Genomic DNA, 57,461 nt, shown 5'->3' on the forward strand with positions numbered 1-57,461 from the left:
CGGCCATCGCGTTTCCTTTCCTTCGAGATCTTGGTCGATTCGAAGGATCACGCGGTGGCCGTCCTACTTCACGACGCCACGCCCTCTGGCCTGGTCAAACTCGTACACCATCTCCGTGGACGCAACCCGTCAACGTCCTGATGAACCCCTTCCGCCGCGTCGCTCTCCAACCACCGCCGGGTCTCGCCTCCCCTAGTCAAACCCGCGCCTCGCAGCTTGAGTTTCGGTTGTTGCGGGTTGGGCTTTCTTGTCAGCGAGGAAGTGCGGAGGCCAGGGGTGGGCGCCGAGCGTTCTGGTGGTTTGTGTGCTGGGCTCGGGGGTTGGGGTGGTCTCAAAGGGTGAGGGCTTACGAGCCGGTTGCGCTTACCGAGAGCCGCAAAGCGGGGGTGCGCGCACGCTCGCGTCGCTCTCCAAAGGGCCGATTGATTTGGTAGCCCAGGTAGTCATCGCACTTCAACGGCAAAGCGCCGGGGTCTCGCCTCCCCTAGTCAAACCCGTGCCTCGCAGCTTGGGTTTCGGTTGTTGCGGGTTGGGCTTTCTTGTCAGCGAGGAAGAGTGGAGGTCAGGGGTGGGCGCCGAGCGTTCTGGTGGTTTGTGTGCTGGGCTTGGGGGTTGGGGTGGTCTCAAAGGGTGACGGCTTACGAGCCGGTTGCGCTTACCGAGAGCCGCAAAGCGGGGGCAAGCGCACGCTCGCGTCGTTGTTACTGGTTCCGGCGGCCCCAATGCAGCTTCTGAAGGCGCCGCGCGTGCCCCTCATGCGATGCCGGCCTCGCGCTGCGCCGACCTCGCGGTGCGCAGCACGGACGTTGAGTGGGGCGGGAGTGTCGGTGGCGGCTGAATACTGACCCCCAGCGGGCGCCAGAATCCACCCGACCTCAGGGGGTCAGGATTGGTCCGTTGACAGGGAGCTGTGCTGGCCTCGTGTTGCGCGAAGCGGACGCTGCGCTAACGCCGCGCTGATCTCGTGTTGCGCCGGTCTTGCGGCGCACCCGCACGCGCCGATCTCGCGCTGCGCCGATCTTGCTTTGTCTTGGGCGGACGTTGCGCTGGTCGAATGTCGTGCTGATTGGACGAAGCGGTGACTCAGTCCTGCGCTGCACTTGTGGTGCTGCTCCGACCTGGCGCGCTGACACCACTGCGAGCTGGCTGGGATGAGGTGCTGCCTTGCCTGGCGTCGGCCTCAAGGTCGCGCTGGCCGAATGTTGTACTGGTTGGACGTGGTGCGCTGACACCATGGGAGCTGGCCGGACGAGACGCTGGCTGGGATGAGGCGCTGCATTTACTCACGTCGGCCGCAACGCCGCGTTGACCTCAACGTGGTGCTGGACTCAACGTCGGGCTGGGCTTAACGTCGCGCTGGCTCAATCTCGGCCGGGCTCAGCGCCGGGCTGGGCTCGACGTGGGGCTGGTCTCAGCGCTGACAGCGGCCTCAGATTGCTCACGTGCGGCCAGTGACGGTGTCACGCGCCGTAACGCGCGATGTGGCTTCGCGTCTTCACACACGGTCAGTCGCCAGGCACTGACCGAAACATCCAGACGAATTTTCGGCCTTGATGTCGAAGACGGCGGCGGTGCTCCGACCACACCGTGACAGCGCCCCACCGGGGGCCCGACCACAGGAGCACGATCATGCGGAAGATCATTCACTCGGTGCACGCGTCGCTGGACGGCTACATCGAGGGCCCGAACGGTGAGTTCGATTGGCCGGCCATGGGACCGGAGCTGTCGGCCCACTTCTTCAGCCAGATGGAACGCGTCGACACCTTCCTGTACGGCCGGCCGGTGTGGGAGATGATGGCCGGCTACTGGCCCAACGTGGAGTCCATCTCCGACCACCCCCACGACCTGAAGTTCGCGCCCCTGTGGCGCCGTACTGCCAAGGTGGTGTTCTCCCGCACGCTGCGCGAGCCGGGCCACGGTGCGCGGGTGATCGGCGGCGCGGACCTGGCCGAGCAGGTCACCGCACTCAAGTCCGAGCCGGGCAAGGACCTGCTGTTGATGGGTGGCGCGTCTTTGGCCGCCGAGCTCACCGCGCACGGCCTGATCGACGAATACCAGGTCGTTGTGCACCCGGTCGTCCTCGGCGGCGGCAAGGCCCTGTTCCCCGACTCCAAGCGCCTCGACTTGGAGCTTGTCGATACGCAGACCTTCGACACCCGGGCCGTACTGCTGCACCACCGACCCGCCGCCCGCTAACAGCCCAACACCCCACAGCGTGACACCGGCGGCCAGATAGCTCCCGCTAACTGGCCGCCAGTGCGGAATCCCTGGCCGCTGACACAGCGCCGGGCTGGTGCTGGCCTCGACGTGGCGCTGTTAGCACCCTGCGCTGGTCTCGGCGGGGCTGGTCTTGCACGGTCTTGTTTGGTGCGGTGCGCGCCCCGCGGTGGCCTTTACCATTTTCAGCTTTCCTGGGGCGGCGGCCGCAACCAACGTGACAGCAATGCGCGAACTGCCGCATGGGAGCGCAGTGGGTCATTTCGGCACCGCTCAGCTGTCCACTTGGTTCAGCCACCTTGTTCGTGAACGCGCCTACCTTAGCTTGTGCTTACAGGAGGATGGGTGGCGGCCTTATCCATCGTTGCGGGGAGGGGACGTACTTCGATCAGTAAGGAAATCGTGGCCTTATTTGTTTGCGGGGTCGTCCATTGTGTCTTAATTGTCGAAGAGGTTGTCGATATAATGGGTTCATGCTTTCGAGCTCGCGCGACTTTGCTGGCTCTTCCACTGCTGAGTTGGTGGGAGAGCTAGCTGAGATTGCCGCTGAGCTCGCTACTCGGGAAGTGGACGAGTCGGGGGCTTTGTGTAAAGAGCTTGCCGAGGGCTTGGCGGGCGCGGTCGATCAGAGCGAGCGGGCTCTTGCGGGTCTGATCGCCCGGGTCGACACCAGTGGAGTGGTCAAGGAATGGGGATTCGCTTCCACCAAGGCCTGGTTGCGTACCACTTTGGGAATGCGTGACGGCCGCGCCCAGGAACGGCTGACGCTGGCCCGGCAACTGCCTCGGCTTGGACTGGTCGACGAGCGTTGGGCGGCAGGTGAGTTGTCGTTCGGATACGCGGCCACGATCGCTGATGCCGTTCACCGCTTGTCCGACGAAGACTGCGCCAAGGCGGAAGACATCATGCTTGGCTTGGCCGACGAGGGTGTTTCGCCGGGCAAGGTTGCGCGGGTCGGCAATCGCATCCGCGACGTGATTGCCGAACGTGATGGCGTCGACCGTCCGGAGGAGACCAAGCGGGGGTACGAACGGTCGTGGATGGTGGCTACTCGTTCATTGGACGGTGGCAGCTACGTGAAGGGATGGCTGAACCCGGAAGACTCAGCCATCTGGCACGGCACTCTTGACCACTTGGCCAAGCCCGCCGGGCCGGACGACCTGCGCGACACCGCTGAACGCACCGCTGCTGCCTTGTCCAGTGTGTTGTCAGGTGGCCACAAAGCCACCAAGGTCACGGTGATCGTGGATCTGGAGAGGCTCACTGGGGCTTCCGGTTGTGGCGATGCCTCGGCGCGGCTGTCGGACGGCACGCCCCTTCCTGCCGAACAGGCCCGCCGCATCGCGCTGAGCGCCGGTGTCTCCCCGCTGATCCTGGGAGCGGGGAACGTTCCGCTCTACCTCGGTCACACCACGCGGTTCGCCAGCCCGGGGCAGCGGCGGGTGCTTGAGACCCTCTATTCGACCTGCGCAGTGGAGCACTGCCCCATCCCCGGCACGCTCTGCGAAGTCGATCACGTCGATGGATGGGCGCTCGGTCACTCGCCCACCGACATCGACAAGCTCGCTCTCTGTTGCGGTTGGCACAACCGGTGGAAGCACACCCATCCCAACCAAATAGAGATCACTCGCAGTGACGAGGGCCAGTACGTTTACCGGACACTTCCACCACCGTTGCAGTGGAAGACGGGGAAACAGCGTCGCATCCAAGCTGCCAATCGCCGGGAGTGGGACAGCACCGAACGGGCCGCCTAGGCGCTTGTTGATACCTGAGGATTTCTGCTGGACGGCGTATGCCTCCGGTGTGGTGACCGGAGGACCTCATGAGCCTTGGCAGGTTGCCTTTGCCGCTCGTTCTGAGCATGCGCTTGTCTCGTGCACCTATTACTCGCGTCCACAACACCTACATCGTTGATGGCGTTGCTCCTTTTGCTGGCGCGTCCGATTACTGAACCGGCTGGCTTGGTGTTCGTCGGGCCGCCGTGCAGTGAGTTGTCGGACAGTGCTCGGCATGGTTGGCCGGTTTCGACTCCGGCGCCGTGGAGGGGAAGCGGGGATCGCAGTGGCGCTGTGGCGAGCGCGGAGAGGGAGGGCGCACGTATTTGAGCGTGAATGGGAATGGGCTGGCCGGGGGCCACGGCTGTTCCGAGGTCGGTTAGGTGAGAGCCGAGGATTTCGGCGTCCATGAGTGTGCCGTCGTTCTGGGAGAGGAAACAGGAGCGAGGTGATCCCGGCGGCGCCGATGGCGTTGGCGACGGCGAAGTGGCCGGGGCGCCGGACGTCGGGGAAGCCGGGCAGCCCGTCGCCGACTGAAGGGCCCTGTCACGTTGCGGCAGGCCCAGCGGGTGGTCTCGGTGCGTTCGGCGAGGAGTCGGGCGCCGATGGCCAGATTTCGGAGCGAGGCCATGATGCGCGGGTGCGGACGGTGGAGTTGTCTTCGCACCAGGTGGTGTCGCGGAGCCAGTGCGGCACTTCGATGGTCCATTGGCCCGGACTGCGGTTGCCTGTCGGCGGTTTGGCCACGCCGAGTTGGGCGATGGACGAGATCGGCTTTCCGTCCAGGCCCGTTCGATGCGGAACACTGGTTGAGGTGCGGGAACGGCAGATTCGGCGGGGAGGCAGGACCTGGATGGTGCGGTTGGGTCGGCGTGGGCGACAGGAGTGGCACGCCAGGGCAGGGCGTCGAATAGGGCCTGGCGGTTATCGTTGGCCGGGAACACAACGTGGCCGCTGCGGGCGTGGATGTAGGTGGCGGCACCGTGTGCAGAGCATCGGCGTTCACGACCTTGTGTTCGGGTCGCTCTGGGCCAGCAGAGGCAACTGACTCCTATCGGCGCTCTTGGTGCCGCGGATGGTTTTCCGTCCAGACGTACGGCTCCGTCCTCGGCGCAGGGGCGGAGTAGCCGGGGCTTCTTGACATGCCTGGCCGATGCGCCATTAGTGATCAGATCGCGACCGCGCGGTGTTCGACGAGAAGGACGTCAGGATCTCGTCGAGCAGCGGGCCTGGACGTACTGGTTGGCGACGTTCGCGGCGAGTGGGAAAGCCTGCGGCCCGTCCAAGCTCAGCGGACCGGCTGCCGCCTTCGCTGCGCTACCACTTATGATTGCGCGATGTCGCTGACGCGCTGGACTCGGCTGCTGATGGTGGTATCGGCGGTTGGCTTTGCGGGGGCGGCCTACGCAATCCGCGCCATGATGGACGGGCCTATCGAACAGTACTCAGGCGCCGCCTTGTCTGCGGCTATCGTCTACACGCTAGTGGTCTTCATATGGCCGCTGATCTCCTCACTGCTCGCTGGCACTGCCGCGATCGCATACTGCTGGTTCATCGAGTTCGCACAGCTCACCCCCATACCTGGGGCGATCTCCCAACGCAGCTGGTTCGCGCGCCAACTGCTAGGTGCCCAGTTCGACCTCATTGACGTTGCCTGGTACCCCGTCGGCGTCATCCCCTTGGTCGCCGCGCATTGGTTCCTCCGGGCCCGCACACGTTCCGACTCGGCACCCGCTCTCACATCATGACCTTGGGGCGTTCTTCGGGTGGTGCGGAACGTCCTGGTCGCCTACGTGGACGGTTGAGGACGATCGTCTGTGTGTGTCGGTCGTCAGCATTCGGGCCGGGGCGTGTCACGACATTGAGATGAGCTCATGACGCCGTCAAGACAGTCGTGGAATTGGCTTGTGGCACCTGGCCCACGGGGGCCATGGAGAAAGAGGTGTCATGAAGAAGCTGCTCATCGCGGCGGTGGCCTCGGTCGCGTTCGCGCCGGTGCTCAGCGCGTCGGCTCAGGCGACCACCGCGCCCGCCGCTGCTCCGGTAGTCCAAGCACCGCACGCAAGTGTGGAAACCGACACGGCGAAGGCCGCCCACACGAAAGTCATTTTCATCCGCCGCAGCGGCTGCACTTGGATCGCCAAGAGCAGCCACAATGGCGCCCATACCCGCAAGATCCAGGGATCGTGTGAGGGTCATTCATGGATCTATGTGCAAACCACCACCGGATGGAAGAGCGGTTGGAGGCACGGTCGCTTTTCGGCTGGAGTCAGCATGTACGAGCGCAAGGGCATGGGCAAAGTCAAGTACAGCTGGCACAAGACCCGGCGTAACGAGACCGCTCGGCTCATCAGGCACTAGGGCGGGCTTGCCGAGCGATGACGACGTCACATGGTGATCGCCGGCCATCGGGCTGGTCGGCTGCGGCGACGAACGCGCGCAGCCGGACCAGCCCTCCTGATCTCTTCGGTGCGGCTGCAGGGCAGTTGGCGCCGCTACGGTGATTGGGGCCGCGCCGACTGCCAGCGGGTGGCGAACGTGGCGGTCAGTGAGCTGGTCCTAATAGGCGCGACAAGTTGGCGTTGCGGGGATCACGCTGATGCGATGACGACCCCGGTCCTTGGCAGTGCCGCGGTTTATGGGAGGTTTGTGGTCCAGCCTTGTTTTACTGAGCGGCGGCATTGGGTGGGGGTGTCGCCTGCGCTGGTGAAGAGGGCTGTTAGCAGCGGGATTCCGTGGGCTAGGGCTTCGTGGGGTAGGGGGCCTGTGACCACTAGGGAGGCCAGGCCGTGGCCGATGGTCCAGCTTTGGATGGCTAGTTCTAGGGCGTTGGTGCCTGGGTGGAAGCGACCGGACTTCTTGGCTCGGTCGATCGTGCGGACTAGGTGGTGCAGTGTTTCGTCGGCGGCTTCGGCGTCCTCTAGTTCGAAGCCCGCGTCGAACATGATGCGGTAGAGGTCGGGGTTGGCGAGGGCGTTGGAGACGTAGGCGGCGCCCAGGGCGGCCAAGTCTCGGACGGGGTCCTTGGAGTGGGAGACCGCGTCTAGTTTTGCGGCCAGGCGGGTGAATCCCTCCTGGCGCATCGCCTTCCAGAGGCCGTCCATGCCCCCGAAGTAGGTGTAGACGGCCATGGTGGAGACGCCCGTTCCGGCGACCAGGGAGCGCAGGGTGATGGGGTCGCGGGTGCTCAGCATGTGTGCGGCGCGGTCGATGAGGAGGGAACGGACCGCGGGATCTTTCGTCCTCACCATGGCGTCACAATACATAGCGTTGCTATGTTTTGAGGCATGGTCGTAGAGCTGATCAATCCGGACGGGCTGCCCAAGCCCGATGTCTACCGACAGATGGCTGTTGCCAGTGGGACGAAGCTGGTGTTCCTCGCGGGGCAGGTGGCCCGTGACGCCGAGGGGCGAAAGGTGGGCGAGGGCGATCTCGCCGCCCAGGTCGAGCAGGCCTACCTCAACGTCGCGACGGCGTTGGAGGGGGTCGGCGGGTCGTTCGATGACGTGGCGAAGCTGACGGTCTACGTCGTGGACTGGACGCCCGAGAAGATGCCTCTGCTGGGGGAGGGCGTCGCGCGGGCTGCGGCGAGGCTGGGCGTCGATCCGGTCAAGCCGATCACCTTGCTCGGGGTCGCGGCCCTGGGTGAGCCTGATCTGCTGGTCGAGGTCGAGGCGACCGCTGTGCTGGATTGAGCAGGGCTGAGAATGCAGGTGGCGGCGAAGGCCGGCTTGGTGTTGATGTCGTCGAGCCGATCACGTTGGTCGAGGACGACCGGGCGGGTGCTGCCGGCTGGCTAGGGCGATGAGGGCGGAGGCTCCGGCGGCTGTGCAGGCGGCGGCGAACGCGGCGGTGTGCCCGGAGGTCTCGGCCAGCCAGCCGGACAGCATGGCGCCGGTGGAGGTGCCGAGGATGATGCCGCTGCCGAGCATGGCCATCGCCTCGCCCATGCGGTCGGGCGGGGCGGCTCGTTCGGTCAGGGCGAACGTGGTGATGATGTTGGGCGCGAACGTCAGGCCCAGCACGGTCACGGCGACGGTGAGGCTTGCCAGGCCGTTCGCCGTGAGGAGTCCCAGCGAGATGGCGAACTGGGCCGTCGTGGCCAGGCGGAGGCGGGTGCGCAGGCCGGGGCGCGGCGGGAGGACGACCATCGCCAGGCCGGTCAGGGCGCTGGGCAACCCCATCAGGCCGTAGATCAGTCCGGCGGCGCCGGCGTGGCCGAGATCCTCGGTGAGGTCGGTGACGCCGGTCTGGATCGAGCCGAAGACGGCTCCCTGGAGGAACATCCCCAGGCAGAGCAGGATCAGTGGGATCGTGAGCAACGGGGCGGTCCCGCCTTTGGGGGACGGGGCGCGTTCGGCGGACGACGGGTGCAGGGCGAAGATCAGGCCGAAGCAGGCGACCAGGGCGGCGGCCACGAGGAGACCGGCGGCCGGATCCCAGGTGGCGAGCAGTCCGACCAGGGCCGGGCCCGTGACGAAGCTCGTCTCGTCGATGGCGCCGTCCAGCGACATCGCCGGGGACGTGAGGGTGGGTCTCTGCGCGGTGAGGGCGATCAGGCGGCTCCGGGCGAGCGGGCCGATCTGCGGCACCGACAGGCCGGTGAGGAGGGCGAGCGCGGCCTGGACCGGGATCGGGAACGCCAGAACCGAGGCGATCACGAGTGCCGCGATCGCGGTGGCGTTGAGCAGGGAGGCGGTGATGACCACCCGGCGCTGGCCGTGGCGGTCGGCGCGGCGGCCGACCAGCGGGCCTCCGGCGGCCTGGCCGAGGGCGAGGGCCCCGGCGACAAGGCCGGCGGCCGAGATGCTGCCGCTGTGCTCGTTCACCAGGAGCAGCGAGCCGATCGGGCACATGGCGGCGGGCAGCCGGGCCGGGAGCGAGATCGCGGGGAGGGCGTAGCCGGTCAGGGAGATGACCGCGCGGGCCGACATGAGGTGTGCCTTTCGACAAGCCGTGACCGGCCTCACCGGGCGGTGAGGCCGGTCGGCGGGCGGCCGGAGGAGTGGCCGCCCGGCCACCGCCGCGGTCGATCCGGCGCGGCGGTGGCAGGTCCGTCAGCGGTGCTCTTTGACGGCTGTTTCCACGGCGTGGCCGTACGCGGGGTCGGCGGCGGAGAAGTAGCCGATCATGCGCTGGACGATCGCGTCGTCGGAGACCTTGGAGAGGCCGCCGGCGATGTTGGCGACGAGGCGGGCCTGGGCGGCGGCGTCCATCAGGCGGTAGAGCGCGCCGGCCTGGACGAAGTCGTTGTCGTCGCGGTGGGCGACCGGGGCGTGCGCGCCGGCTTGGCCGGTGACGTCGATGCCCTGGGCGAGCGGGCGGTTCGTCTGGACGGGGCCGCCGAAGCTGTCGGGCTCGTAGTTCTTGGCCCGGCCGCCGTTGCCGTCGAAGCGCATGGCGCCGTCTCGGCCGTTGTTGGTGGCCTTCGCGTGGGGCGCGTTGACCGGCAGCTGGGTGTGGTTGACGCCCAGGCGGTAGCGGTGCGCGTCGCCGTACGCGAAGAGGCGGCCCTGGAGCATCTTGTCCGGGGACGGCCCGATGCCGGGGACGAAGTTGTTCGGGGAGAACGCCGCCTGTTCGACCTCGCCGAAGATGTTCTCCGGGTTGCGGTCCAGGACCAGCTTGCCGACCTTGATCCGGGGATAGTCGGCGTGCGGCCACACCTTGGTCAGGTCGAACGGGTTGAACCGGTAGCTCGCGGCTTCCTCGACCGGCATCAGCTGGACGTAGAGGGTCCACGAGGGGAAGAGGCCGCGTTCGATGGCGCGGTGCAGATCCTGCTGGTGCGAGTTGGCGTCCTTGCCGGCGAGTTCGGCGGCTTCGGACGAGGTCAGGCAGCGGATGCCCTGGTCGGTCTTGAAGTGGTACTTCACCCAGTACGCCTGGCCTTCAGCGTTCACCCACTGGTAGGTGTGCGAGCCGAAGCCGTCCATGTGCCGGTACGAGGCGGGGATGCCGCGGTCGCCCATCAGCCAGGTGACCTGGTGCAGCGCCTCGGGGGAGTGGCTCCAGAAGTCCCAGACGTTGTCGGGCTCCTGGACGCCGGTGAACGGGTCGCGCTTCTGCGAGTGGATGAAGTCGGGGAACTTCAGCGGGTCCTTGATGAAGAAGACCGGGGTGTTGTTGCCGACGAGGTCGTAGTTGCCCTCCTCGGTGTAGAACTTCACCGCGAAGCCGCGCGGGTCGCGGACGGCGTCGGCGCCGCCGAGGCTGTCGGCCACGGTGGAGAAGCGCAGGAAGACCTCCGTGCGCTTGCCGATCTCGTTGAGGAACGCGGCGTGGGTGTAGGAGGTGACGTCGTCGGTCACCTCAAGGTAGCCGTAGGCGCCGGCGCCGCGGGCGTGCACGACGCGTTCCGGGATGCGCTCGCGGTTGAACCGGGCGAGCTTCTCGATCAGCTGCTGGTCCTGGATGAGGAGCGGGCCGCCGGGCCCGGCGGACGCGCTGTTCTGGTTGTCGGCGACCGGAGCACCGGACTCGGTCGTCAGCGTAGGTCGCTCAATGGGTCGGCTGGTCAAGAGTCACCTCCAAGGTGAGCCCGACCGTACGGGCCGCCGCCCGGGGGTGGTCAAGATCACTGCGGCAACTCTGGAGGATGCTCCCTAGCCGAGGCGGAGGGCGAGGAAGAAGTCCACGCGATCCTCCAAACGCGACAGGTTGCGGCCGGTCAGCTCCTCGATGCGCTGGATGCGGTAGCGCACGGAGTTGACGTGGAGGTGGAGCTGCTCGGCACATCGCGTCCATGATCCGGAGTTTTGGAGGAACGTCTCCAGCGTGCGGATCAGGTCGGCCTTGTGCACCTCGTCGTACGTGCGGAGGGGATCGAGGAGGCGGACCTTGAACATGTGCCGTACGTCGTCGGGCACTGAGGCGAGCAGCAGGACGTGGGTCGCCAGTTCGTCGTGGCCGACGACGCAGACCGGATCGGCGCGCCCGGCGGCGAGGCGGCGGGCGTAGCGGGCCTCTTCGACGGCGCCGCGGAGCCCTCCGGCGGCGACGACGTCGCTCACTCCGACGGCCAGTCCGCTGTCGGCGAGGCCGGGGGCGAGGGTCTGGAGGACGCGGTGGATGTCGCCCGCCACGTCGTGGTCGGGGGCGGGAACGGGCAGGAGCGCGATCACTTCCTCGTCCAGGAGGCCGACCACCGGCCGGGACAGGATCTCGCCGAGCATCGTGCGGAGCTCGCCGGGGCGCAGGCCGGTGCCCCGGGCGGTGGCGGCGACGGCCACGAAGGACGACAGGACGTCCAGGCCGCTGAGCTCCAGCCTGGGCAGGATCTCGTCGGTCCCCGCCCCGGTGACGATCAGGCGGACGAGCTCCTGCGCCAGCCGTCCCTCGACGCTCAGGCGATCGTCCGAACGGACCCGTTCGAGCGCCACGATCGCGGCGAGCTCGCCGGTCAGGGCGCGGCGTTCGGCGGGCCATTCCTCCCAGTCGCCCTCGCACACGATGAACCAGTCGGCCACGCGGGAGGTGGTGTCGGCGGCCACCGGGAAGATCGACAGATCGGGTGAGCTGAGCCGGTGCGGCAGCCGGGGCGCGGTCAGGAAGACGCGCGCCACCCCGGCCGAGTCGATCTCGTCCGGCAGGGGGTGCGATCCCGCGACGACGCGGCCGGTGGGCGTGAGGACCCAGCAGCGCATGCCGAGGTCGCGGCCCACGAGTTCGAGGACGGAGCCGAGCCCGGCGCCCTCGGTGGCGCCCGCGACCAGGCGCCGGTGCCGGTCGAGGACGGCGGTCAGGTCGGCGGCGCGGGCGGTGGACAGGTGCCGGACGACCTCCTCGGTGACCGTCGCGAACGCCACGTCCTCGGGGACGCGGAACAGCGGCAGCCGGTGCCGACGGCAGGCCTCGACCAGGTCGTCGGGGATCGTGCCCGCGTCGGCGTCCCAGGCGGCCAGCGCGGAGACCCCCGCCTTGGCCAGGCCCTGGACGAAGATCTCGGAGTCCTCGGGGCCGGAGCGCCAGACGAGCCCGCTGAGCACGAGTTCGCGCCCGCTGAGGTAGCGGCTCGGATCGAGCATGTCGGTGGTGACCACCCACCGGATCACCCGGTCGAGCTGGTCCTCACCCGTGACGACCGCCAGCCGCAGGTCCGGCATGTCGAGCAGGCTCCGCAGCCTCATGATCGTCCCCCCTTTCGCTCGGGCGATTATCGCGCCCCGTCCCGCCCGCCCCCGCCAGATAACCGGCCCAGATCCCCACAAGGGCGTACCCAGTTGGAGCAATGCACGAAAAGTACCCGGTGAGCGGGGTCACACTTCGGACTTCCTGTCTCTTCACGTCCCCCGGGTCGAATGTGTGTACTTCAGGACAACCCACCGACAAGGAGGCGGAAAGTGCCGGTGACGACAGATCCCACCTCGGCGCGCCCGAACCTGGAACGGTTCAACGCGCTGCCGGTGGCCGACGCCGAGTCGGAGCTGCTCACCTGCTGTGCCTCCCGGCGCTGGGCGGCCGCGGTCGCCGGCGGGCGGCCCTACGACGACCCGGCCGCGCTGCTGGCGGCCTCGGCCACGGAACTGGCCGGGCTGGACTGGCCGGACGTGCTGGAGGCGCTGGACGCCCACCCGCGGATCGGCGACCGCGTGGGCGGGCAGGACCGCGAGTCGGCCTGGTCGCGCGGCGAGCAGTCGGGCATGGACGCCGCGGCGGTCGAGCTGCGGGCCGCGATGGTCGAGGGCAACCGGGCGTACGAGGCCCGCTTCGACCACGTCTTCCTGATCTGCGCGACCGGCCGCAGCGCCGCCGAGATGCTCGACCGGCTCCAGGCCCGCCTGGGCAACGACGCCGACACCGAGCGGGCCGTGGTGCGCGACGAGCTGGCCAAGATCGTCGAGCTGCGGCTCACCAAGCTCCTGAACGAGACCAAGGATGTCCCATGACGCTCTCGACCCACGTGCTCGACGCGGCGCGGGGCAGGCCCGCCGGCGGGCTGGCCGTACGGCTGGAGGAGCGCGACGCGGCCGGTGCCTGGACGCCCGTCGCGCAGCGCCGCACCGACCCCGACGGGCGGATCAAGGACTGGGGGCGGGCGCCGGGCGCCGGGACCTACCGGCTGACGTTCGACACCGCCGGGCTCTCCGACTTCTACCCCGAGGTCACGGTGGCCTTCACGATCACCGACCCGGACCAGCACTACCACGTGCCGCTGCTGCTCAGCCCGTTCGCCTACTCGACCTACCGAGGGAGCTAGACCCGATGGCCATCGTTCTGGGGCCCAACCGCTACGGCAAGGCGGAGACCCGTGTCGTACGCGTCGTCCGCGACGGCGGGACGCACCACCTCAAGGACATCAACGTCAGCTCCGCCCTGTCCGGCGACATGGAAGCGGTCCATCTGACCGGTGACAACGGCAACGTGCTGCCGACCGACACCCAGAAGAACACCGCCTACGCCTTCGCCAAGAAGTACGGCGTCGACCAGATCGAGGACTTCGCGCTCCTCCTCGCCCGCCACTACGTGGACTCCCAGCCCGCGATCCACCACGCCCGCGTGGAGATCGAGGAGTACTTCTGGGACCGCATCCCGGTGGAGGAGGGGCCGCACCTCGGCCTGCGCGACAAGCAGTACTCGTTCGTCCGCAGCGGCCGTGAGGTGCGCACCTGCGTGGTGCACTACGACCAGGACGCGGGCGCGACGGTCGTCTCCGGCCTGAAGGACCTGGTCGTCCTCAATTCAACGGCCAGTGAGTTCCACGGCTACGTGAAGGACGAGTACACGACGCTCAAGCCGACCAACGACCGCATCCTGGCCACCGAGGTCACCGCCCAGTGGCGGCATCGCGGCGCCGACTCCTCCTTTGGCCGTTCCTACACCGAGTCTCGCCAGGCGCTGCTCGACGCGTTCGCCGAGACCCACAGCCTCTCGCTGCAGCAGACGCTCTACCAGATGGGCCGCCGGGTACTGAACACCCGCAAGGAGGTGTGCGAGGTGCGCATGGCAATGCCGAACAAGCACCACTTCCTCGTCGACCTGGAGCCCTTCGGTATGGACAACGACAACGAGGTCTTCTTCGCCGCCGACCGCCCCTACGGCCTGATCGAGGGCTCCGTACTCACCGACGATGCGCCCGACGCCGGGTTCGCCTGGAACTGAGGGATTCTAGAGACATGGACTTTCTGCGCCCCGCGACCTGGGCGGACGCCCTGGCCGCCAAGGCCGAGCACCCGGACGCGCTGCCCATCCAGGGCGGCACGGACGTCATGGTGGAGCTCAACTTCGACGTCCACCGCCCCCCGGCGCTGCTCGACCTCAACCCGGTCAAGGAGCTCGCCACCTACGACACCGCCGACGATGGGCGCCTCCGCATCGGCGCGGCCGTCCCGTACGTCCGGCTGATCGACGAGCTGGGCGACCGGCTGCCGGGCCTGGCCCAGGCGTCGCGCACGGTCGGCTCGCCGCAGATCCGCAACCGCGGCTCGGTCGGCGGCAACCTCGGCGCGGCCTCGCCCGCCGGGGACAGCCACCCGCCGCTGCTGGCGGGCGACGCGGTGATCGAGGTCGAGTCCGCCGCGCGCGGTGCCCGGATGATCCCGGCGACCGAGTTCTACCTCGGCGTCAAGCACAACGCCCTGCAGCCGGACGAGCTGATCCGCGCGTTCTGGATCGCGCCGGCGACCGGTGCCCAGTACTTCTCCAAGATCGGCACCCGGAACGCGATGGTCATCGCCGTCTGCTCGTTCGCGATCGCCCTGCACCCGGAGGAACGCCGCGTCGGCACCGGGGTGGGCTCGGCCGCGCCGACGCCGCGCCGCGCCACCGCCGCCGAGGAGTTCCTGGCGAACGAGCTGGACTGGGACGGCCGCACGCCGTTCAGCGTCTCGGCCGCGCAGCGCTTCGGCGAGCTGGTCAAGGAGGCCGCGTCGCCGATCGACGACGTGCGCGGCACCGCCGACTACCGCAAGCACGCCCTGTCGGTCATGGCCCGGCGCACCCTGACCTGGGCCTGGAACGACTACCGCGCCAACCGGATCGCTGGAAAGGAGGCCTCCTGATGCGCGTCAACTTCACCGTGAACGGTGCCGAGGAGACCGTCGACGACGTGTGGGAAGGCGAGAGCCTGCTCTACATGCTCCGGGAGCGGATGGGCCTGCCGGGTTCCAAGAACGCCTGTGAGCAGGGCGAATGCGGCTCCTGCACGGTCTACCTCGACGGCGTCCCGGCCTGTTCGTGCCTGGTCGCGGCGGGTCAGGTCGAAGGCCGCGAGGTGATCACCGTCGAAGGTCTGGCCGAGGGTTCGACCGGCGCCGACGACCAGAAGCTCGACCCGGTCCAGGAGGCGTTCGTCGAGGCGGGCGCGGTCCAGTGCGGCTTCTGCACGCCGGGCCTCATCGTCCAGTCGCACGACCTGATCGAGCGCAACCCCGACCCCAGCGACGCCGAGATCCGCGAGGCGCTCGCGGGCAACCTGTGCCGCTGCACCGGTTACGAGAAGATCCTTGACGCCGTGCGGCTCGCGGCGTCCCGCAAGGCGGAGGCGGCGGCCCAGTGACCGTGAGAATCATCGAGAACGCCTACGTCGTCACCGTGACCGGCCAGGAGCACCCGTCCGGCCACATCGTGATCGACGGCAACATGATCACGGCGGTCGGCGACGGCCCGGCCCCCGCGATCGCGGGCGCCGAGCGCATCGACGCCCGGGGCTGCCTGGCCACACCGGGGCTGGTCAACACCCACCACCACCTCTACCAGTGGGCGAGCCAGGGCCTGGCCAAGGACAACACCCTCTTCGAGTGGCTGGTGGCCCTCTACAAGCCGTGGTCGAAGATGGACGCCGAGGTCGTCCGGGGCGCCGCGAGCGCCGGGCTCGGCTGGCTGCTCAGGTCGGGCACCACGACCTCGACCGACCACCACTACGTCTTCCCGAGCGGGCGCGGCGACCTGTTCGCCGCCGAGATCGAGGCGGCGGCCGAGCTGGGCATCCGGTTCCACCCGTGCCGCGGCTCGATGGACCGCGGCCAGTCCGACGGCGGGCTGCCGCCGGACGAGGTGGTCGAGGACCTGGCGACGATCCTGGCCGAGACCGAGGCGGCGATCGACCGCTACCACGACGACTCGTTCGGCTCGATGCTCCGGATCGCGGTGGCGCCGTGCTCCCCGTTCTCGGTCAGCAGGGACCTGCTCGTCCAGTCGGCCGAGCTGGCGCGGGCCAAGGGCGTGCGCCTGCACACCCACCTGTGCGAGACGCTCGACGAGGAAGAGCACTGCATCGAGCAGTTCGGCATGTCCCCGGTGGACTACATGGAGTCCCTGGGCTGGCTGGGCGAGGACGTCTGGTACGCCCACGCCGTCCACCTCCAGGACGCCGACATCAAGAAGATGGCGGCGACCGGCACGGGCGCCGCGCACTGTCCGAGCTCCAACGCCCGCCTCGGCGCCGGCATCGCCCGGGTCACCGACATGCTCGCGGCAGGCGTCCCGGTCGGCCTCGGCGTCGACGGCGCCGCGTCCGCCGAGATGGTCCCGCTGGCGGGCGAGGTCAGGCAGGCCATGTACATGCAGCGTGCCCGGTACGGCCCGACCGCGCTCACCGCCCGCCAGGCCCTCGCCGTCGGCACCATCGGCGGCGCGAAGGTGCTGGGCCGGGAGACCGAGATCGGTTCGCTGGAGCCCGGCAAGCTCGCCGACATCGCGCTGTGGCGGGTGGACGGCTTCTACGCCGCGATCGACGACCCGGTGACGGCGTTCGCCTACGGGCAGACCCCGCCGCTGGCCCGGCTCATCGTGAACGGGCGGACCGTCGTCCGCGACGACGAGCTGGTGAGCGTCCCGCAGGACGAGGTGGCCCGCCGCGGCGCCGACGCCCACCGCCGTCTCATGAAGCTCGCTGAGGAGGTTCTGTAATGGCGACCCCGGTGAAGTCACCCAGTCCCGTCACGACACCCGGCCCCGTCAAATCTCCAGGCCCCGTCAAATCTCCAAGCCACGTAGCGGCGCCCGGCAAGGGCGGCGTGGGCGACAGCCCGCTGCGCCCGGACGGCACGCTCAAGGTCTCCGGCGAGTTCGCGTACTCCTCGGACCTGTGGATGGACGGCATGCTCTGGGGTGCCACGCTCCGCAGCCCGCATCCCCGCGCCAAGATCAGCTCGATCGACCTCGGCCCGGCGCTGGCCCTGCCCGGCGTGCACGCCGTCCTCACCCACGAGGACGTGCCGGGGCGCAAGCTGTACGGGCTCGACGACACCCAGGACCAGCCCGTGCTGGCCATCGGCGAGGTCCGCCACCAGGGCGAGCCGGTCGCGCTCGTCGCCGCCGACCACCCCGAGATCGCCCGCCGCGCGATCGAGAAGATCGCGATCGAGTGGGAGGTACTGGAGCCGATCACCGACGCCCGCGCCGTGATCGCCGACCCGGACGGCCTCAAGGTGCAGGACCGCGGCGGCATCACCCGCTACCAGCCGGTCCGCGTCGGGGACGTCGCGAAGGCAAAGGCCGAGGCGGCCGTCGTCGTCTCCGAGAGCTACAGCGTCGGCATCCAGGACCAGGCGTTCCTCGGCCCCGAGTCCGGCCTGGCCGTGCCCGGTGAGGACGGCGGCCTCGACATGTACGTGTCGACCCAGTGGATGCACAACGACCTCAAGCAGATCGCGCCCTGCCTCGGCCTGGAGGAGAGCGAGATCCGCATGACGCTGGCCGGGGTCGGCGGCGCGTTCGGCGGACGCGAGGACCTGTCGATGCAGATCCACGCGGGCATGCTGGCACTGCACACCGGCAAGCCGGTCAAGATGTCCTACAACCGGTACGAGTCGTTCTTCGGCCACGTGCACCGCCACCCGGCCGAGATGCGCTACGAGTACGGCGCGACGGCCGACGGCAGGCTGCTGTACGCCGACGTCGAGATCATCCTCGACGGCGGCGCGTACACCTCGGCCACGCTCAACGTGACCGGCAACGCCGCCTCGCTCGGCGTCGGCCCGTACGAGATCCCCAACATCAGGATCGACGCGTGGGGCGTCTACACCAACAACCCGCCGTGCGGCGCGATGCGCGGTTTCGGCGCGGTGCAGGCGTGCTTCGCCTACGAGTCGATGATGGACAGGCTCGCCGAGGCCTGCGGCATCAGCCCAGTCCAGGTCCGGCAGATCAACGCCGTCAGCCAGGGATCGAAGCTCGCGACGGGCCAGGTCATCGACTCACCGGCGCCGCTCGCGGAGATGCTGGAGCGCGTCGAGGCGATGCCGATGCCGGCCCCGCTCGACGCGTCCGACATCCGCAACCTGCCGGGTGGGGCGTCCCAGACCACGCATGGCGAGGGTGTCGTACGCGGCGTCGGCTACGGCGTCGGCATCAAGAACATCTGCTTCTCCGAGGGCTTCGACGACTTCTCCACCGCCCGGGTGAGGCTGGAGGTCATCGGCGGCGAGCCCACCGCCCTCGTCCACACGGCCGCCGCCGAGGTGGGCCAGGGCCTGGTGACCCTCGAAGCGCAGATCGCCCGCACCGAGCTCGGCGTCCAGCGGGTGACCATCCACCCGGCCGACAACCAGGTCGGCGACGCCGGCTCGTCCAGCGCCTCGCGCCAGTCGTACATGACCGGCGGCGCGGTCAAGACCGCCTGCGAGGCGGTGCGCGCGGAGCTGCTGGCCATGGCCGAACGCAAGCTCGGCCGGCACGTCGGCCGCAAGTTCGGCGACGTCACCGTGGTCGGCGGCAAGGTCGTGTCGCAGTCCCAGGGCGTCATCGCCTCGATCGAGGAGATCCTCGGCGACGACGTCATCGAGGAGACGCGCGAGTACCACCACAAGCCGACCACCAAGATGGACCCGGTGACCGGCCAGGCCGACAGCCACACCCAGCTCGCGCTGTGCGTGCACCGCGCGGTGGTGGACGTGGACGTGGACCTCGGCCTGGTCAAGGTGGTCGAGCTGTCCGCCGTCCAGGACGTGGGCAAGATCCTCAACCTGCTGTCCCTGGAGGGGCAGATCCACGGCGGCTCCGCGCAGGGCCTCGGCCTGGCGGTCATGGAGGAGATCGTCGTCACGAACGGGCTCGTCCGGAACCCGTCGTTCACCGACTACCTCATCCCGACGATCCTCGACATGCCGCCGATGCGGCTGGACATCCTCGAGAACCCCGACCCCAACGCCCCATACGGGCTGCGGGGCGCCGGAGAGCCACCCACGCTCTCCTCCACCCCGGCCATCGTCGCGGCCATCCGCGACGCGACCGGCAAAGCACTCACCCGAGTGCCGGTTCGACCGGAGCACATCACAGGCTGAGCGACACGCTGAGCGAAACGCTGAGCGAGCCACCACGGCTGATGTTCCGGTTCAGCAGTTGATCAACAGGGGCAGTCCGCGCCGGCACTTGGGGGACGGCGTGGGAGGGACTCCACAACCGCACTGATCGACGACAGAACGGGCGGCCCCGGTCCCCCTGGGCCGTCCGGCGGTCGATCACGCCCTGAAGGAGGGCACCGAACCGTGACCGAGACACAAGCACGACCCCCGAAGTCTCCGTCTCCCACCCCGGGATCGGGCTCGGCCCTGGATCGATTCTTCGATCTGACCGGCCGCGGGACGACCGTCGCACGCGAGGTGCGCGGCGGCATCACCACGTTCGTGGCGATGGCCTATCTGGTCGTCCTCATCCCCTTGATCATCGGTGACGCCAAGGACGTCACCGGGGCCACGCTCGACCCGGCGCAGCTGACCACGATGGTGGCGCTGTCGGCGGGCATCTCCACGGTCCTGATGGGCCTGGTGGGCAACGCGCCGCTGGCGATGGCGGCCGGGCTCGGCGTCACGCCGATCGTGGTCTTCCAGGCCGCGCCGCACATGACATGGCCCGAGGCCATGGGCCTGGTGGTGCTGGAGGGCGTGGTCATCGTGATCTTCGCGCTGACCGGCATCCGCACGCTGATCATGGACGCCATCCCGCTGGCCCTCAAGCAGGCGATCGGCGTCGGCATCGGCGCGTTCATCGCGCTGATCGGCCTGGTGGACGCCGGTTTCGTCGGCCACCACGACGCCTCCTCGACCGCGGTCACCCTCGGCACCTTCGGCAAGCTGGCGGGCTGGCCGGTGGCGGTCTTCTGCGCGGGCCTGGTGCTGATGCTGGTGCTGTTCGTCCGCCGGGTGCCCGGCGCGATGCTGATCAGCATCGTGGCCGCCACCGCGCTGGCGATCGGCCTCAACTCGGCCTTCACCATCGACCCCAAGCTGTGGGGTCCGGTCGAGCCCAAGCTGCCCGACTCGATCGCCGCCACGCCGCAGTTCGACCTGCTGTTCAAGGTGGATCTCATCGGCGGGTTCGACCGGGCCGGGGTGGTCACCGCCTCGGTCATCCTCTTCACCCTGGTCATGTCGGGCTTCTTCGACGCGATGGGCACGATCCTCGGCGTGGGCGAAGAGGCCAAGATGCTGGACGACAAGGGCAAGATGCCCGGGCTCAGCAAGATCCTGACCGTGGACGGCTTCGGCGCGATCATCGGCGGCGGCGTCAACGGCTCGGCCAACACCGCGGTCGTGGAGTCGGCGGCGGGCGTCGCCGAGGGCGCCCGCACCGGGCTGGCCAGCGTGGTCACCGGCGCGCTGCTCACCGCGCTGATCTTCCTCACCCCGCTGGCCGGAGTGATCCCGATCGGTGCCGCCGCGCCCGCGCTGGTGATCGTGGGCGCGCTGATGATGATGCACGCCCGCAAGATCGACTGGGAGGACCTGGAGGTCGCCGTCCCGGCGTTCCTCACCATCATCCTCATGCCGTTCACCTACTCGATCACCGTCGGCGTCGCGGCCGGCGTGCTGTCGTTCGTCCTGATCAAGGCGGCGCGCGGGAAGTTCCGCGAGATCCACTGGCTGAACTACGTGCTGACGGTGGTCTTCCTCGCCTACTTCGCCCTGCACCCCATCGAGAAGGCACTGGGGATCAACTAGGAGGTCGTCAATGCGTGAGATCGCCGACCGGCTGCGGGCCTGGCACGACGCGGGCACCGCGTACGCCGTCGCGACCGTCGTCTCGGTCGGGGGCAGCGCGCCCCGGCAACCCGGCGCCGCGATGGCGGTGTCGGAGACGGGCGAGGCGGTCGGCAGCGTCTCGGGGGGCTGCGTCGAGGGCGCCGTGTACGAGCTGTGCGGCGAGGCCCTCCGGACCGGCACGCCGGTCCGGGAGAGTTTCGGCTACAGCGACGACGACGCGTTCGCGGTCGGCCTGACCTGCGGCGGCACCATCGAGGTGTTCGTCCGGCCGGGTCCGCTGCCCGAGGCGGCGCTGACGGCGATCTCACGCGACGAACAGGTGGCCGTCGCCCACCTGATGGACGAGTCGGCCGCGACCTTCGTCGTATGGCCTGACCGCCATACCGGAAGCTCGGGCCTCGCCGACGTCGATCGGGTCGTCGTCGGCGAGGCCCGCGCCATGCTCGACGGCGGGGTCACCGGCGTCCGCTCGGTGCGGTGCCGCGACGGGCTCGACGTCTTCGTGCAGTCGCACGCGCCCGCGCCACGGCTGCTGGTCTTCGGCGCGATCGACCACGCCGCCGCCGTCGCGAAGATCGGGAGCTTCCTCGGCTACCGGGTGACCGTGTGCGACGCGCGCCCGGTCTTCGCCACCCCCGCGCGCTTCCCCGGCGCCGACGAGGTTGTGGTCGACTGGCCGCACCGGTATCTGAACGAGCAGGCCGACCAGGGCCGGATCGACGGACGTACGGTCGTCTGCGTTCTGACCCATGACGCCAAGTTCGACGTTCCGCTGCTCGAAGTCGCCCTGCGCCTACCCGTCGCCTACGTCGGGGCCATGGGCTCCCGGCGCACCCACGACGACCGTATGCGCCGCCTCAGGGACGCCGGGATGGCCGACGCCGAGCTGGCCCGCCTGCACTCACCGATCGGCCTGGACCTCGGTGCGCGCACGCCCGAGGAGACCGCCCTGTCCATCGCGGCGGAGTTCGTGGCCCTGCGCCGCGGCGGCTCCGCCGCCCCGCTCGTCCGCACCGCAGGCCCGATCCACCACGACACCGCCGCAGCCACGGGAGACGTGGCGTGAGTCATTCCTACAACCGACCCGCCCCACCTGCGCCGAGGCCTCGTAGGACCCGACAGCGTTCCTTGACGGACCCCACGACCCCACCTACCGTGAATTTCACGAAGCGGCAAACAAATTTCGTATAGCGAAAACGATCCGGACGAAGGAGGACCGATGCCACTGATCTTTCTCAACGGCGGCGCCATGCGCGGCGGGCCGCTCCACCACCTGCTCGACGGCGCTCCGCTGGTGGCGGAGACCACCACGGCCCCGTGTTACCGCTTCTACTCCGTCGGCGACCAGTGCCCGGCGCTGGCGCCCGTCGCCCACGGCGGCACGGAGGTGCACGGCGAGGTCTACGACGTGCCGATGGACGTGCTGCGCGACAAGCTCCTCCCGGCCGAGCCGCCCGAGCTCGAACTCGGCGTGATCGAGCTGGCCGACGGCTCCTCGTCGCTCGCGATGGTCCTGCGCCGCCCGTACACGTCCTACACCCGGCTGACCGACATCACCGAGCACGGCAGCTGGAGCGACTACACCAAGACCCGACGGCAGAAGGACCAGGAGGCCACCGCCGCATGAGCGAGTCGACGTACGTGGTCAACTGCTCGATCCTGTTCGGCGAGCTGCCGCTGCTGGAGCGCCCGGCGGCGGCGAAGGCGGCGGGATTCGGCCAGGTCGAGTTCTGGTGGCCGTGGCCCGGCGTGGCCGTGCCGTCCGAGGGCGAGCTGGACGCGTTCTGCCAGGCCCTGGAGGACGCCAACGTTCAGCTCACCGGCCTCAACTTCTACGCGGGCGACATGCCCGCGGGCGAACGCGGCGTCCTGTCGGACCCGGCCCGCTCGCTGGAGTTCCGTGACAGCGTCGAAGTGCTCGTGCGCATCGCCGAGCGCACCGGCGTCCGGGCCTTCAACGCCCTCTACGGCCAGCGCGTGCCGGGAGTCTCCGCAGCCGAGCAAGACCGTGTCGCCGCCCAGAACATCGCCTACGCGGCGCGGCGGGTCGGTGAGTTCGGCGGGACGGTGCTCATCGAGCCCCTCGCCCGCGGCCTGAACGGGACGTACCCGCTGGAGACCGCCGCCGACGCGATCGCCGTCATCGAACGCGTCCGCGCCGAAAGCCCCGAGAGCAACGGCGAAAACGTCAAGTTCCTCTTCGACAGCTTCCACCTGGCGAGCAACGCCGAGGATCTCGAAAAGGTCGTGCACGCCCACGCCGCCGAGATCGGCCACGTCCAGCTCGCCGACGCGCCCGGCCGGGACCGCCCCGGCACCGGCGACATCGACTTCGCGGCGCTCTTCGCCGCCCTCGACACCGCCGGTTACCAGGGCCGGATCGCCCTGGAGTACAAGCCCTCCGGCACCACAGACCTCACCTGGATGGAGAACTTCCCCGCATGAGCAGGATCGCTTTCATCGGACTCGGCATCATGGGCGGCCCGATGGCGGCCCACCTGGTCCGCGCCGGGCACGACGTGACCGGCTACGACGTCGTCCAGGCGGGCGTCGACCGCCTCGTGGCGGCGGGCGGCACCGGCGCGTCGAGCGTCGCCGCCGCGGTCGCGGAGGCCGAGATCGTCATCACGATGCTGCCGCAGGACGAGCATGTCGAGGCCGTCGTCTTCGGCGACGGCGAGGGCGGCGCGGACGGCGGGGTGCTGCGCAGCGCCAAGCCGGGCGTGCTCCTGATCGACTTCTCCACCATCAAGCCGGAGACCTCGATCAAGGTCGCCGCCGCGGGCCGCGAGCTGGGGCTGCGAGTCCTGGACGCCCCGGTCAGCGGTGGCGAGAAGGGCGCGGTGGACGCCGTACTGTCGATCATGGTGGGCGGCACGGCGGAGGACTTCGAGGCGGCCAAGCCGATCTTCGAGGTCGTCGGCAAGACCTACGAGCTCGTCGGCGGCAGCGGCGCGGGCCAGTACGTCAAGGCCGCCAACCAGCTGATCGTCGGCGGCACGTACGCCCTGGTCGCGGAGGCCATCGTGCTCATGGAGGCCGCCGGGGTCGACGCCGAGGCCGGCCTCGACGTGATCGCCGGTGGGCTCGCCGCCAGCCGTATCCTCGACCTCAAGCGCGCGACGATGCTGGCCCGCGAGTTCCAGCCGGGCTTCCGCATCGACCTGCACCACAAGGACATGGGCATCGCCTCGGCCGCGGCGCGGTCCGCCGAGGTGGCGCTGCCGATGACGGCGCTGGTCGCGCAGCTGATCGCGGCCGCCAGGGCCAAGGGCTACGGTTCACTCGACCACTCCGCGCTCCTCAAGATCGTCGAGGACCTGTCGGGTCGTACGGCCGCCTAGCAGCGGGAACGTTCAGCCGGAAAGAATGGTGACAGTCATGGGCAACGCTCAACGGGGTCAGGTGGTGATCGCCCCGGACAAGTTCAAGGGGTCGCTCACCGCCGTCGAGGTGGCCGAGCACGTGGCCGCCGGCCTGCGCCGCGTCCGCCCCGATCTGCCGCTCGTCTCCCTGCCGGTCGCCGACGGCGGCGACGGCACCGTGGACGCCGCGGTCGCCTGCGGGTTCGCCCGCCTGCGCACCTCCGTCACCGGCCCCACCGGCGAACAGGTCGTCGCGTCCTACGCCGTCCGCGACGACACCGCCGTGATCGAGCTGGCCGAGGCCTCCGGGCTCCGGCAGCTGCCCGGCGGCGAGCTCGCGCCGCTGACCGCCTCCAGCCACGGCACCGGCGAGCTGATCGACGCCGCGATCCGCGGCGGCGCCACACGGATCGTGCTCGGCCTCGGCGGCAGCGCCTGCACCGACGGCGGCAGCGGCATGGCCGCAGCCCTCGGCGTGCGGCTGCTGGACGCGAACGGTGAGCCGCTGCCCCCAGGTGGCGCCGCGCTCCGTTCGCTCGCCTCGATCGACACCGCCGGGCTCGCCGAACGGCTGCGCGGCGTGACCGTGATCGTCGCGAGCGACGTCGACAGCCCACTGCTCGGCCCGGACGGCGCCGCCGCGGTCTTCGGCCCGCAGAAGGGCGCCTCGCTCCGGCAGGTCAGGACGCTGGAGAGCGGCCTGTCCCGGCTGGAGGCGGTCGCCCGGCGCGAGCTCGGCGCGTTCGCCGCCGATCGGCCGGGCTCGGGCGCGGCGGGCGGCGTCGGCTTCGGCGCGATGGTCTTCCTGAACGCGACCGTGCGGCCGGGCATCGCCTACCTGCTCGAACTGCTCGGTTTCGCCGAGCGCGTGGCGGGAGCCCGGCTGGTCATCACCGGGGAGGGCTCGCTCGACCGCCAGTCGCTGCGCGGCAAGGCACCCGTCGGCGTGGCCCGCGCGGCGGCCAAGGCGGCCGTCCCCGCCGTGGCGGTCTCCGGGCGGCGCGCGCTGACCGGCGAGCAGCTCCGCAAGGCCCGGCTGCAGAACGCCTACGCCCTCACCGACATCGAACCCGACCCCGAACGCTGCATGGCCGAGGCGGGTCCCCTTCTGGAACAGCTCGCCGAGGAGATCGGTCGCCAGTGGCTGGTCGACCCCGTGGGAGGAGTGGCATGAGCGCGTACGACCTCGTCATCAGATCCCGGCGCGCGGTGCTGCCGGACGGCGAGCGGCCCGCGTCCGTCGCGGTCACGAACGGCACGATCGCCGCCGTCGAGCCGCACGGCGCCGTGCTCGCCGCCGCGACCGAGATCGACCTCGGCGACACCGCGCTGCTGCCCGGCCTGGTGGACACGCACGTCCACATCAACGAGCCCGGCCGCACCGAGTGGGAGGGCTTCGCCACCGCGACCCGCGCCGCCGCGGCGGGCGGCGTGACCACGCTCGTCGACATGCCGCTCAACTCCCTCCCGCCGACCACCCTGCCGTCGGCGCTGGCCGTCAAGCGCGACGTCGCCGAGGGCCGGGTGTTCGTGGACGTCGGCTTCTGGGGCGGCGCGATCCCGGGGAACGTTCCGGCCCTTCGCGCCCTGCACGACGACGGGGTGTTCGGCTTCAAGTGCTTCACCGCCGACTCCGGCGTCCCCGAGTTCCCGCCCCTGTCGCAGGAGGAGATGAACGAGGCCTTCGCCGAGATCGCCTCGTTCGGCGGCCTGATCATCGTCCACGCCGAAGACCCGGCAGTGCTCGCCGCACCCGCTGACGGCGGCTACCCGGCCTTCGTCGCCTCGCGCCCGCCGAGCGCCGAGCGCAGCGCGGTCGAGCAGGTCATCAAGCTGGCCGAGCAGACCGGCGTGCGGGCGCACATCCTGCACCTGTCGGCCGCCGACTGCCTGGAGCCGCTGGCCGAGGCGCAGGCGCGCGGCCTCGCCGTGACCGCCGAGACCTGTCCGCACTACCTGACCCTGTCCGCCGAGGACGTGCCCGCCCCCGTCGATGGCCTGCCCTCCACCTCCTACAAGTGCTGCCCGCCGATCCGCGACGCGGGCAACCGCGAGGAGCTGTGGCGCGGCCTGGCCGACGGCGTGATCTCCTGCGTCGTCACCGACCACTCGCCGTGCACGCCCGAGCTCAAGCGCGGCGACTTCGTCTCCGCCTGGGGCGGGATCGCCTCGGTCCAGCTCGGCCTTCCCGCCGTCTGGAGCGCGGCCCGCGCCCGCGGCCACGGCCTCGACGCGGTGGTGCGCTGGATGGCCGAAGGCCCCGCCGCCCTCGCCGGCCTGCCCGCCAAGGGCCGGATCGCGGTGGGGAGCGACGCCGACCTCGTCGCGTTCGCCGCCGACGAGTCGTTCGTGGTCGACCCGGCCGCGCTCCACCACCGCCACCCGGTGACGCCGTACGCGGGCCGCGTCCTCAGCGGCGTCGTCCAGGCCACCTGGCTGCGGGGCGAGGTGGTCGGCGACACCCCGCGCGGCGAACTCCTCCGACGAAAGTGACCTTCATGACCGACTTCACCTCCCTTCCCGACCTGGCCGTCCGCTCGTTCGGCGGCTCGGTGCTCGCCGCCAGCGACGAGTCGTTCGAGGAGAAGGAGAACCTGATCAACCCCTGGCGGCCCGCGTTCCAGCCGGAGACGTTCGGCGCCAAGGGCCAGGAGTACGACGGCTGGGAGACCGCGCGCCGCCGCCCCGACGACAGCGGCGAGCTCGGCCATGACTGGGCGCTCCTCCGCCTCGGCCTGCCCGGCGTGATCCGCGGCGTCGTCATCGACACCGCCTGGTTCAAGGGCAACTTCCCGCCGTACGCGTCCGTGGAGGCCTGCTCGGTTCCCGGCTACCCGTCCGTGGCCGAGCTGGCCGACGCCGACTGGACCGAGATCGTGCCCAAGAGCCCGATCAAAGGCGACGCCGAGCACGCGTTCGAGGTGGCCGTCGAGCGCCGCTTCACCCACGTCCGGCTCAACATGTTCCCTGACGGCGGTATCGCCCGCCTCCGCGTGCACGGCGAGGTGGTGGCCGACCCGGCGCTGCTCACCGGCCTGACCGTCGACCTCGCCGCGCTGGAGAACGGGGCGCGCGTGACCGGCTGCTCCAACATGTTCTACTCGCGCCCCGACAACATGCTGGCGCCCGGCCTCGCCCGCAACCAGGCCGAAGGCTGGGAGACCGCGCGCCGCCGCGAGCCGGGCAACGAGTGGGCGATCATCAAGCTGGCCGCGCCGGGCGTCGTCAGGCTGGCCGAGCTCGACACGACCAACCTCAAGTTCAACGCCCCCGCCGCGTTCTCGCTCTCGGGCATCGACGCGCGCTCCTCGTCGCTCGACGACGAGGACGCCTGGTTCGACCTGCTGGAACGCACCCGCCTCCAGCCCGACGGACGGCACCGCTTCCGCCTTTCGGGCGAACGCGAGGTGACGCACGTACGGGTGGACATCTACCCCTGCGGGGGCATCGCCCGCCTGCGCCTCCTCGGTGACCTCACCCCGGCCGGCGAGCAGGCCCTGACCGACCGCTGGCGAGCACTCGCCTGACAGACCACCTCCCAGTGGCCGGTACACGCCGCGCCACGAGTTCAGCGACCCCTGAGGAGCGCGACATGCCTCGAATGACAGCCGCCCGCGCCGCGGTCGAGATCCTGAAGCGTGAGGGCATTGACACCGCCTTCGGCGTGCCCGGCGCCGCCATCAACCCGTTCTACGCGGCACTGAAGGCCTCCGGCGGGATCGGCCACACCCTCGCGCGGCATGTCGAGGGCGCCTCGCACATGGCCGAGGGCTACACCCGCACCCGCGCGGGCAACATCGGTGTCTGCGTCGGCACCTCCGGCCCGGCCGGAACCGACATGATCACCGGCCTCTACTCGGCCATCGGCGACTCGATCCCCATCCTGTGCATCACCGGCCAGGCACCGACCGCCGTGATCCACAAGGAGGACTTCCAGGCCGTCGACATCGCCTCGATCGCCAAGCCGGTCACCAAGATGGCCGTCACGGTCCTCGAAGCCGCGCAGGTGCCCGGCGTCTTCCAGCAGGCGTTCCACGTCATGCGCTCCGGCCGCCCCGGCCCGGTGCTGATCGACCTGCCGCTCGACGTGCAGCTGACCGAGATCGAGTTCGACCCCGACACCTACGAGCCGCTGCCGGTGTTCCAGCCGCGCGCCACCCGCGCGCAGGCCGAGAAGGCCATCACGATGCTCAACGGATCAGAACGTCCTCTGATCGTCGCGGGCGGCGGCGTCATCAACGCGGGCGCCGAGGCGCTGCTGGTCGAGTTCGCCGAGCTCACCGGCATCCCGGTCATCCCGACCCTGATGGGCTGGGGCGCCATCCCCGACGACCACGAACTGAACGCGGGCATGGTCGGCCTCCAGACCTCGCACCGCTACGGCAACGCGACGTTCCTGGAGTCGGACTTCGTGCTCGGCATCGGCAACCGCTGGGCCAACCGCCACACCGGCAAGCTCGACGTCTACACCAAGGGCCGCACGTTCGTGCACGTCGACGTCGAGCCCACCCAGCTCGGCAAGATCTTCATGCCCGACTACGGCATCGCCTCCGACGCCAAGGCCGCGCTGGAGCTGTTCATCGAGGTGGCGCGCGAACTGAAGGCCGCGGGCAAGCTCCGCGACCGCCGCGCGTGGGCCGCCTCCGCGCAGGAACGCAAGGCGACCCTCCAACGCCGCACGCACTTCGACAACGTCCCGATCAAGCCGCAGCGCGTCTACGAGGAGATGAACCGGGCGTTCGGCCCCGAGACCCGCTACGTCACCACCATCGGCCTGTCCCAGATCGCGGGCGCGCAGATGCTCCACGTCTACCGCCCGCGCCACTGGATCAACTGCGGCCAGGCCGGCCCGCTCGGCTGGACCATCCCCGCCGCCCTCGGCGTCGCGACCGCCGACCCGGACGCGCAGGTGGTCGCGCTCTCCGGCGACTACGACTTCCAGTTCATGATCGAGGAACTGGCGGTCGGCGCCCAGCACAACATCCCCTACGTCCACGTCGTCGTGAACAACTCCTACCTGGGCCTGATCCGCCAGGCCCAGCGCAACTTCGACATCGACTTCCAGGTCAAGCTCGAATTCGAGAACATCAACAGCCCCGAGCTCGGCGTCTACGGCGTCGACCACGTCAAGGTCGCCGAGGGCCTGGGCTGCAAGGCGATCCGCGTCACCGAGCCCGACGCCCTGCTGCCCGCGTTCGAGGAGGCCAAGAAGATGGCCCACGAGTACCGCGTCCCCGTGGTCGTCGAGGCCATCCTCGAACGCGTCACCAACATCTCGATGAGCGGCACGGACATCGCCAGCGTGAACGAGTGGGAGGAACTCGCCACCGACCCCTCCCACGCCCCCACCGCCATCAAGCAACTGGCCTGACTCGTTCCTCGTCGGGTCCGCGGAGGATGTGGCCCTCCGCGGACCCGACGATCGCCTCCGGTGATCCGCTACCACCTACTCGCCGGACGACGGGCAACGACGCATCCGCACCGGCAAATTAATCGATAGTGCGGGTATCGACTGTAGTCGAACGGTAGCGTTCCGTCACATGGTCTCACTTGAGCATGAAGCCCCCATCAAGCTCATCCGAAGCAATCCGGAGGTCACCGCCCAGCTCCTGCACCGAGCGTTCGGCATCACTGTCCCCGAGCACGAATTAGTGGTCGCAGGGTCGGAGGAGTTCACGCGAGCTCAGCCCGCCGTCTTCCGAGGCGACAACGTGGTGGTCTTCTGCTCCAAGGAGGACGAGCAGAAGAGGCTCGCGGTGGTCATCGAACACCAGCTCAAGAAGGACGCCCGGAAGAGGTTCAGCTGGCCGACCTACCTCACCGAACTCCACCACCGGACGCAGTGCCCGGCCATCCTCCTCGTCTTCTGCCCCAAGGAGACGGTGGCCAAATGGGCGCGCACCCCCATCGACATCGGTCATCCCGGCTTCACGCTCACACCGCTGGTGTTCGGGCCGGACAGCCAGCGCCTCATCACCACGACCGCCGAAGCCGCCAGGAGCCCAGAGCTCACGATCCTGGCCTTCCTGACCACCATGTCCCGCCACCGCGACCGCGCCTCCCTGGAGGTCGTGTTCACCGCCCTGGCAACCCTCAAGAACGCAGGCCACAAGGACGCCGTCTTGTACTCTGAGATGGTGCTGAGCCTGCTCCCCGAGCCGGAACGGCAGATCCTGGAGACACTCATGAACCGAGGCACCGTGGAGATCAAAAGCGATTTCGCGAAGCACCACCAAGCCGTGGGCAAGGCGGAGGGCGAGGCCTTGGGCGAGGCCCGCGGCGAGGCCCGGGGATTCACGCGGGGTGAGGCCATGGCCATTCTCAAGGTTCTCGAGGCACGTAACATCCCGGTGCCCGACGAGGTTCGTGAGCGTGTGATCTCGTGTACCGAGAAAGAACAACTCGATGTCTGGGTGACTCGCGCGGTCACCATCGAGGATGTTGAGGATCTCTTCGACTGAGTGATGTCCCGCCGTTCATGCACATCACGGTGGGATCTCAGAAGCACTCACGGATCGAGGAGCAGTGGAATTCAAAAGCGGGTTCGCAAGGTATCACCAAGCCCTGGGCGCGGCACGAGGTGCGGCGCAGGTCCGGGCCCGAGCCGAGGCGCAAGGCCAGGCCGCCGTCATCCTTCAGGTTCTCAAGACGCGCGGAATCTCGGTCTCGAAGGACGTTCGGCAACGCATCGTCTCGAGCACGGACATGGAAGAACTGGCTGCCTGGCTGGCCTGTGCTGTTCTCGTCGAGGAGGCTAAAGATCTCTTCGAGTGAGTGATGCTTCGTCGTGGTGTGATGGGAGCCGCTTGGGTGATCAGGCGGCTCTTGTCACTGGTCGGGTGAGGGTGGGTTCCGGCCGGGCCAGGGCGGCGTCGTCGAGGACGGTCAGGTTGGGCGAGACGGGCATGCCGTCGCTCAGGTCGGCGAAGAAGCGGGCCGTCTGGATCCGGTGGGGCCGCCTAGGAGTTCGGTGCCTTCACGATTCCGCCCACAGGGCGTGAGTGCGGGCGTTGGTGAGCCAGACCGAGCGAGTGGACGAGTTCGGCGGCGTCGGCGGCACTGGGAGACGGTCGGGGTGCTCGGCGGCTGGGAACGCGCAAACTGGAGTGGCGGGGCGTGCGTCTTATCGGTGACGTGATCTCGACTCCGGAGGCGCTTCATGGGCGATCCGCTGCTGCCCCACGATCCTGCGCGGGTCGGCTCGTACGAGCTGGTGGGCAGGCTCGGCGAGGGCGGTCAGGGCATCGTCTACCTGGGGCGCGACACCGAGGACGCGAGGTTGCGGTCAAGCTGCTGCACGCGCGGCTCGGTGACCATCCCCAGGCACGGCGGCGGTTCGTGCGGGAGCTGGAGCTCGCCGAACGGATCGCGGGCTACTGCACGGCCCGCGTGCTGGACGCCGACGTGCGGGGCGACCAGCCGTACATCGTCAGCCAGTTCGTACGCGGGCCGTCGCTGGCCGAGGTGGTCAACGACGACGGGCCGCTCGACACCGCTGGACTGATGTGGCTGGCCATCGGCACCGCGACGGCACTGACGGCGATCCACCGCGCCGGGATCGTGCACCGCGACTTCAAGCCAGCGAACGTGCTGCTCGGCCAGAGCGGGCCCCGCGTCTTCGACTTCGGCATCGCGCGGGCGCTGGACGCGTCGCACAGCGTCCTCACCAGCCAGGTCGTGGGGACGCCCACGTACATGGCGCCCGAGCAGATCGCCGGTGACGGGGTCGGTTTCGTGACGGACGTGTTCGCGTGGGGCGGGACGATGGTCTTCGCCGCGACGGGACGGCCGCCGTTCGGCAATGACTCGATCCCGGCGGTGATGCATCGGGTGCTGAGCCTTGAGGCGGATCTGCGCGGCACTCCGGAGCCGCTGGCGGAGCTGGTGGCGGCCTGTCTGGCCAAGGACCCGGCGCGGCGGCCGTCGAGTCTGGAGCTGCTGTCGCGGCTGATGGGCATGGTCGGTGCCGAGGTCCCGCTCGGCACCGATGTGCTCGAACGCGGCGCGACCCTCGTCGACGTGCCGGTGTCGCGGCTGACGCCGACCTTGCCGGCCGACTCGCTCATGCCGACCGCGCCCCCGGCGAAGGTGTCGCGGCGCTGGGCTCCGGCGGCCGCCGCCCTGGCGGTCCTGCTGATCGCGGTGCCGACGGCGGTCGTCATGCTGCTTCCCGACGACCGGGGGTCCGGGAGCGACGCGGCCCAGGGGACCGTCCGGATCGGGGTGATGGCGTCGATGACCGGCGAGGGCAACGTTTACGGCAAGGCCGCCATGGCGGGCACCACACTGGCGGTCGCCGAGCACAACGCCCAGAACCCGAAGCTGCGGGCCGAGCTCGTTCCCATGGACACGGGCGGCAGGGCCGAGGAGGCGGTGCCGCAGGCGCAACGGGCGGCCGGGCTGGGCCTCGCCGCCGTGGTCGGCCCGATGTTCAGCGGCGAGAGCCAGGCCGTCATGCCGCTCTTCGAACGGCAGGGGCTCCCGAGCGTGTCGCCTTCGGCGTCGGGCCCGCCCCTCGCCACCAACGGCTGGACGTACTGGCACACCATGGCCCCGGACGTGGAAGAGACGGTGGGCGCGCTCGTGCCCCTCCTCCGCCGCCACGAAACGGGAAAGCTCGTGGTCCTGGACGACGGACAGGCGTACCCCCGCGCCGTCGCCGACGTGTTCGTGAGACGCGCGAAGGCCGCCACCCGCGTCACGATGAGGTCGGACGCGACGGACCACGGCGACGTCGTGTGGCGCCTCAAGGACGAGAAGGCGGACTCGGTCTTCTACAGCGGGTACTACACAACGGCCGGGCCACTCATCAAGCAGGCCCGGGAGGCGGGCTTCAAGGGGCGGTTCTACCTGACGGACGCCGCGTTCGGCCCCGAGCTCCTCAAGCTCGCGGGTAGCGCGGCGGACGGCACGACGCTCACCTGCCCTTGCCTGAACGTCGGCAAGGGCATCGAAGGCGTGCCGTCCTCGGCGTTCCTAACGCGCTATGCGAAGGCCAACGGGGGGCAGCGACCGGTCAACTACACCGCCGAGTCGTACGACGCGATGAACACGATCCTGGCCGCGCTCAAAGCGGGCAAGCGCACCCCCGTGGAGCTCAACGAGTTCCTGCGCGGCATCGACCTGCCCGGCGTCACCCAGCGCATCCGCTTTAACCAGAAAGGGCAGCTGACCAACAGCATCAGCTACGCCTACCAGGTACGGAACGGCGCGTTCACGTTCCTCGGAGACTCGCGCACAGCCGCGCTCCGCTGACGTCGGCCGACTAGATCCGCACCGGTAGCCTCACGTTCTCCCGAAGCAGTAAATCCGCTCCGTCGTCGACGAGGTCGATGGGCCACGTGGTGTCGATCTCGAACCACGTGGCCTTGCCGAAGCGCGTCGAGTAGCAGCCGCAGTCGGTGACGATGTCCTCCACGATCACCAGCCCCCGGCCGGACACGTCCGTGACGGCCGGGGAGCGCCGGACGGGCATGAGCGGCGACGCGTCGTGCACCTCCGCGCGCAGTCGTGTGCCGACACGCGTGCTGAAGACGAGCATCGTCGTGCCCGAGCCGTGCCGGACGGCGTTGGTGGCGAGCTCGGAGGTCGCCAGCCGCGCCCGATAGGCCACCTCGTCGGCCAGCGCCCACGCCCGCGCCGTCATCGCGACGAGATCCCGCGCGGCCCGGGGACTGGCGTCGTTCATCGGCAGGCGGATATGTCCAAGGAGCACCCCGACCAGTCGTGCATCTGCCACTGTGACCACCTCTTTGCCGGTTCCGCTATTTCCGGCCTTCAGCCTCCCCTTTGACGCATACTGAGCGTGACGCTTCATCACCGAACTGTGAGACACGCGGCAAGTCCCCCGCGCCACTTGCCAACGCTTGCGAACGGAGAATCGGCATGCCAAGGCGTTCAGGAGCGCTCAACCCCTCGTCCTCCCCACTCGACCTCTTCGGCTCGGAAGTACGAGTCCGCCGCGAGGTCCTCGGCCTCACACTCGACCAGCTCGGAGCACGCGCGGGCTATACGGGCTCATACGTGGGCGCGGTCGAACGCGCGAGAGAAATGCCGCTACGAAAATTCGCCGTCCAGGTAGACGGCGCACTGGACGCACAGGGCGCGATAGTCCGCCTCTGGGACGGCCTACTCAAGGACGGCATCTACCCGTCCTGGTTCAACTGGCCCGAGTATGAGGAGCAGGCAGTGCTCCTACGCTCGTTCCAGGTCGCGCTTATCGACGGCCTACTGCAAACAGAGGCGTACGCTACTCACCTCCTCTACGGCGACAAGGCTGCGATCGCCGCGCGAATGGGGCGGCAGAAAATCCTCGCCCGCGACGATCCACCGCCACCGATGCTGGTCTGCCTGCTCGATGAGGCTGCGTTGTACCGCGACGTCGGCGGGCCGGACGTGATGCGGGAGCAGTACGACCATCTACTTACGGTGGCGTCCGAAGAAGTCAACATCCACGTCGTACCGTCAATGCGGCATCGCGGTGTCAACGGGTCGTTCGTGCTCGCGACCCTGGAGGACCGAAGCGAGGTAGCGTACGTGGAGACGGCCGTTCGCGGAATCACCACGGGCGAGCCCATGGATCTTCGGACGGCCTCCGAGAGGTTCGAGGCGATCCGTTCACTCGCTCTCCCGGTCGACCAGTCACTTGAGCGCATCGAGAGGATCAAGGCGGAGAAATGGACCTGAGCGGCGCCCGATGGCGCAAGTCCAGTTACAGCGGTGACAACGGCGGCCACTGCGTGGAACTCGCGTTGGTCTGGCGCAAGTCCAGCCACAGCGGAGACAACGGCGGCAACTGCGTAGAGCTTGCGGCGGGCTGGCGTAAGTCCAGCCACAGCGGAGACAACGGCGGCGAATGCGTAGAGCTCTCTACGGACGATGACGTGATTGCCGTACGGGACAGCAAAGACCCCGGTGCTGGCGTCCTGCTGTTCCCGCGTGAGAGCTTCCGGCAGCTCACGGCGCAGATCAAAGCTGCTGGCTGAGGTCGTCCAGAGCCTTGCGCTGCTCGGGCGTGAGGCTCCCCGGAGCGGCGGCCACGGTGTAGGTGGTGGTGCTGGCCCGGCAGACGACGAGCGGGTCGGTGACGCCGGCGAGTCGTTCGGCGTTGTCCAGGGCGGCGGCCGTGCGGTCGGCGGGCCAGCCCAGCGCGGTGGCCAGGCGTTGCGCGCTCAGAGGACGTCGCGCATGCAGGAGCGCGGCGAATACCGTCGCCGCATCGCCGAGTGAAGCCTCTGCCGGAACGTTCGCCATGTCCTGTCCGAGCTGGCCGAAGAAGTGGCTCATGGCCGTGAGCCGGGCTCCGGCGGGGGTGTCCTCGCCGAAGAGCCGTACCCCCTCGGCGGCGGTGTCGGCCCACACCGCGTGCGTGCGTGCGCTGGTCAGCCACGTGCGCAGCCAGACATCGTCGTCGATCAGATAGCGCTCACGGCCACGCCGCCCGCGTTCGCGCCGCACGACCTTCAGCGGCTCCAGGTAGGCGATGGCCTTGGACACCGAGGCCGGGCTGACCTGGAGGCGCTGCACAAGCTCGGTGGCCGACAGTGCGCCCTCGTCCGTGACAATCAGGCAGGCGAGCACCCGGGCGGCCATCCTCGGTAGCCCGGCCTGCATCATCACGTCGGCGAACCGTTCGAGGTAGCCGCGTACCGCCTCGGGGAGATCAGCGCTCTGCACGGAAGCCGTCAGAGTCCGGCGGGCGCGACGGCCGGTGGCCAGGTGGGCGTAGTCGGCGCGGTAGTCGGCGGGGCCGCCGTTGCGCGCCACCTCCCGGCTGATGGTGGACGTCGGCCTGCCCAACCCTCGCGCGATCTCGGCGTAGCCGAGCCCCTCGGCCAGACCGGCAGCGATGAGTCGGCGCTCCTGCTGGCTGAGCCTGCCCCCTGGCATGAGATCCCGCCCTTCCGTAGTGCGTTCACCGGCAGCCCATTGCAACATCGACATGTCCGCATGTTGCGTTCATGCATAGCGCCGTTGCAACAATCGGCCGAAATCCAGCAGTTCCCAGCGTATCTCTGTCCGAATCGTATTGAAGCCCCACGAAACGCAACTTAACTTTCCAAGCATGGAAACAGAAGTGGTGCTCGATGTCGATGGGCTGCGCATGCGCTACGGGAGCAGCGACGTCCTGAACGGGGTGTCGTTCCAGGCGCGGAGCGGGGAGGTGGTCGCGCTGCTAGGGCCCAATGGGGCAGGGAAGACCACCACGATTGAGATCTTGGAGGGCTTCAGGACGCGCTCAGCGGGCCGCGTCGAGGTGCTCGGCACCGACCCGGCACGAGCGGACGAACGGTGGCGGGCACGGGTCGGCGTCGTGCTCCAGTCCTGGCGGGATCACGGCAACTGGCGGGTCCGCGAGCTGCTCGCGCACCTGGCGTCGTACTACCTGCCGTACCGGCGGCCGTGGGACGCCGACGCGCTGATCGGCACGGTCGGGCTGGCCGACCACGCGAACCAGAAGATCAAGACGTTGTCGGGCGGCCAACGCCGCAGGCTGGACGTGGCGATCGGCATTGTCGGCAGCCCCGACGTGCTGTTCCTGGACGAGCCGACGGCGGGCTTCGATCCCAAGGCACGGCAGGAGTTCCACGAGCTCGTGCGGCGGCTGGACACCACGGTCCTGCTGACGACGCACGACCTCGGGGAGGCCGAGAAGCTCGCGGACCGCATCGTGATCCTGGCGGGCGGCGCGGTCATCGCGGACGGCTCGGTGCCGGAGCTGGCGCTGCGGATCGCGGGCGAGGACGAGGTGCGCTGGCGCCAGAACGGAAAGCGGCACGTCGTCTCGACCTCGGACTCGACCACGTTCGTGCGCGAGCTCTTCAGCCGCCACGGCGAGGCGATCGGAGAACTGGAGGTCCACCGGGCCTCGCTGGAGGACACCTACCTCACGCTCGTGCGCGAGTACGAGGAGGCGGGCCGATGATCACGGGTTGGCGGCGTGGCCTGATCGAGCTGCGGCAGTCGTTCACCAACGGCACCGAGCTGTTCTCGCACTTCCTGTGGCCGGTGCTGCTGCTGATCGTCCTGTGGTTCATGCGAGATCGCGACTTCGGGACCAGCGGCTACGCGCTCGGCACGCTCGTACTGCCGAGCATGCTCGGGATGAACGCGGCGATGGGCATGGTCAGCATGAGCCAGCAGCTCACCGCCGACCGCGAGGACGGCACGCTCCTGCGCGCCAAGGCGACCCCGGACGGGATGCGCGGCTACCTCACAGGAAAGATCGTCTCAGTGTCAGGCGGCCTGCTCGCAGACCTGGCGATCCTGCTCATACCCGGGATGGTCATCATCGGCGGTCTGGCGACCGGCGTGGAGTCCTGGGTGACGCTGGTGTGGGTGCTGGCGCTCGGCCTGGTCGCCACACTCCCCATCGGCGCGGTGCTGGGCTCGATCTTCGCCACCGCCCGCGCCCAAGGCCTGATCCAGCTGCCCATCCTCGGCATGATCGCGATTTCCGGGATCTTCTACCCGATCACCTCGTTGCCGGTCTGGGTGCAGTGGATCGCGCAGGTGTTCCCCGTCTACTGGCTCGGCCTCGGCACGCGGTCGGCACTGCTCCCCGACGACGCGGTCACCATCGAGATCGGTGACTCGTGGCGGCACTGGGAGACCGTCGGCGTGCTCGGCGCATGGGCCGTGCTCGGCCTGATCGTCGCGCCCATCGTCCTGCGCCGCATGGCCCGCCGAGAGTCGGGCTCAAGCGTCGCCGAACGCCGCGAACGCGCTCTCCGCCGAGTCGGCTGACCTCGCGTGCTAGCGTTCGTCCGCCGTCAATCCGCCGCCTCCCGGAGGGCACATGGGGGAGACGTTCCCCGAGGTCACGCTCGATCTCTATCTGAGCATGCCCGAGGATCTCGCCAGCCGAATCGAGGTGGAGGACGGCCGGATCATCCACTGTGAGCCGCCCAGCCCGAGTCACAATCGCATCCAGCGCAATCTCGTGGTCGCTCTGCTCGACCTCGCCGAGAAGCATGGCCGCGCGTCCCGGCCGTGCCTCGACGTCAACAGCGGGCTCGACGTCCTCTTCGCCGAGACTCCTCGCTTCCACTACCGGCGGCCGGACGCCATCGTCTACCGGTGCGTTCCGCGCGATCGCGGCGGCGAACGGAAGGACAAGCCGACCGCCGCCGACGTAATGATCGCGGTCGAAGTGGTGTCGTCCGCTACCGTCACCGAGGATCTCGACACCAAGCGTGAGCTGTACGCGAAGGCCGGAATCCCGCACTACTGGATCATCAGGATGGCCGGTGACGACGGCGTGGCGGTGTCCGTCGAGCGGCTCTCCCTCTCCGCCGACCAGACCTATGTGAGTGGCGGCGTGTCGCTGCGGGGCAAGGATCTGCTCGCGGTCGACGTCGTCGACCCGTTCAGGATGGCCGTTACCTGGGAGCAGCTCGACCGTGGGTTTCCATCGGCACGGTCAAACTGAGATCTTTCGGGGAGCGTCATATGGGTGACGCACGAGCCTGATCCCTGGAGGTTTGCCGATGGCCGACCCGCTGCTGCCCGACGATCCCCGGTGGGCGGGGGCGTACGAGCTGGTCGGGCGCCTCGGCGAAGGCGGGCAGGGTTCGGTCTTCCTGGGGCGTGACCGGCAGGGCCGCGACGTCGCGGTCAAGCTGCTGCATTCGCGGCTCGGCTCGAACGCCGTGGCCCGGCGCCGGTTCATGCGCGAGCTGGAGGTCGCCGAGCGGGTCTCCGGATTCTGCACGGCGCGCGTTCTGGACGCCGACGTTCTGGGGGACCGCCCGTACATCGTCAGCGAGTACGTGCGCGGGCCGTCGCTGACCGACGTCGTACTCGATGAGGGGCCGCTCGACCAGGGCGCGCTGATGCGGCTCGCCATCGGTACGGCGACCGCGCTGGTGGCCATCCACCGGGCCGGGATCGTCCACCGCGACTTCAAACCGCCGAACGTGCTCATCGGACCCGGTGGACCACGGGTCATCGACTTCGGTATCGCGCGGGCACTGGACGCGTCGGCGGCGACCCTGTCGAGCGCGGTCGGGACGCCCGCCTACATGGCACCCGAACAGGTGGCCCAGGACGACGTCGGGCCGGCCGCCGACCTGTTCGCCTGGGGCGGGACGATGGTCTTCGCGGCCACCGGTCGCCGGCCGTTCCCGGCGGAGTCGATCCCCGCGCTGTTCCACCAGGTGCTCAACGCCGAGCCTGACCTCACCGGAGTCCCCGAGCAGCTGGCGGAGCTCGTCGCGGCATGCCTCTCCAAAGACCCGGCGCTCCGTCCGACCAGCTCGGAGCTGCTGCACCGCCTGATGGCCCTCATCGGCGCCGAACCACCGCCGGGCGCCGATCCCGTCGAACGCGGCGCCGAGGTGATCGCCGCGCCGACCGTCCCGCCCGCGCGGCCCCGTCCCGCACGTGCGCGACGCCGTCCCTGGAGGCTCGCGACGATTCCGGTCGTGCTGGTGACGCTTGCCATCGCGGTGCCGGTGGTGATCGCCAACTTCGGGCCTGACCGGGGCGCGTCCGGCGCGGACGGCCCCGTGGTCAAGGTCGGCGTGATGGTGCCGCTGACCGGCTCGTCGCGCGCGTACGGCGTGTCCGCGATGAACGCGGCGAAGCTCGCGGTCCAAGATCACCACGCCCAGAATCCGCGGATGCGGGTCGAGCTGGTGCCCATCGACACCAAGGGCGATCCGGCGGAGGCGGAGAAGGCGGCGCAGCGGGCGGCCGGGCTCGCGGCGGTCGTGGGGCCGATGCTCGGTGGTGAGAGTGAGAGGGCCGGACCGGTCTTGGAGCGGAAGGGGCTTCCCAGCGTGTCGCCCTCGGCGCCCGGCCCGCCTTCGGCGAAGTACTGGCACACCATGGTCCCCGACGCGAAGGAGACCGTGACGGCCCTGGTCCCGTATTCGAGCAGTTGGGATGCGCGCGGCATGTACTGGACCGCGGTGCTGAACGACGGCCGGCCGGAGGTGCGGGCCGCCTCCGACGTGTTCACCGCCGGTGTGCTGAAGGCGAAACGGCGGGTCAGGCAGATCCTGGTGAGCCCGCCGGACTTCGCGGGGGTCGGGAAACGCCTCCTGGAAACAAACGGTGTCGGCAATTTCGTGATCGGGGTCTTCTACGGCGGCGGCTTCGCGACGGCGGGCCCGCTCATCGCGCAGGCGCGGAAGGAGGGCTTCAAGGAGCGGTTCCATCTCACCGCGAGCGCGTTCGACGACAGGCTCATCGAGCTCGCCGGCGCCCGCGCGGCCGAGGGCACGCTCCTGGCCTGCCCGTGCGTGGACGTCAGCCGGGGGACGAAGGGGATGCCGAAGGACCTCCTCGAGTTCCTGGCGCGCTACGCGAAGGCGAACGGCGGCGCGCGGCCGGGGCCGTACGGACCTGAGGCCTACGACGCCACGAAGGGCATCCTCTACGCGATCTCCGCGGGGGACACCACGCCCGAGAAGATCAACGCCCATCTCCGGACGCTCGACATCCAGGGGGTCACTCAGCGGATCCGGTTCGACGGCAAGGGGCGGCTCCGCGACAGTATCAGCTACCTCTACGAGGTGCGCGGCGGCCGGTTCGTGCTTGTGGGGCCCGCCGCAGGGGCCAGGCCCTGACCGAGGCGGCCCCGCGTGGCGGGGCCGCCGTCGCTCACTGGTCGGCGGGCGGCTCCTCGTCGAGGAGGTCGTCGAACTCGCCGTCCTTGACCCCGGCGATGAACGCGTCCCACTCGGCCTCGGTGAAGTAGAGGATCGGCCCCTCGGGGTTCTTGGCGTCGCGCATGACCACGGCACGTTCGCCGAAGTCCTTGTGGCCCACCGGGACGTCCTTGCCGTCGATGAACTCGATGATGACGCCGTCGCTCAGGATCGGCTCCTGCTCGCTCACTGACACACCTGCTCCGTTCCGCTGTGTGGACGGCCTCCAGGTTAGTGCGGGGCGGAACGCGGCGGGCGGAGACAGATGATCCCCGGCCGCCCCGAGGAGGGGGGCGGCCGGGGACCGGTTTCGTACGGCGGCTCGACGCGGTTACGGCTTGGTGTAGCCGACCGTGTAGGAGCCCGAGCCGCTGTACGCGTGGATGCGGTAGCGGTAGGTGCCCGCCGTGCCGTTGTAGCTGACCTGCTCGTCCGGGCCGGGGCTCGTCGAGCTGGCCACGGTGGACCAGGTGCCGGACGTGCTCTGCTTCTGGAGGTAGAGGTCGAAGTCGACGCCGTCAGGCCCGTCCACGCAGCCGCGGTGGGCGCCGGAGGCCGAGGAGGTGTAGTTGCCGCTCGGCTGGTACTGGTTGGCGCCACTGGAGATGGAGCCGGTCACCTTGGTGCTGTAGCTGTCGCAGTAACCCGGGCCCGGGCCGGGGCCGTCGCCGGTGATGAGCTGGCGTCCCTGCCCGTTGAGGATCTGCAGTACCTCGGTGACGGGCTGGAAGTACGTCGAGTCGCCGCTGCCCTGGCCGTCGCGGCAGGTGCCGGAGCCACCCGAGGTGATGCCCTGCGCCTGTCCGCCCGTCTCGGTGAACAGCGCGCCGCCGGAGTCGCCCGGGTCGGCGCAGATGTTGGTGCGGATCAGCCCGTAGACGGTGCCCTCCGCGTAGTTGACGGTCGCGTTGAGCTGCTGGATCGTGCCGCACCAGATCTGGGTGTTGGTGGTGCTGCCCGACCGGCAGACGCGGGCGCCGACGGCGGCGGGCGTCGCGCCCTGCACGGTCTCGTACGTGCCGTTCCACTTGTTGACGCGCGGCGTGGGCGTCCACTGGCTGTTGGTGTTGACCCAGGCGTAGTCGTCGCCGGGGAACGAGGAGCCGCCGAACGAGCCCTGCGCCACCTGGTTGGCGCCGCTGGTCGACTCGCCGGTGTCGCCGCAGTGCCCGGCGGTGATGTAGCCGTTGGTCACCGAGAACGCGACCGAGCAGCCGGCCGAGGGCGTCCAGTAGCGCTCGCCGCCGATGATGTCGTACAGCGGGCGCGGCTTGGCGCTGGACTTCACGATGCGCACGGAGTCGACGTTCACGCCGCTGGCCTTCACGAACTTCTTCGCGGCGGCGACGGAACGGGTCTCGACGACGACGCTGTTGGTCTTGGCGTCCATGTACCACGAGCTGACGGACGCCGCGGCCGAGCGTGCTTTGCGGTTGAGCGCCGACTGGGTCGAGACGAGGCTGGCCTCGCTGCGCGCGACGGTCTTCGGCGTCGCGCCCGCCTTGCGGATCGCGGCGGCCGAGGAGGCGTCGGTGGAGGCGACGGTGACGGTCCGGCCGTCGGCCGCGACCCATGCCCCGGCGAACTTCTTGCCGAGGGCCATACGGAGCTTCTTCTGGATCCGGGTCGCCCGGTCCTCCGATGGTGATGGAGCGACGGGGGCGGCCGCCGGCTTGCTCGCCGTGGTGGGGGAGCTTGCGCCGGTACTCGCTTCTACGGGAACCGCCAGTGCCGCGACCAGACTGGTCGAGGCGGCGATCCCCAGCAGGAGCCGTGTGCGAGCCATGTGACTCTCCTGGGGGTTACGAGGGGAGAGAGGGAAGGAGGGGCGCCCTTCGGCGGGAATGTATGCGTGCGCCCGGAACGCGGCAATGAATCATCGCCGAACGGTTTTTCACTGTTGATTGCGTTTGCGTAGAACGATCGCGAACGCACGAGGCGTCATCGGCGAAGCACGAGTGACACCCACGCTGCGGAAGGCACACCATGAACCCACGGAGCCGGACTTGGCCACGGTGACCACTCAGAGCGACGCCGACATCATCCGGGCGTCCCGGCACGAGCCCGAGTGCTTCGCCGTGGTCTTCGACCGCTACTACGACGCCGTCCACGGCTATGCGGCGCGGAGACTGGGCGTGAGCCTGGCCGACGACGTGGCGGCCGAGACGTTCCTCATCGCCTTCGACCGGCGGCAGAGCTACGACGTCACGCGCGCCGACGCCCGGCCCTGGTTGTACGGCATCGCGTCCAACCTGATCGCCCGTCACCACCGGGCCGAGGTGCGTCTCTACCGGGCACTGGCCCGCACCGGCCTCGACCAGGTCGCCGAAGGGCACGCGGACCGGGTCGCCGTACGGATCGACGCGCAGGCCGCCCGCGCCCCGCTCGCGGCGGCGCTGGCGGAGATCGCCGACCGTGACCGGGACGTGCTGCTGCTCGTGGCCTGGGCCGATCTGGGCCTGCAAGAGGCCGGTGAGGCCCTCGGCATCCCGGCGGGCACGGCCCGGTCGCGGCTGCACCGGGCCCGCAAGCAGATACGCGCCGCGCTGGGCGAGACCGACCCCACTTCCCTCGGAGAGGACCTCGACCGATGAACGACCTGGACCTTCTGCGTGACTCGTGGGACAGCCCCGCCGGACCGCCCGCCGGCCCCCGCGCATCGGCCCGTACCGCCCTGCTGGAACGCGCCGCCGAGGCCCGCGCGAACGCCGCGTCCGCAGCCGGGCGGGACACCGGGCCGAGTGTGCGACGCCCCGGGCTGGGTGCGCGCCGCACCCGGCCGGCCGGGTGGTCGTCCCGGCTCGGCGTGCGGCTCGCCGCGGTAGGCGTGCTGGCGACGGCGATCGCCACCGGGATCACGGTCGTGCAGACCTCAGGCGGCGACCGCCCGGTGGTGCCGGGGCTGCCGCCCGCTCCGGTGGCCAATGCCGCGCAGACCCTCGAACGGGCCGCGGCGGCGGCCGAGCGCCACCGCTTCACCGCCCCGCGCCCCGACCAGTGGATCTACACCGCGTTCAAGAACGTCAGGCCCGACTTCACCCCGGAGCCGGGCAAGCGGCAGCCCCAGGGAGATGTCATCTCCGAACGGCAATGGCACTCGGCGGACGGCAGGCACATCGCCTTCATGTGGGAAGGGAAGATGCTGCGCATGAACGAGGGGCCGCCGCCAGGCCGGTCAAAGGCGGTGAGGCCGGACTGGCCGCCTGCGGACTATGCGGGACTGGCCGCCCTGCCGACCGACCCCGCCGCCCTGCTGGAGGTCATGCGGCGGCATCCGTCGTTCACCGACCGGACCAAGATCCCCGTAGCGGTGACGTCCGTCAGCTTCGGGAAGCGGGCCGATGACGGGACCGTCTTCAGGGCGCTCAACTCGATTCTGCGCCTCGGGGTGCTCCCGCCGCGGCTGGAGGCGGCCATCTACCGCGCGATGAAGATGATCCCCGGCGTGACGCTCGTCCGGCGGTCGGACGCCGTGCCCGGACGGGACGTGCTCGCGGTGGGACGGCTCCGCGCCGCCTACACCACGACCAAGCCCGGCTGGGTGATCGACCAGGTGCTGCTCGACCCGCGCACCTACCGGTATCTCGGCGAGCTGTCCGTCCCGGCCCTGGACCGTGCCGCACCCGACTGTGACAAGGTCGCCTGCGACCCGCGGTCTCTCGGGGTCAACGCCCTGCTGGTGCGCTCGGCGATCGTGGACAAGGCCGGGCAGCGGCCACGCTAGAAGTCCTCCAGCAGGCGGGCGGCGGCGATCTCCAGCTTGGCCTGGATCTCGTCGGCGCTCGCGTGCCCGCGCAGCATCTCGATCATCTCCATGGTCCAGACGCTGCCCAGGGCACGGACGAGAACGCGGCGCTGGTCGTCGGCCGGGAGGTCGTACTCCGGGCCGACGGCGGCGCGGAGCAGGAGCCGCGACATCCGGTCGCCGAAGTCGGTCTTGACGTCCGACAGCAGCAGCGAGCGGATCAGCGCCTCGGCCAGCTCGGGCTCGCGCATGAGGCCGCGGGTGGCGCGCATCAGCACCTCGACGGCGCGCTGCGGCGGGCTGCTGGTGCGCGGGGGACGGCGATCGATGCTGTTTTCGAGGAGGTCGAGCTCCTCGCTGACGACCGCGACGACCAGGTCCATCTTGGAGGGGAAGTAGCGGTAGAGGGTGCCGAGCGCCACCCCGGCGCGTTCGGCCACGGTGCGCATCTGCATGGCCTCGACGCCGCCCCGCGACGCGAGGGCCGCCGCCGCCTGTACGATGCGCTTGCGCCTCTGGTGCTGGCTGCGCGAGCGTACGCCCTGCGGGGCGGTCTCTTCCTGGCTGGTCGCAGCCGGCTCTGCGGTCACGGTCGGGCCTCTCTCGCTGTCGTTGCCGCCCCCTAGCCTACAGCCCCGGCAAGAACGTGTTATCTGAAACGTGTCTTCCCCTGCCGGGCGCGGTGTCCTTCACCCGATCAGTTAACCCTGACATGCGTGGCGAATCCCCACGCAACGGGTAGTGATCACCCCTCTGGACACAGACTAGAATCTGTTCTAGTTTTTGCGCCATGACGGTGGCAGCCATGCTGAGGGCGCGGTCGGACGACGACCGGCCGGGCCTGCGCGGCGCCGACGACGGCCGCGCGTGGACGTGGCGCGAGGTCGTGCGCGAGTGCGCCGTCCGCGCGGCCTGGATGGACGCCCGCCGCGCGCCCGAGCGTCCCGTCCACGTCGGCGTGCTGCTCGGCAACGTTCCCGAACTGGTGTTCCTGCTCGGCGGAGCCGCCCTGTCGGGTTCGGTGCTCGTCGCGCTCAACCCCTCGCGCAGTGCCGCCGAGCTCGCCGGGGACGCCGCCCGCGCCGACTGCGACCTGATCGTCACCCAGCCCCGGCACGCGGACCTCGCCGCCGCCATCGGCGCGCCCGTCCTCGACATCGAGAGCACGGAGTACGCGGCGTCGCTCGCGCCGCACGCGGAGGCGGCCGTTCCGGTGGACGGGATCACCGATCAGACGCTGCTAATGCTGATCTTCACGTCGGGTACGTCCGGGCAGCCGCGCGCCGTCCGCGTCACCCACCGCAAAGTGGTCGTGCCGGGCCAGAACCTGGCCGGGCGGATGCTGGACGCCGAATCCGTCGTCTACTGCCCGATGCCGCTGTTCCACTCCGGCGCCATCATGGCGGCCTACGCCCCGGCGCTCGCCGCCGGTGCCGAACTCGTCCTGCGCGAGCGTTTCTCCGCCTCGGGCATGCTTCCCGACGTTCGCCGATACGGCTGCACCTACCTGCACTACGTCGGCAAGGCCCTCTCCTACGTTCTCGCGACGCCCGCCAAGGACGACGACAAGGACAACCCGGTGAAGTTCGCCTTCGGGAACGAGGCCGCGCCGCTGGAGCAGAAGGCCTTCGGTGAACGCTTCGGCTGCTTCGTCGTCGACGGCTACGGCTCGACCGAGACCGCGATCGCGCTGTCACCCGACCCGTTCGGGCCGACCGGCGCCCTCGGCAAGCTGACCGAGGGCGTCAAGGTGCTCGATCCCGAGACCGGACGGGAGTGCCCGCCGGGCCGCTTCGACACGGCCGGCCGCCTGCTGAACGGCGACGAGGCCATCGGCGAGCTCGTCAACACCACCGGCCTCGGGCTCTTCGACGGGTACTACAACGAGGACGCCCCCGACCGGCTGCGGGAGGGCATGTTCTGGAGCGGCGACCACGCCTACACCGACGAGAACGGTTATGTGTTCTTCGCCGGACGTACCGCCGACCGCCTGCGCGTGGACGGCGAGAACTTCGGCGCCGCCCAGGTCGAGCGTGCGCTGGCCGAGCTTCCCGGCGTACGGCAGCTCGCGGTGTACGGCGTGCCCGACGTGGCGGCGGGCGACCAGGTGATGCTGGCCCTGGCCGCCGACGACTTCGATCCCGAGGCGTTCGCCGCGTACCTGCGCGGCCGTGCCGACCTCGGCCCCAAGTGGCCGCCCCGGTACGTCCGGGTGACGCGCGAGCTGCCCGCGACCGCCTCCAACAAGATCCTCAAGCGCCGGCTCGTCCAGGACGGCTGGCGCACCGATGACCCGGTGTGGTGGCGACCCGGACGCGACCTCTCCTACCGCCGGATGACCCCCGAAGACGCGGCCCAGCTCCGGACCGAGTTCGAGAAGCGCGGCCGTCTGCATCTCCTGGAAAGGGGACGATGAGTGGACTTCAATCTCGACGAGACCCAGCAAGAGCTGCGGGGACTCGCCGCCGGCCTGCTCGCGCGTGAGGCCGCGCAAGAGCGCCTGGAGGCCTTCGAGAAAGGCGGCGGCCCGTACGAGGTGGGGATCTGGAAGGCGCTCGCCCAGGCCGGGCTGCTCGGCATCTGCCTGCCCGAGGAGCAGGGCGGCGCCGGGCTCGGCCCGGTCGAGCTGACCGTGATCCTGCGCGAGATCGGCGCCCGCGTCGCGCCCGTTCCCGCGTACGCCTCGCTCGCGCTGGCCGCGGTGCCCATCGCGCGGCACGGGACCGCCGAGCAGAAGTCGCTCCTCGCCCCGCTGAACGAAGGTGAGACCGTCCTCACCGGCGCCTACCGCGAGGTCGGCCCCGCCGGGGTCGTCGCGACGACCGCCCGGCGCGACGGCGACGCGTTCGTCCTGACCGGAGTCAAGACCTTCGTCCCGTACGCGGCGGAAGCCGCCCGCATCCTCATCCCAGCGCAGGTCGAAGGGGAGGGCATCGGGGCCTTCCTCGTGGAGCCCGCGGCGGTCTCGATCACGCCTCATCCGTCCGCGACGACCGAGCCGCTGGCGCGCGTCGAACTGGACGGGGTGCGGGTCGGCGCGGACGCGCTGCTCGGCGGCGTCGCGGACGGCGCGGCCTGGGAGACGCTGCGGCGATCGGCGGTCGCCGGGGCGGTGGCGCTGTCGTCCGGCGTGATCGAGGGCGCGCTCAACCTCACCACCGAGTACGTCAAGACGCGCGAGCAGTTCGAACGTCCGCTGGCGCAGTTCCAGGCCGTGACCATGCAGATCGGCGACGTCTATATCGCCAAGCGCGCACTGGACGTGGCGGTGTGGGCGGGCGCCTGGCGGCTGGCCGAGGGCTCCGGCGACATCGACGAGGTGCTCGCGATCGCCTCGTTCAACGCCGCCGACCCGGTGGTCAAGGCGCTCTACACCTGCCAGCACCTGCACGGCGGGATCGGGCTGGACGTCACCTATCCGCTGCACCGGTACTTCGCCTGGGCCAAGCACTGCGGGCATCTGCTCGGCGGTGCCGAAGACCAGCTCGACATGCTCGGCGTCCTTGTCGCCGCACGGGAGGCGTAAGTTGTTCATCGATCTGACCGACGAGCAGAAGAAGCTGCGCGCCGAACTGCGCGACTACTTCCGCGGCTGCCTGAGCCCCGGGCAGCGTGCCCAGATCGCGGACGATCCGTTCGGCGAGCACTACATGGAGCACTGCAAGCGCCTCGGCCGCGACGGCATGCTCGGCGTCGCGCTGCCCACCGAGTACGGCGGGCGCGGCTTCGGCCCGATGGAACAGCAGATCTTCGCCAACGAGATCGCCCGCGCCGAGGTGCCGTACCCGATCATCACGCTCAACTCGGTGGCGCCGACGATCCTGCAGTACGGCACGGACGAGCAGAAGTCGTTCTTCCTACCGAAGATCCTCGCGGGCGAGTGCCACTTCGCGATCGGCTACAGCGAGCCGGGCGCGGGCACCGACCTGGCGTCGCTGCGCACCACCGCGGTCAAGGACGGCGATCACTACGTCGTCAACGGGCAGAAGATCTTCACCTCGGGCGCGCACTACAGCGACTACATCTGGCTGGCCGCGCGCACCGATCCGGATGCCAAGAAGCACAAGGGCATCTCGATGCTCATCGTGGACTGCGAGGACCCCGGCTTCTCGTGGACGCCGATCGTGACGATGGACGGGCGGCACCACACCAACTCCACGTACTACCAGGACGTGCGGGTGCCGCTGGACATGCTCATCGGCGAGGAGAACAAGGGCTGGGACCTCATCGTCAACCAGCTCAACCACGAACGCGTGACGCTCGGCCCGGCGGGCAACATCGGCCACACCTACGACCGCTTCGAACGCTGGGCGCGCACGGCGGCCGGACGCGACGGCGAGCCGCTCATCAACGAGCCCGCGGTCCGCCGCGCGGTCGCGCAGGTGTACGCCTACCTGCGGGTGAACGAGTTCCTCAACTGGCAGGTCGCGGCGAACATGGACCTCGGCTGGCTGGGCGCCGCGGACGCGTCCGCCACCAAGATCTACGGCTCGGAGCGCATGCAGGAGGTCGGCCGGATCGTGGGCGACACGCTCGCGCGCTTCGGCGATCCGGGCGATCCGGTGACGGCCGAGTTCATCGACCGCCTCGACCACGGCGTGAAGGGCGCGATCGTGCTCACGTTCGGCGGCGGGGTCAACGAGATCCAGCGCGAGCTGATCGCCATGATCGGCCTCGGCCTGCCCCGGGCGCCGCGGTGACCGGCGTTCACGAGGAGCTGACGGCGGCGGCGCGGCGGCTCGCGGCCGAGGGCGAACGCCCGGCGCCGCCCTGCCTCGACCCCGTGAACGGCGCGATGATCCGCAACTGGACGCAGGCGCTGGGCGACACCGGCGACTGGGCCGAGGTCGCGCCGCCCGCGATGATCCAGGTCTGGTCGATGCCCGGCCTGGTCCTGCAGAAGGGATCGTCGGCGGCCGACGAGATCTTGCGCATGCTCAACGACGCGGGCTACACGGGCGTGGTCGCGACCAACTGCGACCACACGTACGACCGGTACGTGAAGGTAGGCGAGCACCTGCGTTCCAGCATGCGCTTTGGCGACCTCGTCGGGCCCAAGAAGACCGGCATGGGCGAGGGCTACTTCGTCACGTGGTACCAGACCTGGTACGACGAGAACGACGAGCGCGTGGCCGAGATGCTCTTCCGCATCCTGAAGTTCCAGCCGCGCAAACGCAGGCCGTCCAAGAGCCAGCCGATGAAGCCTGCGATCGGCTTGGACACCGCGTTCTACTGGGAGGGCGCCAAGGCGGGCGAGCTGCGCATCCAGCGCTGCGCCGACTGCGGAGCGCTCCGGCACCCGCCCGGCCCGATGTGCCCGCAGTGCCACTCCACCAGGCGCGACCACATCACGGCGAGCGGACGCGGCGAGGTGCACAGCTACGTCGTGCACCACCATCCGCCCGTTCCCGGCAAGACGCCGCCCTACGTCGTCGCCGTCGTCGAGCTCGACGAGGGCGTACGGGTCGTCGGCAACGTCGTCGGCTGCCCACCGGAGAACGTGTCGGTCGGCATGCCGGTGCGCGTCACGTTCGAGCAGATCGACGACGAGGTCACGCTCCCGCAGTGGACCCCGGCCGACGCTCCCGTGCAGCAGGAGGAGGAGCCAACCGCCGAGGAGCCGCCCGCCGACATCGAGATCCCCCTCACGCCCACGTTCGTCATCGCGACGGCGCTGGCCACGCGGGACTTCACGCCCGTTCACCACGACACCGGGCTGGCCCGCGCCCAGGGGACCAAGGACATCTTCCTCAACATCCTCACGTCCATCGGCCTCGTCCAGCGTGCCGCGCTCCAAGCCCGGCCCGGCGCCGTCCTGGAGAACATCTCGGTGCGTCTCGGCGTTCCCGCGTACGCCGGAGACACCCTCCGCGTCTACACCGAGTGGGCCGACCCCACGACGCTGAAGGTGCGCGGCGCGGTGAGCCTGGGCGACCACCTCACCGCCACGGTCAAGATCAAGGAGAACGGGTGAGCCTCTCAGGTAAGGCCGCGATCGCCGGGATCGGGGCGACGGAGTTCTCCAAGGAGTCGGGCCGGTCGGAGCTGCGGCTCGCCGCCGAGGCGTGCCTGGACGCGATCCGCGACGCCGGTCTCACGCCGTCGGAGGTGGACGGCCTGGTGACGTTCGCGGCGGACGCCAACGCCGAGATCGCCGTGCAGCGCGAGCTCGGCATCCCGGAGCTGCGCTTCTTCTCGCGGGTCGACTACGGCGGCGGCGCGGCGTGCGGCACCGTCGCGCACGCGGCCATGGCCGTCGCGACCGGGCAGGCCGACGTGGTGGTCTGCTACCGCGCGTTCAACGAACGGTCGGGGCACCGCTTCGGGCAGGCCAGCCGTTCGGCGCGGGCGGACTCGACCGGGCTGGAGTTCTCCTGGCACCTGCCGTACGGCTTCGCCACCCCGGCGGCCTGGGTCGCGATGCAGGCCCGCCGCTACATGCACGAGTACGGCGCGACCAGCGAAGACTTCGGGCGCGTCGCGGTCGCGATGCGGCGGCACGCCGCTACAAACCCCAAGGCCTGGTTCCACGAGCGGCCGATCACGCTGGAGGAGCACCAGGCGTCCCGCTGGATCGTGGACCCGCTGCACCTGCTGGACTGCTGCCAGGAGTCGGACGGCGGCGTGGCCCTCGTCGTGACCAGCGTGGAACGCGCCCGCGACCTGCCCCACCCGCCCGCCGTCATCAACGCTGCGGCGCAGGGCACCGGACCCGGTCAGATGATGATGTTCAGCTACTACACCGGCGACCTGGCCGCGCTGCCCGCGATGGGCAACGTGGGCGGTCAGCTGTGGCGGCGGTCCGGGCTGACCCCGGCGGACGTCCAGACGGCGATCCTGTACGACCACTTCACGCCGTTCGTGCTGATCCAGCTGGAGGAGCTGGGATTCTGCGGACGCGGCGAGGCACGGGACTTCATCAAGGATGGCGGAATTGAGATCGACGGGCGTCTCCCGCTCAACCCGCACGGGGGTCAGCTGGGTGAGGCGTACATCCACGGCATGAACGGCATCGCCGAAGGGGTCCGCCAGGTGCGCGGCACCTCGGTCAACCAGGTGCCGGACGTGCGCAACGTCCTGGTGACCGCGGGGACCGGCGTTCCGACCAGCGGCCTGGTCCTCGGCGCGCTCGGCTGACGGCGAGCACGAGCACGCCGGTCAGTCGCCGCGCGGCACCGAGGGGAAGTTGAGCCCGCCCTCCAGGATGGCGAAGGCCTGGTCGACGGCCTCGGACAGCGGGATGTCGCCGCAGGTGTCGCGGTATTCCTGGACCATGTCGGCCGAGGCGCGGAAGGCGCAGTTGGCGGTGGCGGCCACGACATGCGGGCGCAGGTCGACGGCGGGATCGACGCCCATCCGGCAGGCGATGACACGGGTCAGCATGGTCTGCTTCTTCTGCGCGTGCTCCAGGCTGCCCGCGAGCAGGCTGTTGCTGTCCTGCATGAGCATCATCATGCAGTCGAAGCGTTCGGGCGCGAAGCCCAGCTCGCCGCGTTCGGCGGCGCGCATGATCCCGACGATCGCCCGGCGCATCGCGGTGATCACCGGCTCCTCCGGCGGCCGGGCGGCCAGGGCGCTGACCAGCGCGTGGAACTGCTCCTCCTGGAACGTCAGCGCCACGTCCTCCTTCGAGGCGAAGTAGCGGAAGAACGTCCGGGACGAGACGTCGACGGCGTCGGCGATCTCTTCGACGGTCGTGGCGTCGAAGCCCTTCTCGGCGAAGAGCTCGAACGCGGCGTCGATCAGGGCCTCGCGGGTGCGCTGCTTCTTGCGTTCGCGCCGGCCCGGCGCCTGGGGGTCACGACCCGCGGGATCGGCCTCGGGGGCGGTCGCGGTCATGGGCGAAGTGTAACGGGTCGATCATTCTCAGCCAACTGACAGCCGATGAATTCTGTCGTGATCTGAATCATGTCTCTCAATGAAAGTAGGCGTTTGACGACAAGTGTCATTGTATGACAGTTTGGCGGCATCCCCACCAGAACAGCCGTCTACGGAGGCAGCTTCATGTCCCCATCCGCGGGCACCGATGTGCTCGACGCACAACCGCGCAGGCCCCGGGACGGTTCCCGCGGCCGCTCGCCCAGGGCCGGGCACGGCCACCCCTGGCTGACCCTGATCGCCGTCGCGCTCGGCGTGATGATGGTCGGCCTGGACGCCACCGTCGTGTCGATCGCCAACCCTGCGATCGCCAAGGACCTCGGCGCCGATCTGTCCGGCCTGCAGTGGGTCACCAACGCCTACATGCTCACCATCGCCGTCACGCTGATCCCGGCGGGCAAGATCGCCGACCGGTTCGGCCGGAAGGGCACGTTCATCGCCGGAGTGATCGGCTTCGCCATCGCCTCCGTGCTGATCGGCCTCTCGGGCAGCCTCGGCATGGTCATCTTCTGGCGCGTCGTGCAGGGCTTCGCGGGGGCGCTCCTGCAACCGGCCAGCCTCGCGATCCTGCGCAACACCTTCCCCGCCGACAAGCTCAACGCCGCCATCGGCATCTGGGGCGCCACGGTCGGCATCTCGATCGCCGGCGGCCCGATCGTGGCCGGACTGCTGGTCGAGAACGTCAACTGGGAGTCGGTCTTCTTCCTCAACGCGCCGCTCGGCGTGATCGCGCTCGCGGTCGGGCTCTGGGTGATCCGCGAGTCCAAGGACGAGGAGGCGCGCGGCTCGTTCGACGTCCCGGGCGTCGTGCTGCTCAGCGGCGCGCTGTTCGCCCTCGTCTGGGGCCTCATCAAGGCGGGCGAGCACGGCTTCGGCGACGCCGTCCCGCTCTGGTCGTTCGCCGCCGCGATCGTCCTCGGCGCCGTCTTCGTGGCGAACGAGCTGCGCGCCGAGCACCCGCTGCTGCCGCTCGGCCTGTTCAAGTCGGCCTCGCTCTCGGCCGCGACCGGCCTGATCGTGCTCGGCTTCTTCGGGATGTTCGGCACGATCTTCTTCATCACGCTCTACCTGCAGCAGGTGCACGGCATGAGCCCGGTCGACGCGGGCGTGCGCATGTTGCCGATGACCGCCGTCTTCATCGTGGCGTCACCGATCGCGGGCTCCCTCACCAGCCGCTTCGGCCCGCGCGTGCCGCTCGTGCTCGGCATGGCGTTCACCGCGACCGCGCTCTTCGGCCTCGCCCGGATCGGCGTGGACGCGCCGTACGTCCAGCTGTGGCCGTGGTTCGTGCTGATCGGCCTGGCGTTCGGCTTCGTCCTGGTCGCCGGGACCGAGGCGATCGTCGGCAACGCCCCGGCGCAGCTGGCGGGCGTCGCGGGCGGCCTCCAGCAGACCGCCGCCCAGATCGGCGGCGTGCTCGGCACCTCCGTCCTCGGCACCCTGCTGTCCACCAAGGTCGGTGACGTGCTGTACGGGCGGCTGACCGACGAGGGCGTGCCCGGCCAGGCCGCCGGGCAGATCAGCGACCAGGGCGCGGGGCTCGTCTCGCAGGGCGTCGCGCCCGTGCCGCCGGGCTCGTCCCCGGACCAGGCCGACGCCATCACCACCGCCAGCCATCTGGCGTTCATGGACGGCTGGCAGACCTCCATGACCGTCGCGGGGGCGGTCGCCTTGGTCGCGATCCTCGCGGCACTTCTGGTGCGGCGCGGGCAGACGCCGGTCGAAGGCGCCGCCGGCCTGTGAACCCCGTCCCGCGGCCATCGGCCTGACCTTCAGGCCGGTGGCCGCGCGGGCGCGCCTGGCGTCAGTCCTGGCCGGGGGTCGGCGCCGGGTTGGACGACGGGCTCGGACCCGGCTCGCCGGTGGGCGGCGTCGACGGGTTCTCGGTGGGCTCGGTCGGTGTCGGCGTGGGTGTGCCCGGGTCCTCGCTCGGCGGCGGCGTGGTCGGCGGCGGCTCGGTCGGAGGCTGCTCCGGCGGCTTGGTCGGAGACTCGTCGGGCGGGGAGGGCGACTCCTCCGGCGGGCTGGGTTTGCTCTTGTCCGGCGGCGGGGTGCCCGGCTTGGTCGGGACCGGCCGGCTCGGAGAACCGGAGCCGCCGCCGTCTCCGGCGGAGGGGAGCGGTGCGGAGCCCTGGGTCGGCGTGCCGGTGTCACCGTTCCCGCCGGTGGTGCCGTCCAGGTTGGGCCGGTCGGTGGTCTTCTGGTTCGTCTCGGGCGCCGGGCGTCCGCTCGTCGCGTCCGTGGTGCCGCTGCTGCCCGCGGTCGGCTGCAACGAGGAGGCGCCACCGCTCTTGGCCGTCGGCCACGACACGAGCAGGCCGACCGCCGCGGCGGCGGACGCGGCGATGCCGGCGACCGCGGTGAAGCCTTTCACCTTGCGGCGCGGACGGCCCTTCGAGGCGGACCCGGAGCCGATCACCACGACCGGGCTGGGGGTGACGACGCCGTCCAGCGGCCGGGTCAGCGCGCCCTCGACCGCGGCGACGGCCTGCTCGCGAAGCCAGGCGGGCGGCTGGTCGGGCGCGCGGCGGGCGAGCAGTTGCGGGAGCGCGCCCTTCTCGAACGCGGCGATGACGTCGAGCTGCTGCGACCCGCCGCCGCGCATGAGCACGTCGAGCACCGCGCGTTCGAGGCGGGCGCGCGCGACGTTCAGCAACTGGCGGGCCGTGTCGGTGGCGATGCCGAGCACGCGGGCGATGTCGTGGATCTCCAGCCACTCACCCGCCTGGAGCAGCAGCACCTCGCGGTGGTCGGCGCGGAGCGTCCCGGCCGCGCGCAGCAGCGGATCGGTGCCGGACGCGTCGCGGATCACGAAGCCGCGGTCGAGCGCGCCGCGCTCGACGCAGGCGGACCGCGCGAGCGCGTACAGCCACAGCACGCTGTCGCCGCGCGGCGGGTGCCGGACCGTCGCCGCGAAGGTGTCGGTGACCGCCGCCGCCGCGTCGTCCCCGAGCAGGGACCAGCAGTAGGCGTACAGGCGGGCGGCGTGCGCGTCGTAGAGGGTCCCCGGGTCGCCGCGCATGCTGACCTCCGTGGGTGTCCGAGTCTGGGCATTCCGGTGGAAATTGGGACTGTAGTGGACGCGGACCGCCCCTGAGAAGCGCGGTCACCCTCGGCGAGAAGCGGTCACCCGGTGTGGCGAACGCGGTGCGATTGATCACGTTCACGGCGAGTTCATGTCTTTTGCTCCGGATTACTTGATTACTGATCCGGTTCACCAGGGAAACTCGAAACTGTTGTCGAACGAGGGGTTTCGGGATGAACCACGGCAGGCTGTCCGAAGACGACGTTCACCAGTACATACGCGGCGTCTGTTTCAAGAACGGGCCTCCCGGCACGGTCGGCGCGGAGACCGAATGGCTCGTCGTCGACGTCGCGGCACCAGGCGCGCACGTCCCCGTCGCCCGGTCGCGCACGGTGGTGGAAGCCGCCGGGCCGCCGCCGAACGCCAGCAGGATCACCTACGAGCCGGGCGGGCAGCTCGAACTCAGCTCGGCGCCCTTCCCCGGCCTGGCGCCGCTGCACGAGGGCTTGGGCGCCGACCTCGCGCATGTGGGCGAGGCGCTCGCCGGCGCCGGGCTCGCGCTCGCCGGGCACGGCGTCGACCCGGAGCGGGCGCCGCTCTTCCAGGCCGACCATCCCCGCTACCAGTGCATGAAGGGCTACTTCGCGCGGGAGTTCGCCGAGGTCGGCATGGCGATGATGTGCTCGACCGCCTCCGTCCAGGTGTGCGTCGACATCGGCGCCGATCCCGCCGACGCGGCGCGGCGGTGGCGGCTCGCCCACGCGCTCGGGCCGGTGCTGGTCGCCGCGTTCGCCAACTCGCCGCTGCGGGCCGGGCGGCGCACCGGGATGCGCTCGACCCGGCAGGCCATCTGGTCCGACCTCGACCCGTGCCGCACCGCCGCCCCGGTCGGTGACGACCCGGCCGAGGCCTGGGCGCGGTACGCGCTCGACGCCCGGGTCATGGTCATGCGCACGCCCGACGGCGGCTGGCTCGCAGACCCCGGGATGACCTTCCGGGAGTGGCTCGGCAAGGGCGAGCCGGGCCAGGACGACCTGGAATACCACCTGTCCACGCTGTTCCCGCCGGTACGGCCGCGCGGCTGGCTGGAACTGCGCATGATCGACGCCCTGCCCGACCCGTACTGGCCGGTGCCCGTCGCCGTCGTGGCCGCGCTGCTCGACGACCCGCGCGCCGCCGCCGCGGCCGAGGCGGCGACCGAGCCGGTGGCCGGCCGCTGGGCCGAGGCGGCCCGGTGCGGCCTCGCAGACCCGCCCCTGGCGCGGGCCGCGCGCGCGTGCTTCGCCGCCGCGCTGGAGGCGCTGCCGAGGCTGGACGCCGCCGGTCTGGCCCCGCTGGTCGGCGCGTACGCCGACCGCTACGTCGCCCGGGGCCGCAGCCCCGCCGACGACCACCTTTCGCTAGCGGAGGAGAACCTGACGTGGCCCCGATGAAGCCACTGGACACTTTGGACGAGGACGCGCTCAAGGAGCTGATCGCCGGCGAGCTGGGACGGGTGCGCGACCGCAGCCTGGGCCTGACCACCGACGTGCTGGACGAGACGGACCTGACCGGCCAGGTCTCGCCGCTGATGTCGCCGCTGGTGTGGGACCTGGCGCACGTCGGCAACTACGAGGAGCTGTGGCTGCTGCGCGCGGCCGCGGGCATCGAGCCGATGCGGCCGGAGATCGACACGCTGTACGACGCGTTCGAGCACCCGCGCGCGGAACGGCCGTCGCTCCCGCTGCTGCCGCCGCGCGAGGCGCGCGCCTACATCGACACCGTGCGCGCCAAGGTGCTCGATTCGCTGTCGTCGGTGCGCTTCGACACCGACGCGCCGCTGACGTCGGGCGGCTTCGTGTACGGGATGGTCGTCCAGCACGAGCACATGCACGACGAG

Annotated in this window: 51 protein-coding genes (1 of these 51 running past the window's edge); 40 read left to right on the top strand and 11 right to left on the bottom strand. The window is 70.1% G+C overall.

Annotated elements, in window-relative coordinates:
* Positions 1–1,629: 1,629 nt before the first annotated feature.
* The 4 genes from ABD333_RS00005 to ABD333_RS00020 all read left to right on the top strand — a co-directional run bounded on the left by ABD333_RS00005 (position 1,630) and on the right by ABD333_RS00020 (position 6,353).
* A complete protein-coding gene (locus tag ABD333_RS00005; protein ID WP_344536433.1) occupies positions 1,630–2,196 on the top strand; it encodes a dihydrofolate reductase family protein in 567 nt (188 codons plus the stop codon).
* Between the two features lie 494 nt (positions 2,197–2,690).
* Positions 2,691–3,971, top strand: coding sequence for an HNH endonuclease signature motif containing protein (locus ABD333_RS00010; protein WP_344536434.1), 1,281 nt, complete (start codon positions 2,691–2,693; stop codon positions 3,969–3,971).
* Positions 3,972–5,329: 1,358 nt separating this feature from the next.
* On the top strand, positions 5,330–5,740 hold the full coding sequence (locus ABD333_RS00015; protein ID WP_344536436.1) for a ribosomal maturation YjgA family protein: 411 nt from the start codon (positions 5,330–5,332) through the stop codon (positions 5,738–5,740).
* A gap of 199 nt (positions 5,741–5,939) precedes the next feature.
* On the top strand, positions 5,940–6,353 hold the full coding sequence (locus tag ABD333_RS00020) for a hypothetical protein (protein WP_344536438.1): 414 nt from the start codon (positions 5,940–5,942) through the stop codon (positions 6,351–6,353).
* A gap of 275 nt (positions 6,354–6,628) precedes the next feature.
* Here ABD333_RS00020 and ABD333_RS00025 read toward each other — a convergent pair whose 3' ends face one another.
* Entirely contained in the window at positions 6,629–7,243 is a 615-nt protein-coding gene (locus ABD333_RS00025; RefSeq protein ID WP_344536440.1) for a TetR/AcrR family transcriptional regulator, read from the bottom strand.
* A 36-nt stretch (positions 7,244–7,279) separates the two neighbouring features.
* Here ABD333_RS00025 and ABD333_RS00030 point away from each other — a divergent pair, with 36 nt between their 5' ends.
* Complete coding sequence (locus ABD333_RS00030) at positions 7,280–7,687, top strand: RidA family protein (protein ID WP_344536441.1); 408 nt, start codon at positions 7,280–7,282, stop codon at positions 7,685–7,687.
* A 60-nt stretch (positions 7,688–7,747) separates the two neighbouring features.
* On the opposite strand, the gene ABD333_RS00035 is transcribed toward ABD333_RS00030, so the two are convergent.
* The 3 genes from ABD333_RS00035 to ABD333_RS00045 all read right to left on the bottom strand — a co-directional run bounded on the left by ABD333_RS00035 (position 7,748) and on the right by ABD333_RS00045 (position 12,121).
* On the bottom strand, positions 7,748–8,926 hold the full coding sequence (locus ABD333_RS00035; protein ID WP_344536442.1) for an MFS transporter: 1,179 nt from the start codon (positions 8,924–8,926) through the stop codon (positions 7,748–7,750).
* Positions 8,927–9,049: 123 nt separating this feature from the next.
* Positions 9,050–10,513: a catalase gene (locus ABD333_RS00040; protein WP_344536443.1), complete on the bottom strand. Its 1,464-nt coding sequence runs from the start codon at positions 10,511–10,513 to the stop codon at positions 9,050–9,052.
* Between the two features lie 84 nt (positions 10,514–10,597).
* The gene (locus ABD333_RS00045; protein WP_344536445.1) at positions 10,598–12,121 is read right to left on the bottom strand and encodes a PucR family transcriptional regulator; all 1,524 of its coding nucleotides are present in this window, start codon (positions 12,119–12,121) and stop codon (positions 10,598–10,600) included.
* A 213-nt stretch (positions 12,122–12,334) separates the two neighbouring features.
* Here ABD333_RS00045 and uraD point away from each other — a divergent pair, with 213 nt between their 5' ends.
* The 19 genes from uraD (at position 12,335) to ABD333_RS00140 (ending at position 33,534) form a co-directional block, all read left to right on the top strand.
* On the top strand, positions 12,335–12,880 hold the full coding sequence (gene uraD, locus ABD333_RS00050; RefSeq protein WP_344536446.1) for a 2-oxo-4-hydroxy-4-carboxy-5-ureidoimidazoline decarboxylase: 546 nt from the start codon (positions 12,335–12,337) through the stop codon (positions 12,878–12,880).
* The gene (gene uraH, locus ABD333_RS00055; RefSeq protein ID WP_344536448.1) at positions 12,877–13,191 is read left to right on the top strand and encodes a hydroxyisourate hydrolase; all 315 of its coding nucleotides are present in this window, start codon (positions 12,877–12,879) and stop codon (positions 13,189–13,191) included. The genes uraD and uraH overlap by 4 nt, the downstream gene beginning before the upstream one ends.
* Positions 13,192–13,196: 5 nt before the next feature.
* Entirely contained in the window at positions 13,197–14,093 is an 897-nt protein-coding gene (pucL, locus tag ABD333_RS00060) for a factor-independent urate hydroxylase (protein WP_344536449.1), read from the top strand.
* A gap of 14 nt (positions 14,094–14,107) precedes the next feature.
* Positions 14,108–14,992 (top strand): FAD binding domain-containing protein, encoded by an 885-nt coding sequence (locus ABD333_RS00065; protein WP_344536451.1) that lies wholly within the window; start codon positions 14,108–14,110, stop codon positions 14,990–14,992.
* Complete coding sequence (locus tag ABD333_RS00070; RefSeq protein WP_344536452.1) at positions 14,992–15,489, top strand: (2Fe-2S)-binding protein; 498 nt, start codon at positions 14,992–14,994, stop codon at positions 15,487–15,489. The genes ABD333_RS00065 and ABD333_RS00070 overlap by 1 nt, the downstream gene beginning before the upstream one ends.
* Positions 15,486–16,841 carry an 8-oxoguanine deaminase gene (locus ABD333_RS00075; protein WP_344536454.1) on the top strand — a complete coding sequence of 452 codons (1,356 nt, stop codon included), beginning with the start codon at positions 15,486–15,488 and terminating at the stop codon, positions 16,839–16,841. Before ABD333_RS00070 ends, ABD333_RS00075 begins: the two co-directional genes overlap by 4 nt.
* Positions 16,841–19,216, top strand: coding sequence for a xanthine dehydrogenase family protein molybdopterin-binding subunit (locus tag ABD333_RS00080; protein WP_344536455.1), 2,376 nt, complete (start codon positions 16,841–16,843; stop codon positions 19,214–19,216). The genes ABD333_RS00075 and ABD333_RS00080 overlap by 1 nt, the downstream gene beginning before the upstream one ends.
* Positions 19,217–19,420: 204 nt before the next feature.
* Positions 19,421–20,872, top strand: coding sequence for an NCS2 family permease (locus tag ABD333_RS00085; RefSeq protein ID WP_344536456.1), 1,452 nt, complete (start codon positions 19,421–19,423; stop codon positions 20,870–20,872).
* A 10-nt stretch (positions 20,873–20,882) separates the two neighbouring features.
* A complete protein-coding gene (locus ABD333_RS00090; RefSeq protein WP_344536457.1) occupies positions 20,883–21,980 on the top strand; it encodes an XdhC family protein in 1,098 nt (365 codons plus the stop codon).
* A gap of 153 nt (positions 21,981–22,133) precedes the next feature.
* Entirely contained in the window at positions 22,134–22,541 is a 408-nt protein-coding gene (locus ABD333_RS00095; RefSeq protein ID WP_344536458.1) for an allophanate hydrolase-related protein, read from the top strand.
* Positions 22,538–23,359, top strand: coding sequence for a hydroxypyruvate isomerase family protein (locus ABD333_RS00100; protein WP_344536460.1), 822 nt, complete (start codon positions 22,538–22,540; stop codon positions 23,357–23,359). The genes ABD333_RS00095 and ABD333_RS00100 overlap by 4 nt, the downstream gene beginning before the upstream one ends.
* Entirely contained in the window at positions 23,356–24,258 is a 903-nt protein-coding gene (locus tag ABD333_RS00105) for an NAD(P)-dependent oxidoreductase (RefSeq protein ID WP_344536461.1), read from the top strand. The genes ABD333_RS00100 and ABD333_RS00105 overlap by 4 nt, the downstream gene beginning before the upstream one ends.
* Before the next feature lie 37 nt (positions 24,259–24,295).
* Entirely contained in the window at positions 24,296–25,453 is a 1,158-nt protein-coding gene (locus tag ABD333_RS00110) for a glycerate kinase (RefSeq protein WP_344536463.1), read from the top strand.
* Positions 25,450–26,772, top strand: a complete 1,323-nt coding sequence (allB, locus tag ABD333_RS00115; RefSeq protein WP_344536465.1) for an allantoinase AllB — start codon at positions 25,450–25,452, stop codon at positions 26,770–26,772. The genes ABD333_RS00110 and allB overlap by 4 nt, the downstream gene beginning before the upstream one ends.
* 5 nt (positions 26,773–26,777) lie before the next feature.
* Positions 26,778–27,806, top strand: a complete 1,029-nt coding sequence (gene alc, locus ABD333_RS00120; protein ID WP_344536467.1) for an allantoicase — start codon at positions 26,778–26,780, stop codon at positions 27,804–27,806.
* A 65-nt stretch (positions 27,807–27,871) separates the two neighbouring features.
* Positions 27,872–29,650 (top strand): glyoxylate carboligase, encoded by a 1,779-nt coding sequence (gcl, locus tag ABD333_RS00125; protein WP_344536468.1) that lies wholly within the window; start codon positions 27,872–27,874, stop codon positions 29,648–29,650.
* Between the two features lie 169 nt (positions 29,651–29,819).
* Entirely contained in the window at positions 29,820–30,740 is a 921-nt protein-coding gene (locus ABD333_RS00130; protein WP_344536470.1) for a hypothetical protein, read from the top strand.
* Between the two features lie 64 nt (positions 30,741–30,804).
* Positions 30,805–31,053 (top strand): hypothetical protein, encoded by a 249-nt coding sequence (locus ABD333_RS00135; RefSeq protein WP_344536472.1) that lies wholly within the window; start codon positions 30,805–30,807, stop codon positions 31,051–31,053.
* Between the two features lie 360 nt (positions 31,054–31,413).
* Positions 31,414–33,534 (top strand): ABC transporter substrate-binding protein, encoded by a 2,121-nt coding sequence (locus ABD333_RS00140; protein WP_344536474.1) that lies wholly within the window; start codon positions 31,414–31,416, stop codon positions 33,532–33,534.
* 10 nt (positions 33,535–33,544) lie between these two features.
* Here ABD333_RS00140 and ABD333_RS00145 read toward each other — a convergent pair whose 3' ends face one another.
* Positions 33,545–34,018, bottom strand: coding sequence for an ATP-binding protein (locus tag ABD333_RS00145; RefSeq protein ID WP_344536476.1), 474 nt, complete (start codon positions 34,016–34,018; stop codon positions 33,545–33,547).
* Positions 34,019–34,164: 146 nt separating this feature from the next.
* Here ABD333_RS00145 and ABD333_RS00150 point away from each other — a divergent pair, with 146 nt between their 5' ends.
* Positions 34,165–34,965 carry a helix-turn-helix domain-containing protein gene (locus ABD333_RS00150; protein WP_344536478.1) on the top strand — a complete coding sequence of 267 codons (801 nt, stop codon included), beginning with the start codon at positions 34,165–34,167 and terminating at the stop codon, positions 34,963–34,965.
* Entirely contained in the window at positions 34,956–35,264 is a 309-nt protein-coding gene (locus tag ABD333_RS00155) for a DUF397 domain-containing protein (RefSeq protein WP_344536480.1), read from the top strand. The genes ABD333_RS00150 and ABD333_RS00155 overlap by 10 nt, the downstream gene beginning before the upstream one ends.
* Here the strand turns inward: ABD333_RS00155 and ABD333_RS00160 are convergent.
* Positions 35,248–36,168 (bottom strand): GbsR/MarR family transcriptional regulator, encoded by a 921-nt coding sequence (locus tag ABD333_RS00160; RefSeq protein ID WP_344536481.1) that lies wholly within the window; start codon positions 36,166–36,168, stop codon positions 35,248–35,250. The two genes, ABD333_RS00155 and ABD333_RS00160, sit on opposite strands and share 17 nt — an antisense overlap.
* 175 nt (positions 36,169–36,343) lie before the next feature.
* Here ABD333_RS00160 and ABD333_RS00165 point away from each other — a divergent pair, with 175 nt between their 5' ends.
* The 4 genes from ABD333_RS00165 to ABD333_RS00180 are packed head-to-tail and all read left to right on the top strand — an operon-like array spanning position 36,344 to position 40,853.
* Positions 36,344–37,204 (top strand): ABC transporter ATP-binding protein, encoded by an 861-nt coding sequence (locus ABD333_RS00165; protein ID WP_344536482.1) that lies wholly within the window; start codon positions 36,344–36,346, stop codon positions 37,202–37,204.
* Positions 37,201–38,025: an ABC transporter permease gene (locus tag ABD333_RS00170; RefSeq protein WP_344536483.1), complete on the top strand. Its 825-nt coding sequence runs from the start codon at positions 37,201–37,203 to the stop codon at positions 38,023–38,025. The genes ABD333_RS00165 and ABD333_RS00170 overlap by 4 nt, the downstream gene beginning before the upstream one ends.
* A 52-nt stretch (positions 38,026–38,077) precedes the next feature.
* Positions 38,078–38,710 (top strand): Uma2 family endonuclease, encoded by a 633-nt coding sequence (locus ABD333_RS00175; protein WP_344536484.1) that lies wholly within the window; start codon positions 38,078–38,080, stop codon positions 38,708–38,710.
* A 58-nt stretch (positions 38,711–38,768) separates the two neighbouring features.
* Entirely contained in the window at positions 38,769–40,853 is a 2,085-nt protein-coding gene (locus ABD333_RS00180; protein ID WP_344536485.1) for a bifunctional serine/threonine-protein kinase/ABC transporter substrate-binding protein, read from the top strand.
* Positions 40,854–40,887: 34 nt separating this feature from the next.
* Here the strand turns inward: ABD333_RS00180 and ABD333_RS00185 are convergent, their stop codons facing one another.
* Both ABD333_RS00185 and ABD333_RS00190 read right to left on the bottom strand, forming a co-directional pair.
* Positions 40,888–41,199: a DUF397 domain-containing protein gene (locus ABD333_RS00185; protein ID WP_344538769.1), complete on the bottom strand. Its 312-nt coding sequence runs from the start codon at positions 41,197–41,199 to the stop codon at positions 40,888–40,890.
* A 66-nt stretch (positions 41,200–41,265) separates the two neighbouring features.
* The gene (locus tag ABD333_RS00190) at positions 41,266–42,720 is read right to left on the bottom strand and encodes a S1 family peptidase (protein ID WP_344536487.1); all 1,455 of its coding nucleotides are present in this window, start codon (positions 42,718–42,720) and stop codon (positions 41,266–41,268) included.
* A 229-nt stretch (positions 42,721–42,949) separates the two neighbouring features.
* On the opposite strand from ABD333_RS00190, the gene ABD333_RS00195 reads away from it, so the two are divergent.
* Positions 42,950–43,528, top strand: a complete 579-nt coding sequence (locus tag ABD333_RS00195) for an RNA polymerase sigma factor (protein WP_344538771.1) — start codon at positions 42,950–42,952, stop codon at positions 43,526–43,528.
* Entirely contained in the window at positions 43,525–44,658 is a 1,134-nt protein-coding gene (locus ABD333_RS00200) for a CU044_5270 family protein (protein ID WP_344536489.1), read from the top strand. Before ABD333_RS00195 ends, ABD333_RS00200 begins: the two co-directional genes overlap by 4 nt.
* Here the strand turns inward: ABD333_RS00200 and ABD333_RS00205 are convergent.
* Positions 44,655–45,269: a TetR family transcriptional regulator gene (locus ABD333_RS00205; RefSeq protein WP_344536491.1), complete on the bottom strand. Its 615-nt coding sequence runs from the start codon at positions 45,267–45,269 to the stop codon at positions 44,655–44,657. The genes ABD333_RS00200 and ABD333_RS00205 overlap by 4 nt on opposite strands.
* A 200-nt stretch (positions 45,270–45,469) precedes the next feature.
* Between ABD333_RS00205 and ABD333_RS00210 the strand changes: the two genes are divergently transcribed.
* Genes ABD333_RS00210 through ABD333_RS00230 form a run of 5 tightly spaced genes read left to right on the top strand, consistent with a single transcriptional unit; the run spans position 45,470 to position 51,816 of the window.
* The gene (locus ABD333_RS00210) at positions 45,470–47,095 is read left to right on the top strand and encodes an AMP-binding protein (RefSeq protein WP_344536493.1); all 1,626 of its coding nucleotides are present in this window, start codon (positions 45,470–45,472) and stop codon (positions 47,093–47,095) included.
* Positions 47,096–48,205 (top strand): acyl-CoA dehydrogenase family protein, encoded by a 1,110-nt coding sequence (locus ABD333_RS00215; RefSeq protein WP_344536495.1) that lies wholly within the window; start codon positions 47,096–47,098, stop codon positions 48,203–48,205.
* 1 nt (position 48,206) lies between these two features.
* Positions 48,207–49,379 carry an acyl-CoA dehydrogenase family protein gene (locus tag ABD333_RS00220; RefSeq protein WP_344536497.1) on the top strand — a complete coding sequence of 391 codons (1,173 nt, stop codon included), beginning with the start codon at positions 48,207–48,209 and terminating at the stop codon, positions 49,377–49,379.
* Positions 49,376–50,653 carry an OB-fold domain-containing protein gene (locus tag ABD333_RS00225; protein ID WP_344536498.1) on the top strand — a complete coding sequence of 426 codons (1,278 nt, stop codon included), beginning with the start codon at positions 49,376–49,378 and terminating at the stop codon, positions 50,651–50,653. Before ABD333_RS00220 ends, ABD333_RS00225 begins: the two co-directional genes overlap by 4 nt.
* A complete protein-coding gene (locus ABD333_RS00230; protein ID WP_344536499.1) occupies positions 50,650–51,816 on the top strand; it encodes a lipid-transfer protein in 1,167 nt (388 codons plus the stop codon). Before ABD333_RS00225 ends, ABD333_RS00230 begins: the two co-directional genes overlap by 4 nt.
* Positions 51,817–51,837: 21 nt before the next feature.
* Here the strand turns inward: ABD333_RS00230 and ABD333_RS00235 are convergent, their stop codons facing one another.
* Positions 51,838–52,518: a TetR family transcriptional regulator gene (locus ABD333_RS00235; RefSeq protein WP_344536501.1), complete on the bottom strand. Its 681-nt coding sequence runs from the start codon at positions 52,516–52,518 to the stop codon at positions 51,838–51,840.
* Positions 52,519–52,683: 165 nt separating this feature from the next.
* Between ABD333_RS00235 and ABD333_RS00240 the strand changes: the two genes are divergently transcribed.
* On the top strand, positions 52,684–54,300 hold the full coding sequence (locus ABD333_RS00240; RefSeq protein WP_344536503.1) for an MFS transporter: 1,617 nt from the start codon (positions 52,684–52,686) through the stop codon (positions 54,298–54,300).
* A 61-nt stretch (positions 54,301–54,361) separates the two neighbouring features.
* Here the strand turns inward: ABD333_RS00240 and ABD333_RS00245 are convergent, their stop codons facing one another.
* Positions 54,362–55,579, bottom strand: coding sequence for an RNA polymerase sigma factor (locus ABD333_RS00245; protein WP_344536505.1), 1,218 nt, complete (start codon positions 55,577–55,579; stop codon positions 54,362–54,364).
* Positions 55,580–55,815: 236 nt separating this feature from the next.
* Here ABD333_RS00245 and egtA point away from each other — a divergent pair, with 236 nt between their 5' ends.
* Both egtA and egtB read left to right on the top strand, forming a co-directional pair.
* A complete protein-coding gene (gene egtA / locus ABD333_RS00250; protein WP_344536507.1) occupies positions 55,816–57,015 on the top strand; it encodes an ergothioneine biosynthesis glutamate--cysteine ligase EgtA in 1,200 nt (399 codons plus the stop codon).
* Positions 57,012–57,461: the beginning of an ergothioneine biosynthesis protein EgtB gene (gene egtB / locus ABD333_RS00255; protein WP_344538773.1), read on the top strand. 885 nt of this gene lie beyond the right edge of the window; only the first 450 of its 1,335 coding nucleotides appear in the window; the start codon lies at positions 57,012–57,014; the stop codon falls past the right edge of the window. Before egtA ends, egtB begins: the two co-directional genes overlap by 4 nt.

The sequence above is a fragment of the Actinomadura fulvescens genome (assembly GCF_039533225.1).
GTDB lineage: Bacteria > Actinomycetota > Actinomycetes > Streptosporangiales > Streptosporangiaceae > Spirillospora > Spirillospora fulvescens.

Coding starts and splice junctions, on each gene's coding strand:
- ABD333_RS00005 (WP_344536433.1), top strand. CDS start 1,630: ATGCGGAAGATCATTCACTCGGTGCACGCGTCGCTGGACGGCTACATC.
- ABD333_RS00010 (WP_344536434.1), top strand. CDS start 2,691: ATGCTTTCGAGCTCGCGCGACTTTGCTGGCTCTTCCACTGCTGAGTTG.
- ABD333_RS00015 (WP_344536436.1), top strand. CDS start 5,330: ATGTCGCTGACGCGCTGGACTCGGCTGCTGATGGTGGTATCGGCGGTT.
- ABD333_RS00020 (WP_344536438.1), top strand. CDS start 5,940: ATGAAGAAGCTGCTCATCGCGGCGGTGGCCTCGGTCGCGTTCGCGCCG.
- ABD333_RS00025 (WP_344536440.1), bottom strand. CDS start 7,243: ATGGTGAGGACGAAAGATCCCGCGGTCCGTTCCCTCCTCATCGACCGC.
- ABD333_RS00030 (WP_344536441.1), top strand. CDS start 7,280: ATGGTCGTAGAGCTGATCAATCCGGACGGGCTGCCCAAGCCCGATGTC.
- ABD333_RS00035 (WP_344536442.1), bottom strand. CDS start 8,926: ATGTCGGCCCGCGCGGTCATCTCCCTGACCGGCTACGCCCTCCCCGCG.
- ABD333_RS00045 (WP_344536445.1), bottom strand. CDS start 12,121: ATGAGGCTGCGGAGCCTGCTCGACATGCCGGACCTGCGGCTGGCGGTC.
- uraH (WP_344536448.1), top strand. CDS start 12,877: ATGACGCTCTCGACCCACGTGCTCGACGCGGCGCGGGGCAGGCCCGCC.
- pucL (WP_344536449.1), top strand. CDS start 13,197: ATGGCCATCGTTCTGGGGCCCAACCGCTACGGCAAGGCGGAGACCCGT.
- ABD333_RS00065 (WP_344536451.1), top strand. CDS start 14,108: ATGGACTTTCTGCGCCCCGCGACCTGGGCGGACGCCCTGGCCGCCAAG.
- ABD333_RS00070 (WP_344536452.1), top strand. CDS start 14,992: ATGCGCGTCAACTTCACCGTGAACGGTGCCGAGGAGACCGTCGACGAC.
- ABD333_RS00080 (WP_344536455.1), top strand. CDS start 16,841: ATGGCGACCCCGGTGAAGTCACCCAGTCCCGTCACGACACCCGGCCCC.
- ABD333_RS00090 (WP_344536457.1), top strand. CDS start 20,883: ATGCGTGAGATCGCCGACCGGCTGCGGGCCTGGCACGACGCGGGCACC.
- ABD333_RS00095 (WP_344536458.1), top strand. CDS start 22,134: ATGCCACTGATCTTTCTCAACGGCGGCGCCATGCGCGGCGGGCCGCTC.
- ABD333_RS00100 (WP_344536460.1), top strand. CDS start 22,538: ATGAGCGAGTCGACGTACGTGGTCAACTGCTCGATCCTGTTCGGCGAG.
- ABD333_RS00105 (WP_344536461.1), top strand. CDS start 23,356: ATGAGCAGGATCGCTTTCATCGGACTCGGCATCATGGGCGGCCCGATG.
- ABD333_RS00110 (WP_344536463.1), top strand. CDS start 24,296: ATGGGCAACGCTCAACGGGGTCAGGTGGTGATCGCCCCGGACAAGTTC.
- allB (WP_344536465.1), top strand. CDS start 25,450: ATGAGCGCGTACGACCTCGTCATCAGATCCCGGCGCGCGGTGCTGCCG.
- alc (WP_344536467.1), top strand. CDS start 26,778: ATGACCGACTTCACCTCCCTTCCCGACCTGGCCGTCCGCTCGTTCGGC.
- gcl (WP_344536468.1), top strand. CDS start 27,872: ATGCCTCGAATGACAGCCGCCCGCGCCGCGGTCGAGATCCTGAAGCGT.
- ABD333_RS00130 (WP_344536470.1), top strand. CDS start 29,820: ATGGTCTCACTTGAGCATGAAGCCCCCATCAAGCTCATCCGAAGCAAT.
- ABD333_RS00150 (WP_344536478.1), top strand. CDS start 34,165: ATGCCAAGGCGTTCAGGAGCGCTCAACCCCTCGTCCTCCCCACTCGAC.
- ABD333_RS00155 (WP_344536480.1), top strand. CDS start 34,956: ATGGACCTGAGCGGCGCCCGATGGCGCAAGTCCAGTTACAGCGGTGAC.
- ABD333_RS00160 (WP_344536481.1), bottom strand. CDS start 36,168: ATGCCAGGGGGCAGGCTCAGCCAGCAGGAGCGCCGACTCATCGCTGCC.
- ABD333_RS00165 (WP_344536482.1), top strand. CDS start 36,344: ATGGAAACAGAAGTGGTGCTCGATGTCGATGGGCTGCGCATGCGCTAC.
- ABD333_RS00170 (WP_344536483.1), top strand. CDS start 37,201: ATGATCACGGGTTGGCGGCGTGGCCTGATCGAGCTGCGGCAGTCGTTC.
- ABD333_RS00175 (WP_344536484.1), top strand. CDS start 38,078: ATGGGGGAGACGTTCCCCGAGGTCACGCTCGATCTCTATCTGAGCATG.
- ABD333_RS00180 (WP_344536485.1), top strand. CDS start 38,769: ATGGCCGACCCGCTGCTGCCCGACGATCCCCGGTGGGCGGGGGCGTAC.
- ABD333_RS00190 (WP_344536487.1), bottom strand. CDS start 42,720: ATGGCTCGCACACGGCTCCTGCTGGGGATCGCCGCCTCGACCAGTCTG.
- ABD333_RS00200 (WP_344536489.1), top strand. CDS start 43,525: ATGAACGACCTGGACCTTCTGCGTGACTCGTGGGACAGCCCCGCCGGA.
- ABD333_RS00210 (WP_344536493.1), top strand. CDS start 45,470: ATGACGGTGGCAGCCATGCTGAGGGCGCGGTCGGACGACGACCGGCCG.
- ABD333_RS00235 (WP_344536501.1), bottom strand. CDS start 52,518: ATGACCGCGACCGCCCCCGAGGCCGATCCCGCGGGTCGTGACCCCCAG.
- ABD333_RS00240 (WP_344536503.1), top strand. CDS start 52,684: ATGTCCCCATCCGCGGGCACCGATGTGCTCGACGCACAACCGCGCAGG.
- ABD333_RS00245 (WP_344536505.1), bottom strand. CDS start 55,579: ATGCGCGGCGACCCGGGGACCCTCTACGACGCGCACGCCGCCCGCCTG.
- egtA (WP_344536507.1), top strand. CDS start 55,816: ATGAACCACGGCAGGCTGTCCGAAGACGACGTTCACCAGTACATACGC.